This window comes from Shewanella psychropiezotolerans (assembly GCF_007197555.1).
Lineage (GTDB): Bacteria > Pseudomonadota > Gammaproteobacteria > Enterobacterales > Shewanellaceae > Shewanella > Shewanella psychropiezotolerans.
Genome location: NZ_CP041614.1, coordinates 3,397,025 through 3,454,695, shown reverse-complemented (window position 1 = coordinate 3,454,695; position 57,671 = coordinate 3,397,025). Strand labels below are relative to the sequence as shown.

The 57,671-nt window shown below is 43.6% G+C and carries 46 protein-coding genes, 5 tRNA genes and 4 pseudogenes (2 of these 55 running past the window's edge); 18 read left to right on the top strand and 37 right to left on the bottom strand.

Going from position 1 to position 57,671, the window contains the following annotated elements; all coding sequences use genetic code 11:
• On the top strand, window positions 1–431 hold the 3' portion of the coding sequence (gene queE / locus FM037_RS15335) for a 7-carboxy-7-deazaguanine synthase QueE (RefSeq protein WP_144046702.1). The gene continues 238 nt to the left of window position 1, outside the view; only the last 431 of its 669 coding nucleotides appear in the window; its start codon lies beyond the left edge, outside the window; it ends in the stop codon at window positions 429–431.
• 153 nt (window positions 432–584) lie between these two features.
• Here the strand turns inward: queE and FM037_RS15330 are convergent, their stop codons facing one another.
• The 5 genes from FM037_RS15330 to FM037_RS15310 form a co-directional block, all read right to left on the bottom strand.
• Window positions 585–1,646 carry a PLP-dependent cysteine synthase family protein gene (locus FM037_RS15330; RefSeq protein WP_144046701.1) on the bottom strand — a complete coding sequence of 354 codons (1,062 nt, stop codon included), beginning with the start codon at window positions 1,644–1,646 and terminating at the stop codon, window positions 585–587.
• A 193-nt stretch (window positions 1,647–1,839) separates the two neighbouring features.
• Window positions 1,840–1,924 (bottom strand) — tRNA-Tyr (locus FM037_RS15325).
• A gap of 96 nt (window positions 1,925–2,020) precedes the next feature.
• Window positions 2,021–2,105, bottom strand: a tRNA-Tyr gene (locus FM037_RS15320).
• 94 nt (window positions 2,106–2,199) lie between these two features.
• Window positions 2,200–2,284: transfer RNA gene (locus FM037_RS15315), tRNA-Tyr, on the bottom strand.
• A gap of 31 nt (window positions 2,285–2,315) precedes the next feature.
• Window positions 2,316–2,400: transfer RNA gene (locus FM037_RS15310), tRNA-Tyr, on the bottom strand.
• 46 nt (window positions 2,401–2,446) lie between these two features.
• On the opposite strand from FM037_RS15310, the gene FM037_RS15305 reads away from it, so the two are divergent.
• Window positions 2,447–3,319: an urea transporter gene (locus FM037_RS15305; RefSeq protein ID WP_144046700.1), complete on the top strand. Its 873-nt coding sequence runs from the start codon at window positions 2,447–2,449 to the stop codon at window positions 3,317–3,319.
• Here FM037_RS15305 and FM037_RS15300 read toward each other — a convergent pair.
• The 10 genes from FM037_RS15300 to xdhA all read right to left on the bottom strand — a co-directional run bounded on the left by FM037_RS15300 (window position 3,297) and on the right by xdhA (window position 13,939).
• Window positions 3,297–3,923 carry a TetR/AcrR family transcriptional regulator gene (locus FM037_RS15300; protein ID WP_144046699.1) on the bottom strand — a complete coding sequence of 209 codons (627 nt, stop codon included), beginning with the start codon at window positions 3,921–3,923 and terminating at the stop codon, window positions 3,297–3,299. The two genes, FM037_RS15305 and FM037_RS15300, sit on opposite strands and share 23 nt — an antisense overlap.
• Before the next feature lie 156 nt (window positions 3,924–4,079).
• Entirely contained in the window at window positions 4,080–5,276 is a 1,197-nt protein-coding gene (locus FM037_RS15295; RefSeq protein ID WP_144046698.1) for a urate hydroxylase PuuD, read from the bottom strand.
• A gap of 24 nt (window positions 5,277–5,300) precedes the next feature.
• On the bottom strand, window positions 5,301–6,611 hold the full coding sequence (gene guaD / locus FM037_RS15290) for a guanine deaminase (RefSeq protein WP_144046697.1): 1,311 nt from the start codon (window positions 6,609–6,611) through the stop codon (window positions 5,301–5,303).
• A gap of 81 nt (window positions 6,612–6,692) precedes the next feature.
• Window positions 6,693–7,211, bottom strand: coding sequence for an ureidoglycolate lyase (locus FM037_RS15285; RefSeq protein WP_144046696.1), 519 nt, complete (start codon window positions 7,209–7,211; stop codon window positions 6,693–6,695).
• Between the two features lie 13 nt (window positions 7,212–7,224).
• The gene (gene uraH, locus FM037_RS15280) at window positions 7,225–7,566 is read right to left on the bottom strand and encodes a hydroxyisourate hydrolase (RefSeq protein ID WP_144046695.1); all 342 of its coding nucleotides are present in this window, start codon (window positions 7,564–7,566) and stop codon (window positions 7,225–7,227) included.
• Window positions 7,563–8,063 (bottom strand): 2-oxo-4-hydroxy-4-carboxy-5-ureidoimidazoline decarboxylase, encoded by a 501-nt coding sequence (gene uraD, locus FM037_RS15275; RefSeq protein ID WP_144046694.1) that lies wholly within the window; start codon window positions 8,061–8,063, stop codon window positions 7,563–7,565. Before uraD ends, uraH begins: the two co-directional genes overlap by 4 nt.
• Before the next feature lie 11 nt (window positions 8,064–8,074).
• Entirely contained in the window at window positions 8,075–9,133 is a 1,059-nt protein-coding gene (gene alc, locus FM037_RS15270) for an allantoicase (RefSeq protein ID WP_227992865.1), read from the bottom strand.
• 75 nt (window positions 9,134–9,208) lie between these two features.
• A complete protein-coding gene (gene xdhC / locus FM037_RS15265) occupies window positions 9,209–10,120 on the bottom strand; it encodes a xanthine dehydrogenase accessory protein XdhC (protein WP_229380904.1) in 912 nt (303 codons plus the stop codon).
• Window positions 10,121–10,128: 8 nt separating this feature from the next.
• Window positions 10,129–12,489, bottom strand: coding sequence for a xanthine dehydrogenase molybdopterin binding subunit (gene xdhB / locus FM037_RS15260; protein WP_144046693.1), 2,361 nt, complete (start codon window positions 12,487–12,489; stop codon window positions 10,129–10,131).
• Entirely contained in the window at window positions 12,482–13,939 is a 1,458-nt protein-coding gene (xdhA, locus tag FM037_RS15255) for a xanthine dehydrogenase small subunit (protein ID WP_144046692.1), read from the bottom strand. The genes xdhB and xdhA overlap by 8 nt, the downstream gene beginning before the upstream one ends.
• Before the next feature lie 485 nt (window positions 13,940–14,424).
• Between xdhA and FM037_RS15250 the strand changes: the two genes are divergently transcribed.
• Complete coding sequence (locus FM037_RS15250) at window positions 14,425–17,115, top strand: bifunctional acetate--CoA ligase family protein/GNAT family N-acetyltransferase (RefSeq protein ID WP_144046691.1); 2,691 nt, start codon at window positions 14,425–14,427, stop codon at window positions 17,113–17,115.
• A gap of 48 nt (window positions 17,116–17,163) precedes the next feature.
• Here FM037_RS15250 and FM037_RS15245 read toward each other — a convergent pair whose 3' ends face one another.
• From FM037_RS15245 to FM037_RS15230, 4 genes and pseudogenes are all read right to left on the bottom strand, one after another.
• Window positions 17,164–18,195 (bottom strand): GGDEF domain-containing protein, encoded by a 1,032-nt coding sequence (locus FM037_RS15245; protein WP_144046690.1) that lies wholly within the window; start codon window positions 18,193–18,195, stop codon window positions 17,164–17,166.
• Between the two features lie 145 nt (window positions 18,196–18,340).
• A complete protein-coding gene (locus FM037_RS15240; RefSeq protein WP_144046689.1) occupies window positions 18,341–19,972 on the bottom strand; it encodes a phosphoethanolamine transferase in 1,632 nt (543 codons plus the stop codon).
• Between the two features lie 388 nt (window positions 19,973–20,360).
• Window positions 20,361–20,468, bottom strand: a pseudogene (locus FM037_RS15235) (IS6 family transposase); the annotation flags it as partial.
• A 209-nt stretch (window positions 20,469–20,677) separates the two neighbouring features.
• Complete coding sequence (locus tag FM037_RS15230) at window positions 20,678–21,721, bottom strand: type III polyketide synthase (RefSeq protein WP_144046688.1); 1,044 nt, start codon at window positions 21,719–21,721, stop codon at window positions 20,678–20,680.
• A gap of 499 nt (window positions 21,722–22,220) precedes the next feature.
• Here FM037_RS15230 and FM037_RS29555 point away from each other — a divergent pair.
• From FM037_RS29555 to FM037_RS15205, 5 genes and pseudogenes are all read left to right on the top strand, one after another.
• Window positions 22,221–22,735, top strand: a pseudogene (locus FM037_RS29555) (DDE-type integrase/transposase/recombinase); the annotation flags it as partial.
• A gap of 703 nt (window positions 22,736–23,438) precedes the next feature.
• Window positions 23,439–23,685 (top strand): annotated as a pseudogene (locus FM037_RS15220) (IS3 family transposase); the annotation flags it as partial.
• A complete protein-coding gene (locus tag FM037_RS15215; RefSeq protein ID WP_144046687.1) occupies window positions 23,670–24,506 on the top strand; it encodes a TauD/TfdA dioxygenase family protein in 837 nt (278 codons plus the stop codon). The pseudogene FM037_RS15220 and the gene FM037_RS15215, both read left to right, overlap by 16 nt.
• Window positions 24,503–25,999 (top strand): FAD-binding protein, encoded by a 1,497-nt coding sequence (locus FM037_RS15210; RefSeq protein WP_144046686.1) that lies wholly within the window; start codon window positions 24,503–24,505, stop codon window positions 25,997–25,999. Before FM037_RS15215 ends, FM037_RS15210 begins: the two co-directional genes overlap by 4 nt.
• A complete protein-coding gene (locus FM037_RS15205; RefSeq protein WP_229380903.1) occupies window positions 25,992–27,053 on the top strand; it encodes an L-tyrosine/L-tryptophan isonitrile synthase family protein in 1,062 nt (353 codons plus the stop codon). The genes FM037_RS15210 and FM037_RS15205 overlap by 8 nt, the downstream gene beginning before the upstream one ends.
• 556 nt (window positions 27,054–27,609) lie before the next feature.
• Here the strand turns inward: FM037_RS15205 and FM037_RS30455 are convergent.
• From FM037_RS30455 to zwf, 7 genes and pseudogenes are all read right to left on the bottom strand, one after another.
• A pseudogene (locus FM037_RS30455) lies at window positions 27,610–28,013 on the bottom strand (DDE-type integrase/transposase/recombinase).
• A 172-nt stretch (window positions 28,014–28,185) separates the two neighbouring features.
• Window positions 28,186–28,605, bottom strand: coding sequence for a MarR family winged helix-turn-helix transcriptional regulator (locus FM037_RS15195; RefSeq protein WP_144046685.1), 420 nt, complete (start codon window positions 28,603–28,605; stop codon window positions 28,186–28,188).
• Between the two features lie 70 nt (window positions 28,606–28,675).
• Window positions 28,676–29,647, bottom strand: a complete 972-nt coding sequence (dmeF, locus tag FM037_RS15190) for a CDF family Co(II)/Ni(II) efflux transporter DmeF (RefSeq protein WP_144046684.1) — start codon at window positions 29,645–29,647, stop codon at window positions 28,676–28,678.
• Window positions 29,648–30,000: 353 nt separating this feature from the next.
• Complete coding sequence (locus FM037_RS15185) at window positions 30,001–30,642, bottom strand: bifunctional 4-hydroxy-2-oxoglutarate aldolase/2-dehydro-3-deoxy-phosphogluconate aldolase (RefSeq protein ID WP_144046683.1); 642 nt, start codon at window positions 30,640–30,642, stop codon at window positions 30,001–30,003.
• 14 nt (window positions 30,643–30,656) lie between these two features.
• Window positions 30,657–32,483 (bottom strand): phosphogluconate dehydratase, encoded by a 1,827-nt coding sequence (edd, locus tag FM037_RS15180; RefSeq protein ID WP_144046682.1) that lies wholly within the window; start codon window positions 32,481–32,483, stop codon window positions 30,657–30,659.
• A gap of 9 nt (window positions 32,484–32,492) precedes the next feature.
• Entirely contained in the window at window positions 32,493–33,191 is a 699-nt protein-coding gene (gene pgl / locus FM037_RS15175; protein WP_144046681.1) for a 6-phosphogluconolactonase, read from the bottom strand.
• A 12-nt stretch (window positions 33,192–33,203) separates the two neighbouring features.
• On the bottom strand, window positions 33,204–34,676 hold the full coding sequence (zwf, locus tag FM037_RS15170; protein ID WP_144046680.1) for a glucose-6-phosphate dehydrogenase: 1,473 nt from the start codon (window positions 34,674–34,676) through the stop codon (window positions 33,204–33,206).
• Window positions 34,677–34,984: 308 nt separating this feature from the next.
• Here zwf and FM037_RS15165 point away from each other — a divergent pair, with 308 nt between their 5' ends.
• The gene (locus FM037_RS15165) at window positions 34,985–35,839 is read left to right on the top strand and encodes a MurR/RpiR family transcriptional regulator (RefSeq protein ID WP_144046679.1); all 855 of its coding nucleotides are present in this window, start codon (window positions 34,985–34,987) and stop codon (window positions 35,837–35,839) included.
• Between the two features lie 185 nt (window positions 35,840–36,024).
• Entirely contained in the window at window positions 36,025–37,464 is a 1,440-nt protein-coding gene (gene pyk, locus FM037_RS15160) for a pyruvate kinase (RefSeq protein WP_144046678.1), read from the top strand.
• 151 nt (window positions 37,465–37,615) lie between these two features.
• Here the strand turns inward: pyk and FM037_RS15155 are convergent, their stop codons facing one another.
• Window positions 37,616–39,892, bottom strand: coding sequence for an acyl-CoA dehydrogenase (locus tag FM037_RS15155; RefSeq protein ID WP_152829878.1), 2,277 nt, complete (start codon window positions 39,890–39,892; stop codon window positions 37,616–37,618).
• A 31-nt stretch (window positions 39,893–39,923) separates the two neighbouring features.
• Window positions 39,924–40,562 (bottom strand): TetR/AcrR family transcriptional regulator, encoded by a 639-nt coding sequence (locus FM037_RS15150; RefSeq protein WP_144046676.1) that lies wholly within the window; start codon window positions 40,560–40,562, stop codon window positions 39,924–39,926.
• A gap of 195 nt (window positions 40,563–40,757) precedes the next feature.
• Here FM037_RS15150 and FM037_RS15145 point away from each other — a divergent pair, with 195 nt between their 5' ends.
• From FM037_RS15145 to FM037_RS15135, 3 genes are all read left to right on the top strand, one after another.
• Window positions 40,758–42,596 (top strand): M2 family metallopeptidase, encoded by a 1,839-nt coding sequence (locus tag FM037_RS15145; RefSeq protein WP_144046675.1) that lies wholly within the window; start codon window positions 40,758–40,760, stop codon window positions 42,594–42,596.
• Window positions 42,597–42,797: 201 nt separating this feature from the next.
• Entirely contained in the window at window positions 42,798–43,373 is a 576-nt protein-coding gene (locus FM037_RS15140; RefSeq protein ID WP_144046674.1) for a YybH family protein, read from the top strand.
• The gene (locus tag FM037_RS15135; RefSeq protein ID WP_144046673.1) at window positions 43,357–43,839 is read left to right on the top strand and encodes a YchJ family protein; all 483 of its coding nucleotides are present in this window, start codon (window positions 43,357–43,359) and stop codon (window positions 43,837–43,839) included. The genes FM037_RS15140 and FM037_RS15135 overlap by 17 nt, the downstream gene beginning before the upstream one ends.
• Before the next feature lie 46 nt (window positions 43,840–43,885).
• Here the strand turns inward: FM037_RS15135 and FM037_RS15130 are convergent, their stop codons facing one another.
• The 3 genes from FM037_RS15130 to FM037_RS15120 all read right to left on the bottom strand — a co-directional run bounded on the left by FM037_RS15130 (window position 43,886) and on the right by FM037_RS15120 (window position 47,184).
• Window positions 43,886–46,054: a sensor domain-containing phosphodiesterase gene (locus FM037_RS15130; protein ID WP_144048974.1), complete on the bottom strand. Its 2,169-nt coding sequence runs from the start codon at window positions 46,052–46,054 to the stop codon at window positions 43,886–43,888.
• 149 nt (window positions 46,055–46,203) lie between these two features.
• A complete protein-coding gene (locus FM037_RS15125; RefSeq protein WP_144046672.1) occupies window positions 46,204–46,491 on the bottom strand; it encodes a DUF406 family protein in 288 nt (95 codons plus the stop codon).
• A 180-nt stretch (window positions 46,492–46,671) separates the two neighbouring features.
• The gene (locus tag FM037_RS15120) at window positions 46,672–47,184 is read right to left on the bottom strand and encodes a VC2046/SO_2500 family protein (RefSeq protein WP_144046671.1); all 513 of its coding nucleotides are present in this window, start codon (window positions 47,182–47,184) and stop codon (window positions 46,672–46,674) included.
• A 124-nt stretch (window positions 47,185–47,308) separates the two neighbouring features.
• Here FM037_RS15120 and FM037_RS15115 point away from each other — a divergent pair.
• Window positions 47,309–47,393 (top strand) — tRNA-Tyr (locus tag FM037_RS15115).
• A gap of 101 nt (window positions 47,394–47,494) precedes the next feature.
• On the opposite strand, the gene FM037_RS15110 is transcribed toward FM037_RS15115, so the two are convergent.
• The 5 genes from FM037_RS15110 to FM037_RS15095 form a co-directional block, all read right to left on the bottom strand.
• Window positions 47,495–47,944: a YtoQ family protein gene (locus tag FM037_RS15110; RefSeq protein ID WP_144048973.1), complete on the bottom strand. Its 450-nt coding sequence runs from the start codon at window positions 47,942–47,944 to the stop codon at window positions 47,495–47,497.
• 102 nt (window positions 47,945–48,046) lie between these two features.
• Window positions 48,047–49,045, bottom strand: coding sequence for an iminosuccinate reductase BhcD (gene bhcD, locus FM037_RS15105; protein WP_144046670.1), 999 nt, complete (start codon window positions 49,043–49,045; stop codon window positions 48,047–48,049).
• Window positions 49,046–49,327: 282 nt separating this feature from the next.
• A complete protein-coding gene (gene bhcC / locus FM037_RS15100) occupies window positions 49,328–50,476 on the bottom strand; it encodes a 3-hydroxy-D-aspartate aldolase BhcC (protein WP_144046669.1) in 1,149 nt (382 codons plus the stop codon).
• Window positions 50,477–50,525: 49 nt separating this feature from the next.
• Window positions 50,526–50,777: a pyridoxal-phosphate dependent enzyme gene (locus FM037_RS29985; RefSeq protein ID WP_267874765.1), complete on the bottom strand. Its 252-nt coding sequence runs from the start codon at window positions 50,775–50,777 to the stop codon at window positions 50,526–50,528.
• Window positions 50,768–51,502, bottom strand: coding sequence for a pyridoxal-phosphate dependent enzyme (locus tag FM037_RS15095; protein ID WP_267874764.1), 735 nt, complete (start codon window positions 51,500–51,502; stop codon window positions 50,768–50,770). The genes FM037_RS29985 and FM037_RS15095 overlap by 10 nt, the downstream gene beginning before the upstream one ends.
• A gap of 344 nt (window positions 51,503–51,846) precedes the next feature.
• Between FM037_RS15095 and FM037_RS15090 the strand changes: the two genes are divergently transcribed.
• From FM037_RS15090 to FM037_RS15080, 3 genes are all read left to right on the top strand, one after another.
• On the top strand, window positions 51,847–52,659 hold the full coding sequence (locus FM037_RS15090; RefSeq protein WP_144046668.1) for an IclR family transcriptional regulator: 813 nt from the start codon (window positions 51,847–51,849) through the stop codon (window positions 52,657–52,659).
• Window positions 52,660–52,794: 135 nt separating this feature from the next.
• Entirely contained in the window at window positions 52,795–53,238 is a 444-nt protein-coding gene (locus tag FM037_RS15085; protein WP_144046667.1) for a GlcG/HbpS family heme-binding protein, read from the top strand.
• A gap of 589 nt (window positions 53,239–53,827) precedes the next feature.
• Window positions 53,828–55,264 (top strand): NCS2 family permease, encoded by a 1,437-nt coding sequence (locus tag FM037_RS15080; protein ID WP_144046666.1) that lies wholly within the window; start codon window positions 53,828–53,830, stop codon window positions 55,262–55,264.
• Between the two features lie 913 nt (window positions 55,265–56,177).
• Here the strand turns inward: FM037_RS15080 and FM037_RS15075 are convergent.
• On the bottom strand, window positions 56,178–57,299 hold the full coding sequence (locus FM037_RS15075) for a pyridoxal-phosphate-dependent aminotransferase family protein (protein WP_144046665.1): 1,122 nt from the start codon (window positions 57,297–57,299) through the stop codon (window positions 56,178–56,180).
• A gap of 354 nt (window positions 57,300–57,653) precedes the next feature.
• Here FM037_RS15075 and FM037_RS15070 point away from each other — a divergent pair, with 354 nt between their 5' ends.
• A protein-coding gene (locus FM037_RS15070) for an outer membrane protein OmpK (protein ID WP_229380902.1) crosses the window boundary here: on the top strand, window positions 57,654–57,671 show its 5' portion. It continues 777 nt past the right edge of the window; only the first 18 of its 795 coding nucleotides appear in the window; the start codon lies at window positions 57,654–57,656; the stop codon falls past the right edge of the window.

The window sequence follows — 57,671 nt, the reverse complement described above, 5'->3', positions numbered from 1 at the left end:
CATGCAAAGGCTTCAATGCTAAACATGTTGTGATCACCGGTGGAGAGCCATGTATCCATGATCTGACAGAATTAACATCAAAGCTTAACAGTCAAGGATACGGGACTCAAATTGAGACCAGTGGTACGTTCGAGGTGAGCTGTTCAGATAAGACTTGGGTCACAGTGTCACCTAAAGTGAATATGAAAGCGGGCATGGCTGTATTGACTCAGGCGCTCGAGCGAGCCGATGAGATTAAGCATCCGGTAGCCACATCTCAACATATTGATGATTTGGATGAACTGCTCGAGGGGATCGAACTCGATGGTAAAACAGTCTGCCTGCAACCCATTAGTCAGAAACCTCGTGCCACAGAGCTTGCAATGAAAACCTGTATCGAGCGTAACTGGCGCTTATCGATACAGACTCATAAATACCTCGATATAGATTAATTCAGCCGTTGAGCCTAGATAGCTAACTTGTGTTAATACCTAGGCGCTAACGTATGTCACATCGAAGCGGTTAAATTTATTACTACCTTAGCTGAGCGCACCAATGTCTTCCTTAGCTTATTCAAGTGCACTCTGGGTTACAGTATTTGATGTCTAGGTTAACTGACCGGTGAGGTCAAAATTCTTGAGTTGGTTGTCAAACTCGCTGAGATCACCTATGTTTTCCTTAATCCACTCAGGGTTGTAGTAAGTGTCCAGATAACGTTCACCGGAATCACACAGCAGAGTGACCAGTGAGCCTGTTTCGCCCTTAGCGTGCATCCTAGCGGCTATCTGTAATACCCCATAAAGGTTGGTTCCGGTAGATGCTCCGGCTTTACGGCCGATAAGCTTCTCTAACCAGTAGATGGTTGCCACTGACGCTGTGTCAGGTATCTTTTCCATATGGTCGATAACCCCAGGTATGAAAGAAGGCTCGACGCGGGGTCTGCCTATGCCCTCAATCTTACTGCCGTTGACCGATGTGATCGAGTTGTCGCCACTGGTGTAGTAATCATAGAAAACTGAGTTGTCGGGATCCACTACACACAGTTGCGTATCGAGTTGTTGATAACGAATATAACGCCCGATCGTTGCCGATGTGCCACCTGTGCCTGGACTCATCACAATCCACTTAGGTATAGGGTGGGGTTCCCTGTTCATCTGCTCAAAAATGGAATTAGCAATATTGTTATTGCCACGCCAATCTGTCGCCCGTTCAGCGTAGGTAAATTGATCCATGTAATGGCCCTTCAATTCACTGGCTAAACGTTCAGATTCTGCGTAGATCTGATTGGAATGATCGACAAAATGGCACTTGCCACCATAGAATTCGATTTGTTGCACCTTCTTCTTCGCTGTGGTGCGAGGCATTACTGCGATAAAGGGTAAGCCTAATAGTCGGGCAAAATAGGCTTCAGATATCGCCGTGCTCCCCGATGAGGATTCTATGACTGTGGTCCCTTCGCTAATCCAACCATTACATAATGCATATAGGAAGAGTGAACGAGCCAGTCTATGCTTCAAGCTTCCCGTTGGATGAGTGCTTTCATCTTTCAAGTAGATGTCGATTCCCATAAGCACCGGGAGGTCTAACTTAATCAAATGTGTGTCAGCACTACGCTGATAATCAGCGTCTATGATTGCGATTGCCTGATTTATCCAAGAAGATGCCATGCTGCCCCTGATTGTTGAAGGTAAATATAACGGAATGTAGCAGATAATAACTAAATTGAATAAATCGTGAAAGTTGAATCTGAGGCTGGATGCGGTAGACCTAGATAGATATGGGGTTCAGGTTGGGATATTTACAAATGGAATTGAGATTACAAGGGGATGTACAGATGAGGTAAGCAGTTTTTGAGAGAAGTGGTGGAGGGAGAAGGATTCGAACCTTCGAAGGCTGAGCCGTCAGATTTACAGTCTGATCCCTTTGGCCACTCGGGAACCCCTCCACATTTTTCTCTTCTGACTAAATATCATTCTACAGCGAGCCATCACTGCAGGACAAAACATTAGCTTTATACACGTCCAAACTAACTGAATAAAGATGGTGGAGGGAGAAGGATTCGAACCTTCGAAGGCTGAGCCGTCAGATTTACAGTCTGATCCCTTTGGCCACTCGGGAACCCCTCCACATTTTTATTCTTTCACGAATATCATTCTAGTGTGAGTGATCACAGCTGGAAATAATATTAGCTTTCACAGGTCTAAAGTCACTAAACAAAGATGGTGGAGGGAGAAGGATTCGAACCTTCGAAGGCTGAGCCGTCAGATTTACAGTCTGATCCCTTTGGCCACTCGGGAACCCCTCCGGATATCTTTATTTTATTTCTTTAGCGCAAATGGTGGAGGGAGAAGGATTCGAACCTTCGAAGGCTGAGCCGTCAGATTTACAGTCTGATCCCTTTGGCCACTCGGGAACCCCTCCTAACGATAATACCGATCGGTATAAGCATCTAAAACAGGCAGAAAATTTGACGTCCCCTATTTTTAACCTTATCCCACGTTTACTGCATGGTTTTTCTCAAATAATGCTACAAAAGAGTGCGGTCACCGGCCTATTCTTTGTGATTGGAATTGGCATTAACTCTTTGACTATGATGTTAGGGGGGATCATTGCCACGCTATCAGGCCTAATCATAGCGAAACTCTGCCGATATGACAGCGAGCTTATTGGCAATGGCATCTATGGTTACAATGCCGCGCTCGTTGGAATAGCGCTGTTTTATTTTCTCCCTCTCAGCCAGCTTTCTCTTGTACTTCTTGTGTTTGCAAGTGCCCTATCCACTATCATAATGCATTATTTGCTAAGACTAATACCGGTAAATAGTGTATTTACCACGCCTTTTATCATCTCAACTTGGTTAGTGTTACTCCTGATTGACATGGCCGGCATAAACACATCCGTGGCCCCCTTTTCAACCCAAGCCAGCTCAGACTTTTACTCGCTAACACGAGGCCTAGGTCAGGTGATGTTTCAGGGGTATTGGCTATCGGGTGTCATATTTATTATCGGACTGTTATTTCATTCATACCAGGCCGCCATATGGGCGGTTATCGGCTCAGGATTAGGAATGCTAACGGCGCGGGTGGGGAGCTTTTCTGAGTCTAATGTGCTGATGGGAGCTTATGGGTTCAACGCGAGTCTGGTTGCCCTCGCCCTTACTGCACGCTATCCAAACACACCAATACCAGCAGTGTTGGGAGTCATGCTATCTGTGCTGCTCACGAGGGCTTTTGAGGTGGTTTCCCTGCCAGCGTTAACCGCCCCTTTTGTTCTGACTACTTGGTTGATCATAGGTATGATGGGGATAAAAAATCGTCTCAGTGAATACCGCAGCCTTTAAGAATTATTTGAGTGAGAAAAGTCACCACATCTTCAAAGTCATCATCGCTCATTGTTTCTTTATTTAATGCTGCTACCACTTGCACATTAAAGTCGGCGTAATGTTGAGTCGAGCTCCAAATTAAGAACAATAAATGATGTGGATTGACCTTATCCATCAAGCCTTGCTCAATCCAAGTCTCGATCACACTAACCTGGCTTTGTAACCAGTCTTTAAAGTCCCCATAAAGGTATTGATTCAACACCGGCGCACCATGAATTAATTCACTAGCAAAAATTCTCGAAGAATCCGGGTCATCCTTAGAATGCATGACTTTTGCCCGAATATACGCACTAAGCGCTTGTTTGGGTCCTTTATGGACACTTAAGGTATCGTAGTCTCTATTCCACACTTCTATGATATTGCTGAGCAGCTGTTGATATAGGTCAGTTTTATCTTGAAAGTAGTAATGGATATTCGCTCGTGCAATATTCGCTCGCTCGGCAATGCGCTTAATGGAAGCACCTTTAAAACCATAAGTGACAAACTCTTTCTTTGCTGCATCGAAGATGACAGCCTTATTCTTTTGCCGAATATTGCCTTCCGAGGCTTTAGACTTTGCCACAAACACTCCCAGTCATAAAAGTTAACCAGCACCATTCCATTTCAGCACTGTAAATAATAAATCAGTGGCATGGTTATACCATGCCACTGATTTTTCGATCATTAGATAGTAAAAGTCAATTTTTTACAACTAGAGAGGTCTGCAGACCTCTCTAATTTACTGACGACTGGTGTTTGCCAACCAGATCGCTAATGTCGTGCGCTCTTCATCTGTCATATGAGTCTTATTCATAAACGGCATATCTTTAGAGTCTACCACTCGCGCTTGAATACGAGGTGCCAATCGTATAATGCTAGCTTCATCGGAAAATACGATACCAGCTGGTGCAATGGTAAAGACATCGTCGGTCGGTGTCACTGAATGACAACTACTGCACCTTTGTTCAATGATCTTTTGTACTTGGCTGGTATTTACCGTTTGTTGTTTTTGCTCCGCGGTCAACTCAGTCGAAGCTGGGGCTATTACAAAAGCGAGAATAACCGTCGCCACAACCGAGCCGACTAACACTAAGGGTTTCTGCTTACCAAAATGACGTAATACAAAGTATTGACGGACCGCAGCGGTGATTAAAATGATAGCGATGAGTACTAACCAGTTCGCGCTATGGGCGTAGGTCATCGGATAGTGGTTTGAGATCATAATAAAAATGATCGGTAGCGTAGTATATGTATTATGAGTTGAACGTAATTTTGCATTTAATCCATAAGCTGGATCAGGTGTTGTCCCCTCTTCAACCGCTTTCACTAAGGCACGTTGTGACGGCATGATGCCAAAAAATACGTTACCCGCCATAATGGTGCCTATGATCGCGCCCATGTGCATATATGCGCCACGAGCACTAAACACATGTGTTAGACCGTAGGATAAAGCGGTGGCAATAAGGATTAAAATAAGACCTAAAACTATTCCATGCTCTCTTAATTTAGTGCGCACTAACAACTCGTAACTACCTACACCAAGCACAATTGACCCCACGCCTATGCCAATGGCTTGAAATTGGGTTAAGTCAGCGACTCGTTTGTCGATTAAGTAGGAATCTGCACCCACATAAAACATCAGCGACAGTAAAAGGAAACCAGTTAACCAGGTGGTGTAAGCCTCCCATTTAAACCAATGCAAAGTGGTTGGCATCTTTGGTGGTGCCAATTTGTATTTAGCCACCTCGTAAAATCCACCACCGTGAATAGCCCAAAGATCACCGCCAATACCTTTATCTTCTTTCCATTTTGGCGGTGTTTCCAAATGATTATCTAACCATACGAAGTAAAATGATGCGCCAATCCAGGCAATACCTGTAATGACATGTGCAAATCGAATGATTAAATTTAACCATTCATTAATATAGGGATCCATAACCTTCCTCAATTCTTTTAATATTTATGTTGTTACAGCAATAGCAGTCTGTACTCGTTCGCCCATAATATGAGTCGCCTTGACATGACGTTCGTCGCCTAACATGCTTAATGTAAACAGCTTTTCTGACAGATCTTTGCAATGGTGCATACGTCTATCCATAAGCGGGGTTGCGTGGTAATCGAGGAAAATAAAGTCAGCTTCTGCACCTTTAGTGAAGTTGCCGATGGTGCCTTCGAGATCTAACGCTCTTGCCCCGCCTAGAGTGGCTAAGTAGAACGATTGGAATGGGCTGAGTTTTTCAGCGCGAAGCTGTTGTGTCTTATAGCCTTCGTTCAGGGTACTTAGCATTGAAAATGTGGTACCAGCGCCTATATCTGTGCCGTAACCTACATTAACGTCATATTTTTGCGCTTGTTTCAGGTTAAATAACCCGCTGCCTAAAAACAGGTTAGAGCTTGGGCAAAATGCAATGGAAGACTCTGTTTCACCTAATCGCTTACATTCATGATCATGTAAGTGCACGCCGTGAGCGAAGACACTTCGACGACCGAGTAAGTTACTTTGGTCGTACACATCGAGGTAACCTTTTGAGTCAGGAAACAGTTCACTCACCCACGCAATTTCATTGGTGTTTTCACTGATGTGTGTGTGTAAATAGACGCTTGGGTTTTCTGCCAGTAATTGACCGGCTTTATTTAATTGCTCAGTTGAGCATGTCGGTGCGAACCTTGGCGTGATTGCGTATTGCAATCTATCTGTTTTATGCCACTTTTCAATCAGTGCTTTGCTGTCTTCATAACCAGTTTGCGCCGTATCTGACAGATAATCAGGGCAGTTTTGATCCATCAATACCTTGCCACAGATCATGCGTAATTTTTTCTGTTGGGCAATAGTAAAAAAAGCCTCCACGGATTCTTTATGTACCGTACCGAATACGAGTGCTGTGGTCGTTCCAGCGTCAAGAAGTTGAGTTAAGAAAAACTCAGCGATTTTTTTACCGTGCTCTAAATCTGAAAATTGACGCTCAAACGGGAAGGTATAATTTTGTAACCATTCAAGTAGTTGTTCGCCATATGAGGCGATCATCTCAGTTTGCGGGTAATGCACATGAGTGTCGATAAAGCCTGGCATCATGAGTCCATTCTCATAATGAATCACCTCAATACCATCATCTAACAGAGGTAATAACTCAGATGCTTCTCCCACTTGTTCTACCAAGCCATCTTTAATGATTAACAATCCATCTTCTATATGCTGGTAGCTTTCTTGTAGGGCAACTTTGGCGGGGTCAGCCAAAAAATGCAGTAACTCTCCCCGATAAACTTTTATCATTATCCTTCACCTTCTCATCGTATCTTTAAGTTCTTATTATCTCATTACGATATTTATACATTACATTGCAAAATCACATACTCACTCTTGCACTATTAAGAGTGAACCATCTAACTCCAGTGCGTCACAGTTATCCCCCTCGCCCCCTCTATCAATCACCAAAAAATCACTTTCACTATTTAATGTTAGACAGAAATGATGCCAGGTCCCCTTGTGGTAATTCACACCTTGACTCGAGCTCGCGATAAAGACTTCAATATTATTGATATTAAATTCACCAGCAGGAGCCACGACCACTAAGAAAGGATTGTTTCCCAAAGGAATAAATGCCTGACTCCCATGAGGGTGACGCTCCATCATCTTTATGGCTATGGGCTGCTCTAATGGGTTTGAGCGAAAAATACTGATCAAGGTATGACCATCATTATCATTGACATCTATCTTGGCCAAGTCGTGATAGCGATGCGTCAGGCCACCATTAATTGCAAAGTTTTTTGCCTCTGTGCTGGCTTCAATTACATCACCAAAAGCACTAAAGGCTTCCCGAGTTAGGGGTTTTGCCGTGATAATCCGCAATTTATCAGTTATGCTGTTTTCCATTAAAAGTGCTCCCTTAGCTGCCGCGGTAAGTTGAATAACCAAATGCAGTTAATAACAAAGGGATATGGTAATGACTATTTGTGCCATCGAGTTCGAATACGATATCAACAAAAGGGTAAAAACCCTTTTCGTTATTGGCATTGAAGTAACATTTAGTCTCAAAATGCATACGATAAACCCCCGCATCGAGTACGACGCCATCGGCTAAAAGGCCAGCAATTCGACCATCGGAATTGGTGATACCCGAGGCAAGTTCTTGCCAAGCATCCCCTGTTTGAGCAAATAAGGTGATGGGCAGTCCCCGCGCAGGAAGTCCACGAGTGATGTCTAGGACATGAGTGGTTATTTGGCTCATATTAGTTTATTTAACCTCAGGTGGAAGATTTTACGCTGCTCTTGTGCAGCATTGGCTAATTCTGTAATTTTATTATTGGGCAAGCGTGCAAGTAGCAAAGCAAGCATCTGCTCTGCACTCTTGCCAGTGGCACAAACAATAAAAATGAATCCAAACTTGTCGAGGTAATCAGAATTACCTTGGGCCAAATCGAGTAACACTTGCTCAGACGCATGATTGACTGAACTTTGTTCACCACTGGCTAGCTCTTTAGTATTGGCATACTTTTTCCTAAGGGTATCCACATTACCGATTTGTGGATGACCTTCAAAGGCCTCGATATAGTCAGCTTCTATGGATCCAGCCCAAGCGAGATCGGCTTGGTAAGCTAAGGCTTGTTCATCAATAAAAGGACGCGCAAGTACCATTGCCTCAACCCAGCTAGATGCCGTACAACACTGCATAAAAGTATGCGTAGCTTCTTCAACGGATAAACGATTTAACTGTTCTAAATTCATTTTAATTCCACTTAAACTTTACGTTTACCAAACACTCGCATACGTGATATCCCACCATCAGGGAAGATATTTAATCGTACATGAGTATAGGTTTGTTCCTCATCTGCAAGAATTTCATTAATAAAGAGGTGTTCGCGATGAGCATAGAGTTTGGTGCGAGCAATAATGGGCTGCCATTGTTCTTCTTGTTGCCCATTACTGAAGTCATCGCTGTCAGTCACCATACCTTCGAGGTTAAATGTATCTGGAAAGTTACCTTTAAAATGACAGGTATCTATGATCACTTTTTCTATACTGCCACGGCTGGCAAGCTTGACAATAGACCAGTCGGGACCGAGATCTCGACGGCGTTTTGTTTCCCAGCCATCTCCCATATTTTTACCTCGACCAGGCATGATTAAGTTATTCTTATCACTAAAGAACATATCGCTGACCAATAAAGCTTTAGCGCCATTTTTGATGTAGGCCAAATCGATTAACTCACCCCCAATGAAATGCTCCCAATTTACATCGGCCTCGCCATAAACGCGTATGCGAGCCACGCCACCATCGGGGAACATGTTAAAACGAATATGGGTCCAGGCAGTATCATTGCTAATCGAAAAGATATTTTGGCTATGGGCTTCGACTGAAATTCGTTGCAAGACGGTATGCCAAACAGTATCCGCGCCAGGTTCAACTTCGCTCACGCATGCTTCTACCGACACAGACTCTGGCGCGTTGCCGCGGAAATAGTTGGTATCGATATCGAGACCCCGAATAACCCCTTTTATGCCAAGTCTGATAATGCACCAATCGAACTCACGGCCATCATCACGACCATAGCTACGACGAGATTCCCAACCGTCCATCCACTTACCGCGATCGGTAAATTTATCATCAATAAAAATACCTCGGCCCGGTTTAATCAGGTTTTCCATTCCTGCAAAAAAATCATCACTGCAAGACAGTGTCTCACCGCCAACCGCCTCGCTGGCGAGATCGACACAATGAGTTTTAAATTTACGCTCTAATTCGAGAGGCGTACCGCTTAGCTTGTTTTGTTGTTGGGTATCTATATCTAACATCATTGCTTATTTTCCTTTTTACTCTGTAAGGGTAAAATGAGTCAGCTCGTGACTCCTATTTAATGCTTAAACACATGGCTAATCTGCGTTAAGTAATTGCTTTAATTCTTTCCAGTTAATACCCTGTTGTGAGCTAGGCCGTGCTCTGGGCGCTGCTGGTGAACCGGTATCTAGTCTCTGCTCCAGCACTTGCTCAACCTGGCGGTTTTGTTCTTCGGCTTGATACTTGTTAATAATTTCAGCCGATACAGACACGGCAACTTCAATGGGTAACTTACCGCCCACCTGCTCGAGTCCAATTGGGCAGCTCATACGAGCCACTTGGTTTTGATCCACATCTCTATGCTTATAGCGCTGCTTGAAACGGCGCCATTTAGTGTCAGAGGCGATTAGGCCTAAGTAACTAAAATCTGCACGTTTGAGAATGGCTTGTGATATTTCAAAATCCATTTGATGGTTATGGGTCATCACCACAAAGTAGCTATGTTCGGGCATAGATCCGACTTCAAACTCAGGCTCCTCAGTGACAACTTTAGTCACATTGGGGTACATTTCTATATTGGCAGGAAATTGCTCTTCACGACTGTCGACCCAAGTGACGTGACAAGGCAGTTGAGCCAATATTGGTATCAAGGCCTTGCCCACATGGCCGGCGCCAAACAACATGATGTTGACGCCAACGGCGGCAAAACATTCAAACAACACACTGGCATTACCACCACAACATTGACCTAAATTGCTGCCAAGTTGAAAATGCTCTAAATGTTGGCAATTCTTACCGACAGCTAGCATGGTTCTGGCGTGTTTAATGGTTTTATGCTCAAGGTGCCCCCCCCCTATGGTATCGAAGATGTCAGCTTGGCTTATCACCATTTTAGTGCCGCTGTTTCTTGGGGTTGAACCAGAGACTCCCACTAATGTCACTAAGACATAGACACTGCCCTGCTTACTTAATTGATTAGCGGCGCTGCTCCAGTTCGTCATCATCATGGTATCCCCTAGTTAAGTTCGCTTGCTTTCATCGATTCGACTGCCCAAAGAACCCGCTCTGGCGTCGCTGGCGTATCGAGTGCTGGACTTAACCTGTGATCAGACACACTTGAAATGGCATCTTTCAATGCAGACCAAACCGATATACCTAACATAAATGGTGGCTCACCAACCGCCTTCGAGTTATAGATGGTTTGCTCACGGTTTGGATCGTCGGGAACTAAGTTGACACGAAAATCAGCGGGGGCATCACTGATTGCGGGGATCTTATAGGTTGCAGGGTTATTGGATAACAGCCGGCCTTGCTCATTCCAAACCAACTCTTCGGTGGTCAACCAACCCATGCCTTGAATAAAGGCACCTTCGATTTGGCCAATATCGATCGCCGGGTTGAGTGAATGACCTACATCATGCAAGATATCTGTACGCAGTAGTTTATATTCACCGGTCAAGGTATCGATAAGCACTTCAGATACCGCAGCGCCAGTCGAATAATAGAAGAATGGACGACCCTTACCCGTTGCACGATCGTAGTGAATTTTAGGTGTTTTATAAAAACCTGTCGCCGATAGCCCAACTCGGCCCATATACGCTTGTTGCACAAATTCAGCGAAGCTGAATCTCTCCACGCCGACATGGACTTGGCTTTCAGCAAAGATGACCTCATCTTGGTTAACATTGTATTTTTCACAAGCAAACTCAATCAGGCGCTGTTTAATTATCTTAGCCGCAGCCTGAGCCGCCTTACCATTTAAGTCAGTACCAGACGAGGCTGCTGTGGGTGAAGTATTGGGCACTTTATCGGTTCTGGTTGCAGATACGCCAACAGTGTCGACATCAACCTGAAATTCTTCGGCAACGATTTGGGCTACCTTGGTAAATAACCCTTGCCCCATCTCAGTGCCACCATGGTTTAAGTGAATCGTGCCATCGGTATACACATGCACGAGTGCACCGGCCTGGTTCAGGTGCTGGACGGTAAAAGAGATGCCGAATTTAACAGGGGTTAATGCTATCCCTTTCTTCAAAATCGTATTTTCACGATTGAACAGATTGATGCTTTCACGACGAACCCGATAATCAGAGCTTTGCTCTAATGAAGCAATCAGCTCAGAGATCTTGTTATGCTCTACCTTCTGATGATAGTGAGTTTCATTGCGGTCCTCCGTGCCATAGAGATTAATCTTACGTATCTCTAAGGGATCCTTACCCAAATGACGGGCGATATCGTCCATGACCATCTCTATGGTCATCATGCCTTGTGGACCACCAAAACCACGATACGCTGTATGGGATACGGTATTGAGTTTACACCGATTCCCCGTCACAGTGGCTTGGTCTAAGTAATAAGCGTTATCAGAATGAAACATGGCTCTGTCAACAATAGCATCGGAAAGATCCGGCGAGTAACCACAGTTACCATTGACATTGATGTTAATGCCTTTGATTTGTCCTTTGCTATCGAAGCCCACGGTATAGTCGTTTTCAAACGGGTGACGCTTACCTGTCATGCACATATCGTCTGAGCGGTTCAGTTTAAGCTTAACCGGACGCTTACTTTCATTGGCAAGCAGTGCTGCGATACAGGCCCAAGGCGCAGCCTGAGTCTCTTTACCGCCGAAGCCTCCGCCCATACGGCGAGTATCAACAACCACGATATTGAGTGGAATATCCAATACTTCAGCCACCAGCTTTTGCACTTCACTCGGGTGCTGGGAAGAGGAAAACACCAGCATGCCACCTTCTTCAGTCGGCTCTGCCGAAGAGATTTGACCTTCCAGATAAAAGTGCTCCTGGCCGCCCACTTTAATTTCACCCGATAATTGGTGCTCGGCATTGGCAATGGCCGTTTCTGAATCGCCTCGCTTCATGCTGTAAGGAGGACGAACAAAACTTTGCTTCGCTAAGGCATCTTTGACGCTTAGCACGGCTTCGAGTTCTTCATACTCAATTTTAGCAAGCTTGACCGCTCGGTTTGCCAAGTCATGACTGGTTGCGGCGACAGCAAAGATTGGCTGACCCACATATTCAACCTTACCGATAGCCAGTACAGGATCGCCAGGAAACACAGGACCAATATCGGTATGACCGGGGACATTGTCTACCGTGATGACTGCTATAACACCTTCGGCTGCGCTTACCGCAGAAAGATCCATCGACTTAATATTGGCGTGTGCGACACTGCTTTGGCCAATAGCAGCATGTAACTGACCTCTCAGTTCGGGCCTGTCATCGATATATATCGCTTCACCACTGACATGCTTTTCGGCACTTTCATGTTTTTTTGAACGACCAACTCCACCTAATCCTACGCTACGTAAATTTGTGTCTGATAAATTGGTTTTATTGATTTCGATAAGACTACGCATAGTTAACCACCCGTGTTTCAATAGTTCGATTTTGTAATTCGAGATAACATTTCTGCATTAAGTTTTGCGTAACTTTCATTCGATATTTGTCCGAGGCGCGTACATCTGACATAGGTTGGAAATCCACTGTTAATGCTTGCTGAGCAGCAGTGATATTGTCTTGGTTAAATGGTTTATTCAATAAGGCCGCTTCACAATGTTTAGCTCGCATTGGAATGCCTGCCATTCCCCCAAAAGCAATTCGCAGGTCAGTGATAATATTATCTTTTAGCTCGATAAAGAAGGCGGCTAATACTGCAGAAATGTCATCATCTATGCGTTTTGAAATCTTATATAACTTAAGAAACTGCCCGGGTTTAGCTTTGGGAATGTAGAAATCCTTAATAAACTCTGAATCTTTCAGTACGGTTTTTTTATAGGCGACGAAGTAATCTTCGACCGCAATTTTACGCTCTGTATCCCCACGCTGAAGGGTCATTTCGGCCCCTAAGGCAATGAGAGCTGGCGGCATATCACCGATTGGGGAGGCGTTGCCAACATTGCCACCTAAGGTGCCGTTATTGCGCACTTGTCTTGAGCCGATACGTTCTATCATCTCACCGAGTTCATGATATTCATCGTGTAGCATTGGCGTAAATTCACTGTAGGGTACTGCCGAACCAATCACAAACTGATCATCATTGTTCTCAAGGGTGAGTAGCTCTGAGACATCACCCAGATACACTAAATCTTCGATGATATTAAAATGTTGAGTGACTGATAACGCTAAATCGGTACCACCCGCGACTAAGGTTGCCTTGGGGTCTTCTATCAGTTTTTGCGCAAGTTCAGTAACGTTCTTGGGGGCAAAATAGCGATGTTGATTGTCTGATAACTTTGCAGATGGTAATTGTTTGAAATTATTGAGCTGCTGCACTGTTTGTTTATAGTTCGTGGCAAATGAGTCGACCTGTTTATGCTCACTAGACTCCATGGCCGCATCGATTATCGAGCGATATCCGGTACAGCGACATAAATTACCGGCAAGAGCTTCGATAACATCGGCTCTACTTGGCTTGTTGTTTGTCTTATGTAAGGCGAACGATGACATCACAAAACCAGGTGTACAAAAACCACACTGTGAGCCATGGTTATCCACTATAGATTGCTGCACATGGTGTAATTTAGCGCCATCTTTAAGATCTTCCACCGTAATGAGCTGCTTGCCATGTAGGCTACCCACAAAGCTGATACACGAGTTTATCGATTTGTAATTTAAATCTTGTTGATTATTTTCTAATTCTGCGACTACGACGGTACAAGCTCCGCAGTCACCAGAACAACAACCTTCCTTGGTGCCAGTACTGAATTGCTTTTCGCGCAGGTACTGCAGAACCGTCAAATTTGGGTCGATGTTTTCTAATGTCACTACGTCATTATTGAATAAGAAACGAACTGTACTCATTGTCATAATTTGTCCCGTACTTGATCTTGTAATTCGGTGTGTGCTCACTTATTGCTAATTTAGGTATATCAGAACCAAAAACCTGACACAAGTGTCAATTATAAAAATGAGCTACATTCCATTAACACAACTTTGAATATTGATGGATGATAACTAAGCTAAAAATCATAATCCAACCCCGTAAAAAATAGGTGAAAGCAGATGAATAACAGCGAGATAGATAAAATTAAGAATGCATTAAATTAACGATTAAACACCTCACAATAATAATTTAATTTTTCCGCTACAATTTGTTCCTTATCATGGAATAAAACTGAAAGCCTAAATAAAGCCCTAAACCCGCAACAAACTAGCAACGATAAAATAGCGTTAAATTGGGAAGTTTAGCCCGTTATGGCATTAGACCTGGTTGCTTAAATATGTGATTATTGAGGTGATTTTTTATGTGACTGGTGTGAAAGTGAGTCACGCAGTGATAAAAGGAAGCACTAATGAGTCAGCGTACGTTACATAGCCTCTTTAATCCCAAATCTGTAGCCATTATTGGTGCCTCGAATACAGAAAAACGTGCCGGTAACGTCATCATGAGGAACTTGCTCGCAGGCGGATTTTCCGGTCCTATCATGCCGGTAACCCCAAAATACCAAGCTGTACTCGGAGTCCTCGCCTACCCCAATATTGAAGCTCTTCCGTTAAAACCCGATTTAGCCATTATCTGTACCGCCGCCGAAAAGGTACCTGGCATTGTCGAAACCTTAGCCCAGTTTGGTTGTAAAACAGCGATAATCAATGCCTCGGGTATGGGACAGCAGTTGAATGATATGGGGATTGATCTGCTAACACTGGCCAAGAATAATGCTAAGCGCTACGGCATGCGTCTCCTTGGGCCAAACAGCTTAGGTATGATGCTGCCAAATTTAGGATTAAATGCCAGCTTGGCTCATACCAGTGCCCTACCAGGGAAAATAGCCTTAGTGTCGCAATCGGCGGCAATATGCACGACGGTACTCGATTGGGCCAATAACAAGGGTATCGGCTTCTCCTCTTTTATTTCTCTGGGCGACACCACAGATATCGATTTTGATGAGCTACTCGACTATTTAGGCAGAGACTCACGCACCAGTGCCATCATGCTCTACATCGATTCCATTAATGAGAAGCGCCATTTCCTCTCTGCTGCACGCGCGGCGTCCCGTAACAAACCCATATTGGTGATCAAGTCTGGACGTAGCCTTGAGGGGACGAATGCTGCCAAGCTGCACACCGGCGGACTCACGGGAAACGATGCGGTTTATGAAGCCGCGTTTAGACGCGCTGGTATGCTAAGAGTCAATGACTTAATCGAACTCTTTGCCGCCGTTGAAACCTTAGCCCACTCCTCCCCTCTTCTTGGTGAGCGGTTAGCCATTATCACTAATGGAGGCGGACCCGCCGTACTCGCCTTAGATCAACTCATGCTAAGGGGCGGTAAGTCGGCAGCGTTAGATGATGAAACTTACCAAGCCCTCAATCGACTGCTTCCCTCGACCTGGTCAGGGCAAAACCCGATAGACATTGGCGGAGATGCCGATGCAGAGCGCTATACCAAGGCAGTAGAGATCATGATGAACAGCCAACTGGCTGATGCAATCTTGGTGCTGCACTCACCTTCGGCACTGGGAGATAGCGTCGAAATAGCCGACCAATTGGCTAAGATGGTAGCCAAACACCCCAACAGAAATAGGATTAATATCCTCACTAATTGGAGTGGTGAAGATGCCGCTTATCAGGCTCGTAAAAGGTTTAATAAAGCCGGACTGCCAACGTATCGTACAGCCGAGGGTGCCGTTGGTGCCTTTATGCATATGGTCGAGTACCGCAGAAACCAGAAACTCCTGCAGGAAGTGCCTCAATCGATACCTGACAATATTCCAACAGATGCTTGCAAGGCGAAAGCTGCACTGGCGAAAGCCAAAGAACGGGGCAAAACAATCTTGGAGACCCATGAGTCACAAGAGATCTTAAGTGCCTACGGATTGAAAACCATAGACACCTATGTCGCCCAAGATCCACACACAGCTGCCGAGATAGCACAGACTATTGGCTATCCTGTAGCCTTAAAGGTGCAATCTCCCGATATACATCATAAATCCGATGTCCATGGAGTCATGCTCAACTTAAACAGTAAAGATGAGGTGATACAGGCTGCAATAGCCATTAAAGCGCGTGTGTTATCAACCCATCCAGATGCTCGTATCGAAGGACTGTTAGTACAGAAGATGGCATTAACAGCCGGAGCCCAGGAGATCCGTGTTGCGGTCATCAATGATCCTGTTTTTGGACCAGCTATTTTACTCGGCGAGGGAGGCTCTGAATGGGAACCCTCAACAGATGCAGTGGTAGCCCTGCCCCCCTTGAATATGACCTTAGCAAGATACATGGTGATCCAGGCACTGAAGACTAAGAAGCTTAAAGATCGTCATCTTCCTTTGGGTCTGAATATGAACGCACTCTGTGTCATGTTGACCCAGATATCTCATCTGGTGATCGATTGTCCCGAAATCGCCAGTATCGATCTTAACCCTGTGCTGTGCGCGGGGGAAAATATTACTATGCTGGATGTGAACATACAGCTCAATGAACATCCCCTCGATAACACCTCTCGTCTCGCCATTTCTCCCTACCCAAAGGAACTAGAGCAAATCGCTACATTGAAAAATGGTCAAGAAGTGATGTTGAGGCCCATTTTGCCGGAAGATGAACCTAAGCATCTGGCGTTCGACAACTCACTTTCTGATGAAGACAGATATAAGCGCTACTTCGGTGTTCGTTCAAAAATGACCCACGAAGAGATGGCAGTGTTAACTCAGATCGATTACGCCCGGGAGATGGCCTTTATTGCTACGTCCAAAGGCGAAGATGGTGAAGATATTACCTTAGGTGCGATACGCGCCTCAATCGATCCGGATAATACCGAAGCTGAGTTTGCCATGGCGGTGAGGAGCGATCATCAAGGTCAAGGATTAGGTAGGCTGTTATTGGAAAAGCTGATCGCTTATTACAAGACTAATGACACTCAAGTCCTCACAGGATTTACCATGTTTGAGAATCGCAGTATGGCAAATCTAGCGAAACGTCTTGGTTTTACCGTGACGTTCGATATGGAAGAGCACCTGATTAAAATGGATATGCAACTAAAGTAATCAAGCATCAGATATCAGGTTCGCTTTTAAACCTGATATCTTCCAGTATTATTCGCTACAAACACAGTTCCTTCCCGACGACTTGGCACGATACAGGGCTTCATCGGCCCTGACAAAATAGCTTTCACGATCGTCACTGATATTGAGAGTCGATACTCCCAAAGAAACGGTAATGGAGCCCAAAGATAATTTCTTATCCTTACCTATGGTTAATTTGCGTTCTGATATCACTTTACGTAACTGCTCTGCCACTATCAATGCGTCTGTTAGACGTGTATTAGGTAGCAAGATAACAAACTCTTCGCCTCCATATCGGGCAACAAAATCAGTCCCTTTCACCGCTTGTTTCAGCGCTAATGCCACATAGGCAAGCACTTTATCCCCAACTAAGTGACCATGGGTGTCATTAAACAGTTTAAAATGATCGATATCGATTAAGAGCAAACAACTTGGAGACTGAGCTTGAGTATATGCTTGCATGTGTTTCATCACCTCATCCTCGAAGCTACGCCGATTGTTAAGTGATGTGAGTTGATCTGTCATGGCAACCTGATTTAGATTTTCCATCTCGCTTTTTAACGAGCTCACCTCATCACGCATGATGTTTAAGCTCCCTTGTATCTGTTTATTACTTAAAATCACACCTTGTATATTATCGACTAAGCGATTTACCAAGGTGTTAAGAACTTCAACATCGGGCTTTTGTTTTAGCTCTTGGCTGAAGTCAGATAAGGTGTCGGAAAAACTGTCTGTACCTTGAGTCAACCTACTGACTTTACTGAGTAAAGCATTGATGATTATCTGAGTTTCAATTTGAACATTCTCAATCACTTCTGCTGATTTTTCTTGAATGAAATTCTTGTGAAGCCCATCATTCACTTCCGTACAAAAAGTGATTCCATTTGAGATAAGGCCATCGATGGCACGTTTAAGATCTAAATTAATACCGAGATAATATTCATACCAAACAGCATAATTAACAGGTGTGACGGGAATATTGAGTTCAGACATTTTAGGCACTGCATGCCTAAGAATTTTGGCAGACAGTTCTGTATCTGTCAGGTGCTTCGCTAAGTTCATGCTTCCACCGCCCTGTGAATAATTGTTAGTAGAATTTTATGTGGATCTCATTAGCACAGAGGATCCGTTCACAATTGAGTAAGACTTAATTACTAACAATAAACAAAAAAGAGGATGTTGCCATCCCCTTTTGTTAACTATTTACTTATTTAGGCAGCCTACATGAGCTGAAGATGTCCAATTTTTTGTCGTATATTTCTGATTTTACATTCATTATTCCGAGTAAAGAATCAAAAATATTGTCATGAGAAAAGCCACCGACTCGAGCCTTGGCCTTGAGACATGTCAGGTCTAAGCTATTTTCAGAGGCAAAGTCATCAGAAAACCAGGTCAACATAGGGATCTGTATCTGCTCGTCTGGAGCGATAGCATAAGGTGCGCCATGGAGGTACATGCCTTTTTCACCCAAAGATTCCCCATGGTCCGACACATAGATCATCCCAGTATCAAATCTTTCTTGCTCAGAGATGAGCCTCTCGACGACTTGAGCAACAATATAGTCGGTATAAACAATGGTATTATCATAGGTGTTCATCAATTCTTCATCACTGCAATTTTGGATATCACTTCTTTGGCAATCCGGAATGAACTTTCTGTGTTCCTCTGGATAGCGTAAATAATATGTCGGCCCATGAGAGCCTATGATATGTAATACCAACAAAGAATCCTTGTGCTTAAGCTCTGCCAGTGCTTTATCCAACTCATTCAACAGCACCTGATCCAAACAGAATTGCCCATTACAAAGCTTAGGATCGCTGTCTAGCTTCACCATCAGATGTGGCACCCTATCACATACCCCTTTACAACCACTGTCATTATCGAGCCAAAGCAGCTGTATGCCACCATGCTGTAATACATCCATGACACCGTCTTGCGCCTTGGCTTCCCGGCTATCATAGTCTTTGCGGGTCATATTAGAAAACATACAAGGCACAGAAACTGCGGTAGCCGTCCCACACGACGTTGTATTCATAAATGCTGTCATATCGTACGGCTTTGTGTACGTGTTAGTGGGTTTATCATAACCATAATATTCATAGTTCATCGATCTGGCCGTTTCGCCTAGAACCATCACCACAAGGTTAGGTTTCTTGTTAGTGTCTTGAGTCTCGTTAACCGCATCTAACCCAATCTGCTTATACTCGAGTGGAGTCTGTAGATAGTTAATATTAGTATATTTAGCGATCGAGCCAAGTACATAAGTTGGTATGATGAAACGTTTTAACTCATCGTTATTTCGACCAAAAGACACATAATTTTGGTAATAAAAGAAACCTATGACCCCTATTCCAACCAGCATTAACAACATGAATGCAAATTTGTACAATAGCTCCGTTAACACAGGTTTATACCTGATGTTCAGTTTTAATATCAAGTAGGAAGGCAATAGACCCGTTAACAAGAAGTTGACCACAGAGGAGAAATTAATATAGGTAAATGCCTCGGCAGAATTGGTCTGCACCGTGTTTTCAATCATCCCATAATCGAACACGACACTATATTGCAGCGCCGCGAAAAAGACGCTGGAGGAGAGCAAGGTGATGCCAATAAAGAACGGCTTTAGCAGATATTTAACGCTAAATAATGAGAAGAGAAAACTCAAGGCGAAAATTAAAAACAAAGGGATCGTTGCAATGAACAGAGGGTCGACTTCCCCTTGCTTTTCTATGCCGGTTTGTACGATTCTAAAAAATGGAATGTTAAAAATAGCAACATAGAAAATGGAGATAAATAGGGTAAATTGGATGACAGTTGGATTTTTTAAACGAGTTAGCACACTGATTCTCACTCACTAGATGATAAAAACAAGCATGCAGTTCATAAAAATTGCAAACCTAATGCTTATGCAGCCCTAATACTTTGTGCAAGTCATTGGAGCTAGCTATCAAGGCCGCTCCAAGCTGAACCACAACAAAAATAACATCCAACCCCAAGTGTATTGAAGTGGATCACTGCTTTAGGTCTCGTCGAGATAAGGGCATCGACACTAAGCTAAAACAATAACTAAGTTTAGCTCTAGCGTTGTGAAAAAAATGTGTGTACATATAAATAACACTGTCCACTAAGAAGCGGAGGAGTTTTAACTTAACGAGCAGTGACAGTGTCTAGCAAGGGGTGTTGCAAATAATATTAGGAGGCCGATTTCGCCTGTTGTTTCCGGCTAACTATGTATAAATCACCTCAACATTGAATAACCTATTCATAAAATCGGATCTCTCCCGCACCAAGGAATAATTTTTGTCACCTCGCAGCCAAAATTCACTATGCCACTTCAGACCCAAATAGGCCAACTCTTTACATAATGTGCATATTGTAAAGAGTTAGGGGCGTAGGAATTATATCTGCTGTCTTTCTAGGCACCCGTTCGTAATATTATGATGAGATGGTCTCCTCCCTAATCTACCATAATTGAGTATCGTGAATTTCAGCTGACGGAGGGCCAGCAGCATTCAAATGCTGTACAAAATAGTCTAAGCAACACCTAAACCCATTCACCTGCAGACATTTCAGTGGTAAACCCAGGGCCAAAGGCGACTAAAACCCCTAAACCTCCAACTTTTCTTTGCTTAAAATGCCTTTTTAATACATCAATTACAGCAACACTTGATGTGTTACCAGTATCACGTAAACAGTTTCTTGAATTATCAAGACTACTAGAGTTAAGAGATAAACAACGTTCTACTTCATCCAAAATTCTTTTACCGCCAGTATGAAAAATGTATGAATCCAGCTCATGAGGCTTCTTATCAAAAGAGTCTTCGATAAACTGAACTATTTTAGGTGCAACTTTACTAATTGAATGCATAACATCTTTATCTAATGAAAAATGAAATCCATTGCTGGTTATAGAATACGTGATGTATTCCTCAGAGTTATTCATAAAATGACTTTGGGTATTTGATAATTTAAAGCCACTACCATTATCATCCCCTTTCATGACTACTGCAGCGACGCCATCTCCAAATAACGAATTAGTAATAAAATCTTGAAGTCTGTTGGCTTCGCGGTGGAAACACAAGGATGCTGTTTCTAATGCAACTATAAGAACATTGTTGCTAGAATTCTGTTGGCAATGTTCATAGGCTCTATTAATGGCTGAGGCACCTGCAGCACATCCCATCTGTGCGATTGGCAGTTGAATCGTACTGTTAGATAATTTAAGAGAATTAATCAAATGTGCAGTTAAAGATGGCATCATAAAACCTGTGCATGAGGTCACTATAACCATTGAAATATCTTTAGTAGCTGCCCCTGACTTTTTAATTGCTTGCTGTGAGACTAATGTGGATTGCTTTCGTGCTTCTTCGCTGTAGATAGTGGCTCTTTCACCAAAATCACCCAATTCAATAGTTTTATCTAATGGGAGTATTAAATGTCTTTTTTCTATGGTTGAATTTCTAATCATTCGAAAGGCTTTTTCTTTATTTGGCGTGTCCGGATGTAGTTCATCCAAAAAGAAAATAGTATCTTCATTTGTTATTACATGCTCTGGGTAATACACCATGGGTTCACATAAAATCGTCATAACAAAATCTACCTTATTATTTATACTGTTACAACAAGACAGGTTTAAATCAATTAAACTTTCATCGATCGTAAATTAAAAACCAGCTAATTTAAAAACAACACATTCGAGCAACCATCCCCTCCTTCAGCCGAGATGCACATAGTGATACAATTATATCGAGCGTTCCATAGAATGGTTAATTAGTACAAAATGTATTAATTAACCATTTAAAGTCCATAGTGTTTTCATTATGGAATCCCTTTTACTTTAGAGTTTTAAGGATTGTCTTTTTGTAAATTATTGTGACATTTCAATAATGCTGAGCAATGTGAAATTTTAACCTTGGCCCAACATGAATTTTTGAGGATATCGGATTTTTTGGAGCCTGCTTGTGTCTTGTTGCTGTCAACTACCGTAGTGGAAGTCGTGTGTACTGCGATTGAGTTTGTCATTGCATTACCTCCGAATGTTTGGATATCATTTTGTGTGTTCGCCTGACAGCCAAGACTCATCCTAGCAACTTGATGAAACCTACGTCAAAGTGAAAGACCAATGGTTTTACCTGTACCGAACCATTAATAAGCAAGGTGAAACCTTGAAATTTTATTTTTACAAATAAACAAAATAAACAAAATAAACACTCAGCCTATCGGTTTCTTAAACGTTGATTGAAGCTTTACACGCTTGATAAGCAACCTAACACGCTAAATACAGACAAACATTTCTCTTATACTAATTCCATCGAACGATTTAAAAAAGGGGGAACGTTTACGAGGTGATGTTAAGCAACGGCAAGTAAAGTCACTCAATAATGGTATTGAGAACATGCTCCCATAAAAAATATAATAGGCGCTACAGGGGGCTTTAGAGTGCACAATCGCGCTTGGTCAAGCATTCAAGGTTTTGAGTCATTACGAATGTTAAATAAAGGTCAGTTTTATTTTTTCTACGAAGTGACAAAATTATTCCCTGGTGAGGGAGAAATCAGATTTTATGAATAGGTTATTCAATGTTGAGGTGATTTACACATAGTTAGCCGGAAACAACAGGCGAAATCGGCCTGCTAACATTATTTACAACAACCCCCACCTTTATATTATTAATGTAAATGTTGTTAGATTTAAAAACAAAACAAACTACTTTCATACTTCAGGTAAACTAGGTGTTTTACACATAGTTAGCTGGGAACAACAGATGGAACAGGCCTCCTAATATTATTTACAATACCCCCTACCTTCATATTGCCAATGTAAATATTGTTGGATTTAAAAACAAAACAAACTACTTTCATACTTCAGGTAAACCTTTAGATGACGTTATAACAAAGATTTGTGGATACTTTTTAATAGTACCTTAATAGAATTAAACATTTCCACCAGATGAACGGGCACATTAAAGTTAATGTTACTAATTTAAGAGTATTACGTTACCTAAAATACAACAAACTTGTCGCCACAGGTTAAATCATTGACTTTATTCTTTTAATAGAAAAACGTGAGGATGAAATCGTTAACACTGTTATGCCTGTACTAGTCTAATGAAACCGGACCACTTTAATAAGGAAAATGATCGTCAATCATTAAGGTTAAAATATAATTCAGAAAAGAGCGAACAACAGAAGGACTAACGGTTAAAGAAATTCAGCGATGTTTTAAACGATATATTGTCAGAGAGTTATTTCCGATTATATGCCGAGTTCTAGCTAATTCTCAACGGGTGTTGACATAGAAGTGTCAATGCTGTGGTAGAACGATTCTTTGGAAGTTTTTTGAAGCATGATTAGATATTTAAAGTAGCTCAGCCAACTAGAGCGCATATGAAGCATAAATGTGACTAGTTATATGAAGTATTACAACGTTGAAAGGTTACACACCGCTAACGGAGATAAATCACCTGTTAGCTATGAAAATTCCCTTTTAAAAGTGTCTGGTTATACTTGGCCAGTACAGTCGGAGAACGTTAAACAATGCACTATAACATAACACGTTTAGACCCATTTGGCGTCATGGTTGAACCCATCGCTCAACCTGCTTCGGTTCAAATCATCGATATTGAAGCCCTTCGCGCCTTGTTCAAAATACATCAGCTTGTCTTGCTCAGAGGCTTTGACAGTTTTGCCACCAATGATGATCTCGCCACTTATTGTGAGCAGTGGGGAGATATCAGTATCTGGCCGTTTGGCAAGGTCCTTGAGCTTGTGCAGCAAGATAAACCAGACGATCATATTTTTGACAACAACTATATGCCGATGCACTGGGATGGGATGTATCGTCCACAAGTGCCTGAATACCAGATTTTCCAGTGTGTGTCGGCCCCAGAAACAGGCCATGGCGGTCGGACCACTTTCTCTCATACCGTACTGGCCCTTGAATATGCCAGTGAAACCGAGATTGCACTCTGGGAAAAAATCACGGCAACCTATGAACGAGAGATGGCATTCTATAATAGCCGGACAACCTCGCTAATCATTACTCAACACCCCTATCTCAATCATGCGGTGATTCGCTACAACGAGCCTCATCTTGAAGAGAAAGGCGTTTTTATCAACCCATCGAATATGGCATTTTCCGGCATTACAGAGACAGAATCGCAAGAATTTCATGCCAGCTTGCGTGCTTCACTCTATGACCCCCGATGTTTTTACGCGCATGAATGGCAAACCGGGGATTTGGTCATCTCGGATAATTTCAACCTGCTTCATGGCCGTGAAGCATTTACTTCCAATACCCCGCGTCACTTACGACGCGTGCATATCAATGCCAACCCTGTTTTTGAAAACCCCAACCTAGAGTCTTACCAATGAATCATAAAACCACAGATATTTTAATCATCGGTGCCGGTCCCGTCGGGTTACTGTTGGCTTATCTAGGTCAGCAATGCGGTTTAAATACTCTGGTTCTCGACAAGTCCGCAGAACCCTTGCAAGTGGGTCGTGCTGATGCACTCAATGCCCGAACCCTTCAGTTGATGGAAGTGATCAATGCATTTGATGAGCTCTACCCGCAAGGCAAACCCTGCAATACCAGTTCAGTCTGGGCAAATGGCGCCTTTGTTTCACGCCAAACTGCCTGGTGGGATGTACTTGAGGGCTGTTTCCACAAACATTTCCTGATGCTGGGACAATCTTTCGTCGAACAATTGCTGGACAAACGCCTCACTCAGGCCAACGCCGGAGTGCTTCGCCAAACCGCTGTTGAAGCCATTGAACTGAAAGAGCATGGCTGCAAAACCACTCTCACTAATGGCGATGTGATCACCTCAAGCTACATCATCGGCGCCGATGGCTCACAATCGTATGTCCGTCAACGCTTTGCGGTCCCCTTTGAAATTGTTCGGCCACAAATTGTGTGGGCCGTCTTGGATGGCGTCTTAGAGACAGACTTTGAAAAAGTCCCAGAAATCATTGTATTTCAGGCAGAAACCTCCGATGTGGCCTGGATCCCCAGGGAAGGTAATATTGACCGTTTCTATGTCCGGATGGATACCAATAATTTCACCATGGAAGAAGCGATCGAGAAAATTAATCGTGCCATGCATCCACATACCTTGCGCTTTAAGGACATGGTTTGGTACTCCCAGTTCTCGGTCAAAGAATCGGTGGCAGAGCAGTTCTTCATCCAGAATAGTGTTTTCCTTGCCGGCGATGCCTGCCATATCCATTCTGTGAATGGGGGCCAAGGCATGAATACCGGGCTTGCTGATGCTTTCAATCTGATGTGGAAACTCAACATGGTGATTCAACATGGCGCCCCCCTCAGCCTGTTACAAAGCTATGAGGATGAGCGCCAGCCTGTCGCAATGAGCGTAATTGAAAGCTCAGGGGAACTGGTGCGTTCCACCAAATACTCGGAAACCGGTACCCATGCCCAGGACTACGTCAAAATTATTGAAAAACGAGCTGGTAATATCACCGGTATGGGGGTTCGTTATGGAGAAGCAGGCCTGAACGGTACCCGGATTTATGACTTTGAAATTTACCAAGGGCATCACACTACCCGCCTCTATACACTTCTGGATTACAGCAAATTCACCCTGCTTATCTTTGGTGATGATGAAACTGAATTAACGGTCCCGCCTTACGTGAAAGTGCTTCGGATCGCCGAAAATTCCGGTGCTGAGTTATGGTCAACACAAATTTATTATCGTGACCAGTCGATTCTCGTTCGACCGGATGCCTATATCCATGCACTTGTTCCCAGTGGGCAAGCACAGCAACTAATCCATCAAATGCTATCCACTACATTTCACCCCGTATCAGCCAAAGCTACCAGTATCACAGGACAAAATCATGAATAAGACAGCAATGAAACACGCACCAAAAAGTGACAGTGCCAGTAAAGAAACAGTGAATGAATCCACAGCGCATATTGCACACCGTATCTTACGCCTGATTTTAGAGCAGCGACGTTTACTACCCAATCAGGAACCCGTGAAATTTGAAGCGCAAATTGCGCCCCATCTTGAGAAAGTCCAGACCTTTGTCGATAACCAGCAGCCGATTGTGATGGTATTGCCCGCTTTTCCGGCCAAATCACCTAATCGTAATAAGACGATGAGTCATCTACCGGACAAAGGTGAGTTTTTGGCACTCGAAAATCTGGTCGGCCTGTGTCAGGAGATTGAGAACATCTACGCGCCAGGCGCAAAAGTCATCATTTGTTCGGATGGCCGTGTGTTCGCAGATATTATTCATGTCAAAGATGAACATGTGTCCGACTATGTCCACGAACTCCGCCGCTATGCCATGCACCATTACCCGGACTATTTTGATTTCTTCAACCTCGAAGATGTATTCACCAAAATCGGCGCCTATGATTCCTTGCGGGAAGAGATGATGATCGAGTTTGGGGAAACACTCCAGTCCTTGAGAAAGCATATCAAAGAAGAAAGACAAGCCTCCACCATGTATCTTGGGATAACACGGTTCATGCTGGAAGATTTTTCTGGCATCGACAAGTTGTCCCATCTCAGCCGGACCGCCTTACATAAAATGGCTCGACTCACCGCCTATCGGGTAATTCAGAGAAGTAATGCATGGAGTCGGTTACTCCAAAAACACCTACCATTTGCACTGCGTCTTTCTATTCATCCACAGGAGTTGGTGTCAGAGAAAATCGGGATTTACCTGATTTCAAAAGACGATCAATGGACCACACCCTGGCATGCTGTGCTGGTAAAAGAAAAAGGTCAATTCCGTCTGATGCCTAAAGCGGAGGCCGTAAAGCGTTCATTCATATTGGTCTACGACAACGGGCACCCCAGTCATTTTGAGACCCCTCCTTCCTCCGTCACCGACCCACAAACACCGTATTCTAGATCTCAGAGCACAACTGGCTCTGTTGTAAGGTAAACGTCCTTAAATCGGCATGGTTCAGATAAAGTGAACAGTTTTCAATTCAATAAATGGTAAAAACCTAGACTGAGTCATAGCTACAACCATTTTTTACTTTCATAAAGTGTTCACTCAAAACTACTATTTTTGAACCATGCCAGTTTTATTATCTGTATATGTTTGAAGATATTTACAGCCGTAAAATTGTTGGATATGAAGTCCATGAGCAGGAGTGTGGTGAACTTACCGCACAACTTATGCAGCGAAAGATGCTTTAACCGGGGGTGTTGCAAATAAGATTAGGAGGCCGATTTCACCTGTTATTTCCGGCTAACGATGTGTAAATAACCTCAACATTGAATAACCTATTCATAAAATCGGATCTCTCCCGCACCACGGAATAATTTGTCACCTCGCAGCAAAAAATCAAACAGGCCTTTATTTAGCATTCGTAATGACTCAAAATCTTGAATGCTTGACCAAGCGCGATTGTGCACTTCAAAGCCACCTGTACGCCTATTAGCTTTTTTATAGGAGCATGATCTGATTCAATACCATTATTGAGTGACTTTACTTACCGTTGCTTAACATCACCTCGTAAACCTTCCTCCTTTTTTAGTCGTTCAATGGCATTAGCATAAGAGGAATGTTTGTCTGTATTTAGCGTGTTAAGTTGCTTATCAAGTGTGTAAAGCTTCAAGCAACGTTTAAGAAACCGATAAGCAGCGTGTTTCTTTCGTTTTTGGAAAAGTAAAAATCCAAGGTTTCACCTTGCTTATTAATGGCGCGGTACAGGTAAAACCATTGGCCTTTCACTTTGGCGTAGGATTCATCAAGTTGCCTTGATGAGTCTTTTGGATAAACAGATACCGACAGGGCTTCTACATAGTGCTGGGCTATATTCGATGAACCAGCGATAGAGTGTCGTGCGATGCACGGATATTCCTCGCTCTGATAACATGTCACTGAGGTTGGCATAACTCATTGGAGTGGAGCCATGCCAACCAACAGACCAAAGGAGCACTCAGCAGCAAAATGTTTTCATTTAAATTCAGGGTTGCTCATGGTGTAACTACTCTAGGAAGTAAACGAGTATATTCACCACTATAATCTGTTTTTGCAACAACGCCATCTAGTAAGGGACACAGAACTAAAATTCGGCATTGATACGTTTCATAAAGCTCAGCAACTGTACTCTCTCTGCATCAGAAAATTCAGCCGTAAGCTCTCCCGTAAGTTGCAGATGTAAAGCATCATGCTCTCGATACAGCGCTTGTCCTTTTTGGGTGAGTGCAACTAAAATCGAGCGTCTATCTGACTCGTGGGGCATACGAGTCACCAGATCAGATTTAACCATCTTATCTATTTGTACCGTCAGTGTACCTGTGGTTACCCCTATTTTCTCTGCCAGTTCCTTCATCCTCATAGGACCATGTCCACCTAAGATCTCTACCGTGTGGATCTGTGGCAGACTGTAGCCATTATCTTTCACCACGGCTTGCTCCCATGAAGAAAGTTTCTCATAAAATTCAACCATGACATGATTTAACTGATCTTCAGTAGACTTCATTTGCTTCTCTTAATATGATCGCTGCGAGATGTATGTGCTTATGGCAAACAGCCATAAGCACATATTAACTTTACCCGCTACATTTTGCCTGATGTGAGGTATTAACTTCAATGGTCAAATGATTAAGACGGGTAAACTGACTCAATTTACCTTTGTAAAAAGCGATATCTTTGGGCGCTGTTGTTACTATGGCAATTTCTGCAGCATAGTGATCGGCGCTTATTCGCCATACATGGATATCCGAAATTTTATCTTGAGTATCAGACTCGATAGCCAGGACTATCTCCTGTTTATAGTCAGTTTCAATACTCGCATCTAAGAGTATCGGCGCCGTTTGTTTTAATAACTGCCAGGCCCACCTGGTGATGATAATCGAGCCGACAATCCCCATGATAGGATCAAGCCAGTTTAATCCATAAAATTTACCCAGTAATAGGGCGCCGATGGCGAGTATCGACGTCAATGCATCCGCCAGCACATGAAAATACGCGGCCTTTAAATTATGGTCATGCGTCTGAGTATGTTCATGGGCATCCTCTGCGCTGTGACTATGGGAATGGGCATGCCCATGATCATGTGTATGATGGTCCTTTAATAAGAAAACACTGATCACATTCACGGTAAGCCCAATAATGGCCACCATGATAGCTTCGTTAAAATGAATCTGATGTGGACTGAAAACCCGCATGACAGATTCAACCAACATGATGATCGCCACTAGCCCTAAAGCAATGGCGCTGGTAAATCCACCTAACACACTGACTTTTCCCGTGCCAAAGGAAAATGCTGGGTTATTAGCATGTTTTCTTGCGTAATGATAAGCAAAAAGCGTGATCATGAATGCGGCTGCATGGGTGCCCATATGCCAGCCATCGGCCAGTAATGCCATCGAACCATAAACGGTTCCTGCGGCGATTTCGACGATCATGGTCACAACTGTCAAGTAGAGCACATATCGGGTATTACGCTCTCCGGCATCACTGACCGAAGCAAAGTTGTGTGTGTGTTGCCATTTTTCTGAAGCATGACTTATTTTATTCATCTTAAACCTTAACCAGATGGAAAATTAAATGTAAATAACCGGGTCGATAGCAAACGACTCATCCAGCATGCAACAACCGTTCTGGTGTTAACTTGTACAGATCGAGTGTCCGGCTAGTTACTTTGATTATCAAACATAATAATTTTAATATAGTTTGACCATCAAAGTATATAGATGTGCCCTCTTTTCTTTTAATTTGTGAAGCAGAACAATTTGCCTGTTTCATTAGCTTTAAGCATAAAAAAAGGCTGCCAATTAGGCAGCCTTACATCATTAAATCACACTCCAGGAATGAGTCTTTACCTTATTCCTGCTATAAGCCACCCATTAGTGGCTTATTATCTAGCTAGGCTTTATATACCGCTAATGGCTTCTTTACAGAGTTCGGTAATACGAGCCCAATCCCCCTGCTCCATCGCATCCGTCGGTGCTATCCAGCTGCCACCGATACAATCAACATTCTTAAGCGCTAGGTAATCACGGTAACTGCTCGGTGTGATCCCACCTGTCGGGCAGAAACGAATATCTGCAAGTGGACCAGAGAAGGCCTTGAGGGCATTGACTCCGCCCGATGCTTCGGCTGGGAAAAACTTGAAATTGGTATAACCAAGTGACATACCCACCATCACTTCAGAAATACTGGCAACGCCCGGTATTAAAGGGATACTCCCCGCCATTGCCGCTTTAAGTAAGCTAGGTGTCGCACCGGGTGTGATAACAAATTGGGCACCGGCATCGACAGCTTGCTGTAGTTGTTCTTCATTTAAGATAGTGCCCGCACCGACAAGTGCATCAGGAACTTCTTTAGCAATTTTTGTGATAGCTTCTAGCGCACAAGGCGTACGTAAGGTCACTTCCAGCACACTGATCCCACCGGCAACGAGCGCCTTAGCCAAGGGAACTGCATCTTCTATCTTATTGATCACCATGACAGGAACAATAGGGCTGCGTTTAAAAATATCTTGTGGTTGTAATGACCAGTTATTCTCAGGCATTCTTTACTCTTCCTTTAATAGATTTCATCGATGGCACTGGTGCAGCGAGCACCCGTTTCAGGACTACTTAAATTTGATCTTAATGCACCGAATAATTCTCGGCCCATACCGTAATTCGTTTTACGAAGCTCCACTTTTTCCGCCACGCGCGTCGCTAACTCGGCGTCAGTGACTAATAGAATGAGCTCGCCAGTTAACGCATCGACACGGATCATGTCACCGGATTGCACCTTGGCAATCAAGCCACCATCGAGCGCTTCTGGCGTAAGATGAATGGCTGCTGGGACTTTCCCTGAGGCACCGGACATACGACCATCGGTCAACAGAGCGACCTTAAAGCCACGGTCTTGAAGTGTGCCAAGTATTGGAGTGAGCTTATGTAACTCAGGCATACCGACAGCCTTAGGGCCCTGGCCCTTAACGACAACAACACAGTCTTTGTCAAGATCGCCTGCTTTAAAGATGGCTTCGAGCTTATTTTGATCATCGATAACAACGGCCGGCGCCTCGACAACTCTATGTTGCTCAGATACAGCAGACACCTTGATAACAGCTCGGCCCAAATTACCTTTGAGTAGCTTCAAACCACCGTTGGCCTGGAAAGGTTGATCGACCGAAGTCAATACCTCTGTGTCCAGACTGGTGACTTGACCTTCTACCCACTTGATTTCACCATCAAATAATCTAGGCTCTTGGGTATAACGACGAAGTCCATGACCGGCAACAGTGTCGACATCTTCATGGAGCATCCCGGCATCGAGTAGCTCTTTTATTAAGAAAGCCATACCGCCGGCGGCGTGGAAATGGTTGATGTCAGCATGACCATTTGGATACACACGAGCAACGAGTGGCACAGCGTCTGATAACTCTGAGAAATCATCCCAGTTAATGATGACGCCGGCAGCACGAGCCGCGGCAACAATATGCATGGTCAAGTTAGTCGAACCGCCTGTCGCCAGTAGCGCAACTATACCGTTCACGATGGATTTCTCATTTACAATCTCACCGATAGGTGTGTATTGCGTGCCCATCTCAGTCAGACGACAAACTTGCTTAGCAGCTGTCTTGCTTAACACTTCTCTTAATGGGTCGTCTGGATTAACAAACGATGAGCCAGGTAGCTGCAGTCCCATGACTTCGAGCATCAACTGGTTACTGTTAGCCGTGCCATAGAAAGTACAAGTACCGGCACTGTGGTAAGAGGCCGATTCAGCTTCAAGCAGCGCCGCTCTATCGACGAGCCCTTGAGCAAACTTCTGCCGAATACGCGCCTTCTCTTTATTGGGGATACCCGATTTCATCGGGCCGGCTGGCACGAATAACATAGGTAGATGACCGAAACTGAGCGCGCCGATCAATAAGCCAGGTACGATTTTGTCACATATACCGAGTAACAAGGCACCATCGAACATGTTATGCGACAGGCCTATCGCAGTAGACATGGCAATCACTTCGCGGCTGAGAAGACTGAGCTCCATACCGGGCTGGCCTTGAGTCACACCGTCACACATGGCTGGCACGCCGGCTGCGACCTGAGCCACGCTACCAACTTCGGCGCAAGCTTGCTTCAATAGGTCCGGGTAGGTTTCATAGGGCTGGTGAGCCGAGAGCATGTCATTAAATGACGTAACTATGCCTATGTTAGCCTTAGTTAAGCCTTTAATTGATTGCTTATCATCTGGCTTACAGGCTGCAAATCCATGGGCTAAGTTACCACAGCTCAACGAGCTACGATGGACACCATTTTGTTTTGCTTCATTGAGCGCCGCCAGGTATTTAGCCCGTGACACTTTACTGCGTTCGATAATCCTATCGGTTACAGATTGTACAACTGCGTGCATAATAACTCCTTAAGCGCTCCAGTAAACGTCGACTGGTGTCTTATGTTGTGCCAATACGGCTCGGATTGGCATACTGTTAGCGTCTTCGTTTTCAAGCGCTTGACGATAAACAGATAACTTCTGCTCACCGACGATATGTAGGTATATTTGACGACTGGCCAAGATCGCCGTTTTTGACAGAGACAACCTGGGGTTAGGTGCAGAACCAGGGTTGACCGCCACGCATAACTTCTCAGTCGATAGCGCTTCTTCTATCTCCTTAGAGCATGGGAACCAGGAGCAAGTATGACCGTCATTACCCATCCCCAAAACGACGACATCGAATGGACTCGGGAAATTAGCCAGTTGTTCTATGGCCATTGCACAGCCCTCTTCTGGTGAAGAGAACATATTTTTAAGGCCACGAAATTTGGCGGTGTGGGCCTTATTTTGTAACAGGTGAGTCCTAACAAGCTTCTCGTTAGAAGCATCGGAGTCATTGTCGACCCAACGCTCGTCGGCCAAGGTGATATACACCTCACTCCATTCAACATTTTTATGACTAAGCAGTTGAAAGAGTTTTACCGGGGTCGAGCCACCAGACATAATCAGACTCGCTTTACCTCGAGTATCTACCGCTTCCTGCAGTTGCTTAGCAATACGCTCCGCAAGCTGGTTTTCTAATGATGTTTTATCATCGAATGATTTGAACACACTTTCTTTAATCATGACTAAATCCTCTTACTCATCCCAAGAACGGCCGTCTTTAGCGATCAAAGCAACGGATGCAACAGGACCCCAGCTGCCTGCAGGATAGGGTTTTGGCTTCTCGTTGCTATCTTCCCAAGCTTGAATGATTCCATCGACCCAAGTCCAAGCCTGTTCGACTTCATCACGACGTACAAATAACGCCTGATTACCCAACATAGCTTCGAGTAACAGACGTTCATAGGCATCTGCGATACGCTCATTTTTAAAGGTATCGGAGAAACTTAAATCGAGTTTAGTCGTCTGTAGTCGTTGCTTTTGCTCAAGACCCGGAACTTTATTCATCATCTGAATTTCGACACCTTCATGGGGCTGAAGTCGAATCGTCAATTTATTTGGCGGCAAGTTTCTATAACTTGAGCGATAGAGGTTATGAGGCGGGTTCTTGAAATAGACGACAATTTCAGAACTCTTGGCTGGCATACGTTTACCACTGCGAAGGTAGAATGGTACGCCGGCCCAACGCCAGTTATCGATATCAATCCTTAAGGCAACAAACGTCTCAGCATTGGACTGAGTATTAGCGCCCTCCTCTTCGAGGTATCCGGGAACCGGTGAACCTTGCAAGAATCCGGATGCGTATTGACCACGGACCGTATTCTCATAGATATTATCTGAATTAATAGGACGAAGTGATTTGAGCACTTTCACTTTCTCATCACGTATACTGTCGGCATCTAAGTCTAAAGGAGGATCCATGGCGACCAGTGTCAATACCTGCAACAGATGATTCTGGATCATGTCACGCATCTGTCCCGCCTTATCGAAGTAACCCCAACGACCTTCGATACCTACCTCTTCGGCAACGGTGATCTGTACATGGTCTATGGTACGGTTATCCCATTTCGAGGCAAACAATGAATTGGCAAAACGAAGTGCGATAAGATTCTGAACGGTTTCTTTACCTAGATAGTGATCGATACGATAGATTTGATTTTCATTGAAGAAGGCAGAAACATTGTCGTTGATGACTTTAGAAGATTCGAGATCGTAACCTATGGGTTTTTCTAATACGACACGAGAGTCGGGATAGATCAAGTTTTGCTCATTAAGGCAGCGACAGATATCACCGAAGATTGCGGGTGGCGTCGCAAAATAACTGACCATCACCCTTTTCTCGGGCTCGAGTATGTCATGGAAAGGTTTGTAACCTTCAGACTCAGTAAAGTTAGCCCCTATATAATGGCATCGTAGTAAGAAGCGCTCGACCGTCTCCCCACAAAGATCCTCTTTCACGAAGGTCTTCAGGGCTTTATCGACTAACGCTTTAAATTCTTCTTGAGTAAAGGCATCTTTCGCTACGCCAATGACCTTAGTATCAACATTCAGCAGGCCAGCTTTGTCTAGCTGATATAAAGAGGGAAGTAATTTACGCCGTGCTAAATCACCTTTAGTACCAAACAATACAAAATCACAAGCTTTGGCTTCTGGTGTTGTTATGCCCATAGCTTCTCAATCTCCTATCTCACTGTGTTCAATCGATTCGATATGAATTTCACATATTTGTTGTAATATAACAACAGAAATTGTTAATTGCATCTTAAATTTGCAAATAACACCTATTTGTAAACTAGGCATATCACCCTATAATCTGGTATGCTTTTCGTGATTAAATTACTATATACAGTAGGAACTTTTAATCACAGCAAAGTTATAATCCGTCATAGCGGTCAAGTTTCTCATTTATAGAAGCTTTCTAAAATGACAGAAAAGAAATAATAAAATTACATATTTTTTCGAGTGGACGTACGCATATGAATACCCTAGAAAAGGTTCAAAAAAGCCTCACCCATTTTAGTAAATCAGAGCGCAAAGTTGCAGAAGTCATTCTGGCTTCTCCACAGACGGCTATCCACTCAAGTATCGCGACTCTTGCCAAGATGGCCGACGTGAGTGAGCCCACTGTTAACCGCTTTTGCCGTCGACTAGACACCAAGGGCTTCCCGGACTTTAAACTCCACCTAGCTCAAAGTTTAGCTAACGGGACCCCCTATGTCAGCCGGCATGTGGAAGAAGATGACACTCCTGATTCCTATACTACAAAAATATTCGAATCATCAATGGCTTCTCTCGACACTGCTAGGCAGAGCATAGATACCAGTGCCATCAATAAGGCCGTCGATATTCTGACTCAGGCTAAAAAGATCTCTTTCTTTGGTCTCGGTGCTTCGGCTTCTGTGGCTCATGATGCACAAAATAAGTTCTTTCGATTTAACGTGCCCGTCATCTGTTTCGATGACGTGTTAATGCAACGAATGAGCTGCATCAACAGTGGAGAAGGTGACGTTATCGTGCTTATCTCACATACAGGCCGCACCAAGTCTATGATTGATATCGCCAGGATTGCCCGTGAAAACGGCGCAGCCGTCATAGGTATAACAACCCACAACTCGCCGCTATCGAGTGAATGCACACTGCCAATTACCATGGAAGTGCCGGAAGATACAGATATGTACCTACCCATGGCATCCCGCTTAGCACAATTGGTTGTCATTGACGTATTAGCGACTGGCTTTACTTTACGCCGCGGACCTAGATTCAGAGAGAGTTTAAAGCGAGTGAAAGAGGTGTTAAAAGAGTCAAGGATAGACAAAGATTCTATACTGTAACTGACTTTCTTTAGCTTCCACGGCAGTACACTTTCTGTTTACTGCCTTTTCACCCTCCATTTTCAGTTTCACTTCACAAAATTATTATATTGTTTTAGATCACTTTGTTTGTAATTTTCCTACATAAACTAAAATCCTCTGTTAATATAGTGTCAGAATTTATTTAAAACTTAACGGAGTATGTCATGTTCCGCAGAACCAAAATTGTAACCACTTTAGGTCCCGCTACCGACCGCGATGACAACTTACGCCGCATCATAAAAGCTGGCGCTAATGTTGTTCGACTAAACTTCTCCCACGGCTCACCTGAAGATCATATCAAACGTGCTAAAGATACACGCAGAATAGCCGCTGAACTCGGTGTTCATATCGCTGTATTGGGCGATCTTCAAGGTCCAAAAATTCGGGTTTCTACCTTTAAAGACAACAAAAAAGTTCAACTAGACTTAGGTCAAAGCTTTGTCTTAGATGCTGATCTTCCCAAGGGTGAAGGCGATGAGAAGCAAGTAGGTATCGACTATAAAGAGTTGCCAAACGATGTCTGCATCGGCGATATCCTTATGCTGGACGATGGTCGTGTACAACTAAGAGTCGAAAGTGTTTCAGGCAATAAGGTACACACCATAGTCACCGTTGCCGGACCTTTATCGAATAACAAGGGCATCAATAAGCAAGGTGGTGGTCTGTCTGCTGCAGCGCTAACCGAAAAAGATAAGCGCGACATTATAACCGCTGCTGAAATTCAGGTTGATTATCTTGCAGTTTCTTTCCCTCGTACGGGTGCTGATCTTGATTATGCACGTGAACTCGCCCTTAAAGCCGGCAGTAAGGCACTTATTGTGTCTAAAGTTGAACGCGCTGAAGCCGTAGCGACTGACGAAGCTATGGATGATGTGATCAGAGCATCTGATGTTGTCATGGTTGCCCGTGGTGACCTAGGTGTCGAGATTGGCGATCCAGCTCTCGTCGCCGTACAGAAGAGACTCATCAGCCGAGCTCGCCAGCTCAACAAGAGCGTGATCACAGCGACTCAGATGATGGAATCTATGATCACCAGCCCAATGCCTACTCGTGCTGAAGTCATGGATGTGGCTAACGCCGTTCTCGATGGTACTGATGCTGTGATGTTATCGGCAGAAACTGCAGCTGGCGACTTCCCGGAAGAAACCGTCAAGGCAATGGCTGAAGTCTGTCTTGGTGCGGAATTACACCCAAGTGTACAAGTCTCTAAACATAGACTCGATGAAAGTTTCGATTCAGTTGAAGAAACTATTGCGCTATCAACTATGTATGCGGCAAACCACCTTAAAGGTATCAAGGCTATTGTTGCGTTAACTGAATCCGGTGCGACTCCTCAGTTGATGTCTCGTATCAGCTCAGCTTTGCCTATTTTTGCTTTGTCACGCCATGAAGTGACATTAGCCAAGATGGCCGTGTATCGTGGGGTGCAGGCAGTACATTTTGACTCTACCAATGTCAGTGCTGAAGACGTTGCTCGTAAAGCGTTAGAAACACTAACATCAGCTGGTTACCTCAAGAGCGGTGACATGGTCCTGATGACTAAAGGTGATTCGATGGAAACAATTGGCGGAACCAATACCTGTAAGGTGTTGATCGTCGCTTAATTTCTCATCCTTCAGTAAAAGGGCACGCGAAAGCGTGCTTTTTTGTAGGGAGATCCCCTACTCGTTTATATCTACTATCGCGGTCGATTTAAACACAAATAAAAAGGACGCCTCGGCGTCCTTCTCTGTTTAAAACTCGTATTTGATGCAGTTACAAAGAGCTGAAATCATCGACATTGATTGCAGCCAGCCGCAGCTTATCGGCAGCAAGCACCGACTCCAATTCAACCGCATCGATAACTTGTGTCTCATGGGCAAGCTGAAATAGTGGCAGGTTACTCATCTTCTTAGGCAAAGCCCCGTTTCTCTGGGCCGTTTTTATCTTCTTATGGATCTGCTTACAGTTAAACTGCGCAATAAAGGCAGCTTCAACTTCGGCAATACCACTGGTATCGCCCTCGAATTCAGGACATAAGAAGGTAATACGATCACGTGCAGGTCCTGGCTTTAACATGCCTTGAACGAGATCGATGGCCATCTTGTCGGTCACACCATTAAAATGGTTGCCCAGAGGGAATATCAATGCCCTCATCACCCAAGCAACTGGACGGTTAGGGAAATTACGTAGCGTAGCTTCCAGAGCCTTAGCCGCTTTGTGTAATCGGGTGGCCATCACATAGCGCACCGCAGGAAGATCATCATGTTGACGACCGTTGTCTTCGAAAAGTTTCAGGGTCGCTGAGCCTAAATAGAGCTCACTGAGCACATCACCCATCCTTGCCGATAACATCTCTTTTCGCTTGAGATCCCCACCCATGATCAACATAGAGACATCGGTCATAAATGCTAACGCCGATGAGAGTCTCGACATGTCTTTATAATACTGCTGGGTCTCACCGCTCACCGGAGTCTGATTAAAACGACTGGCCGTTAACGCACAAAACACAGAACTGAATGCATTACGGGCTGCGTAGCCGATATGACCGAGCAAAAGCGAGTCAAAGCGTTCCAATGCGGCCTCGTTATCGTCCATCGCCGCAGTTTCCATCTCAGCAAGCACGTAGGGATGACAACGAGTCGCCCCCTGACCGAATATCATCAGGCTACGAGTAAGAATGTTCGCCCCTTCGACCGTAATTGAGATGGGGTTCGCCATATAGGGATGACCCAGATAGTTTTTCGGACCGAGTTGAATCCCCTTACCCGATTGAATATCCATAGCATCGTTAAGCACATCACGGCTCATTTCAGTCATGTGATATTTTGCAATCGCTGTCACGACCGATGGCTTCACTTTCAGATCGATACCCGTTGTCGTCAAGCGTCTCGCCGCTTCTAACTGATAGGTATTGGCTATGATGCGGGCGAGCGCTTCTTGCACACCTTCAAAATTACCGATAGAAAGACCAAACTGATGCCTGACATAGCTGTATGCAGTCGTTGTTTTCGTCGCCGTGTGACCAGAGGCCGTCGCCAGTGCAGGTAATGATATTCCCCGCCCTGCAGATAAACATTCCACCAACATGCGCCAACCACGGCCAGCATATTGAGGTCCACCTATGATCCAATCCAAGGGAATAAAGACATCTTCCCCTTGAGTCGTGCCATTCATGAATGCCATATTGAGCGGATTATGTCTCTGTCCAATCTTCACACCGGCGTGATCTGTCGGTATCAAGGCACAGGTGATCCCCAGAGCCTCTTTATCACCTAATAAGCCGTCAGGGTCACGCATCTGAAAGGCCAGACCGAGTACCGTCGCCACCGGAGCTAAGGTGATATAGCGCTTATCCCAGTTAAGTTTAAGACCCAGAACCTCTTCGCCTTCAAACTCCTGGCGACAGACGATGCCTTCATCAGGAATCGCACCAGCGTCGGATCCAGCTTCGGGTCCCGTCAGGGCAAAACAAGGAACTGCTTCTCCACTGGCCAGTTTAGGCAACCAGTGCTCTCTCTGTTCCTGTGTACCGTAATGGGTGAGCAGTTCGCCAGGACCTAAAGAGTTCGGCACCATCACAGTAACAGCGGCACTGACGCTGCGACTGGCGAGCTTACTGACTATGGTCGAGTTAGCATAAGCAGAAAAGGCCTTACCGCCATACTGCTTTGGAATGATCAGGGCGAAGAAACCTTCATCCTTAAAATATTGCCAAAGTTCAGGTGGGAGATCTTTACGATTTTGCACTATGTCATAATCATCGATCATAGTCAGTGCAGTCACCACCTGATTATCGAGAAAGGCTTGCTCTTCTGAAGTGAGTGTAGGCTTTCCATAACTATGTAGGGTTTCCCAATTGGGTTTACCTCTGAAAAGCTCACCTTCCCACCAGACATCGCCGGCCTCCATCGCTTCCTTCTCTGTATCGGATAAAGGCGGGAGGACCTTCTTAAAAAATGAAAAGACAGGGCGTGTGATGAACTGCATCCTGATATTTTTGACACCAAAGAGCACAATAATAATCAAGAGTGCAAGTATAAACAGAGTCATGATTTTACCTTTTATTCTATTGAAGCTGAAGCTAAGCCGTTACCGGAACTGCCACACCAGCTGAAAGATAAGGGATAACTTTACGTATAACGGCTTCGATATCATTATGTTCACCGAAATCAGCAGCCGCGATTTCTGTTAACGCATCCGCCGAGGCCATGGTGAAGACCACAGTGCCTAAGGTAAAGTGTAAACGCCAAAACATTTCCGCGGGAGGAATATGAGGCGCACTGTCGGCTACCGCTTTTACAAATTGAGTGAGATGGTCACCGTAATGCGTGGTGATAAACCACCTGAGGTGCCCCTGACTCTCGATATAGCCTCTACCCAGTAACTGTAAAAAAGTACGGGTACCCTCTGACCTTAGTTGATTTAGGTCTAACAAAGGTTTGACTAAGGTTGAAAAAATATCATTAAGCGATGCATCTTTGTCAGAACTCTGTAGACTCACTATTTCAGACGAGGCTGCAGGCATAAAAACATCGAGATAACGCGCTAAAACAGCCCGTATTAACTCTTTTTTTGAACCAAAATGATAATTCACTGAAGCAAGATTAACTTCAGCCTTACTGGTGATCAGACGTAAGGAGGTTTCAGAAAAGCCTCGCTCTGCAAATAATTTTTCTGCAGCATCCAGTATTCTTGTTTTTGTATCGGATCGATTTGCCATTCCGTGACCTTAACTCTATTTTAAACACTCGTTTAAATTAAACATTGGTTCACATTTTGTCAAACAAAATTATTCGCCAATTGCAGGCTACAGCTAGATTTACACTCAATTCCAGTTCTTTTAGTCCCTTCTACTTTTAAATAGTTGGTTTTTGGTTAAAATGCTCAACACAAAAACAACAAAGGAACTGAATTAATGTCACTTTCTAAGCCACAGCTTTCCCATCTTTCGCTGGTTATTGCGCTTTCACTGGGAATATCCGCCTGTAACTCCTCTCAAAATGATGAAAATCACTCAGATTTATCTAAAGCTGAAGAGGCTAAGCAATTTCTAAAGCAGTCTGAACAAACATTAAGCGAGCTGTCAGTCGAGATAAACCGCGCCGAGTGGATCTACAGTAATTTCATTACCGACGATACGGCGGCCCTGTCAGCGTCTGCGGCTGAAAAACTCACCGCAACCTCAGTCAGGTTAGCAACTCAGGCCGCTCAGTATAGCGATTTAAACCTGGATGATGTGAGTCTGCGTAAACTCAATATATTACGCAGCTCATTGGTCCTTCCCGCCCCACTCGATCCGGAAAAAAATGCCGAACTAGCCGGGATAAGTTCACAACTCAATGGCTTGTACGGCAAGGGGAAATATTGTTTCGATGACGGCCGCTGTTTAACTCAACCGGAACTGTCGGCAATCATGGCAGAGTCCAGCGATCCAAAATTATTGCTCGAAGTGTGGAAAGGTTGGCGTGAAATCGCTAAACCCATGCGCCCTTTATTTGAGCGTGAGGTGGAATTAGCCAATGAAGGCGCCAAAGATCTTGGCTACGAAAATTTATCTGTATTATGGCGCAGTCAATATGACATGAAGCCCGATGAGTTCTCCAATGAATTAGACAGACTATGGGGCCAAGTTAAGCCCCTCTATGATTCATTGCACTGTTATGTTCGTGGCGAGCTCAATGAAGCCTATGGCGATGAAGTTGTACCGGCCAATGGACCTATTCCGGCTCATCTGCTGGGTAATATGTGGGCGCAAAGTTGGGGCAATGTCTATGATAAAGTCTCGCCACAAGATGCAGATCCTGGCTATGATGTCACTCAGCTGCTAGCCGAGCATGACTATGATGAAATCAAAATGGTTAAACAAGCCGAAAGCTTCTTCAGTTCACTCGGTTTCGATGAGCTACCCGACTCATTCTGGGAGCGCTCATTATTCGTCCAACCCAAAGATCGTGATGTGGTGTGTCATGCATCTGCTTGGGATCTGGATAACCTGGATGATATACGGATCAAGATGTGCATTCAGAAAACGGCTGAAGATTTTACCGTTATTCATCATGAGTTAGGTCACAACTATTATCAACGTGCCTATAAGAACCAGCCATTTATCTTCAAAAATAGTGCGAATGACGGTTTTCATGAGGCCATAGGTGACACGATTGCATTATCTATCACTCCGAGTTATCTGAAACAGATAGGTCTACTCGATGAAGTCCCGGATGCGTCGAAAGATATCGGCCTGTTACTCAAGCAAGCATTAGATAAAGTTGCCTTTATGCCTTTTGGCTTGATGATCGATCAGTGGCGCTGGAAAGTGTTCAGCGGTGAAATATCACCGGCTCAGTACAACCAAGCCTGGTGGGGTCTCAGAGAGAAATACCAGGGAGTGAAGGCTCCCATCGAGAGAAGTGAAGATGACTTCGACCCAGGTGCTAAATACCATGTACCGGGCAATGTCCCTTATACGCGTTATTTCCTCGCCCACATTTTACAGTTTCAATTCCACAAGTCGCTGTGTGAGACTGCAGGTGATACGGGTCCCGTGCACAGATGTAGCATCTATGGCAATAAAGAAGCTGGCAGTAAACTCAATACCATGCTGGAGATGGGGCTGAGCCGTCCATGGCCGGAAGCATTGAAAGTGGTTACCGGTAACCCAGAGATGGATGCCAGTGCCGTACTCGATTACTTTGCCCCGTTACAAGTTTGGTTAAATGAGCAAAACACTCAGGCTAACCGCCAATGTGGATGGTGATTCTGTTAAGCCGATAGGAATTAAACACTTGAGTCATTCAGATTAATGACATAAACGATTTAGGGCGCTTTATTACAGCGCCCTTTTTCTATGACAAACCACGCTCGCCTCCACTGGACACACTTTGTTAAGAACTAAAACTTTAGATAATCAAGGTCATCTATTATAGTGACATAAGTAATGGTGGATTAGAAAAATTTAATGTCATTAATAAAAGTTATCTTAGTTGGTCTATTCTCTTTTCTGTATATGATACAGCCGGCAATGGCGCTGTCAGAAGACAATAAAGCAATTAATCAACTATATACCCAGTTTGCACAGGCATTTAATCAGCTAGATGCAGGAATAGTTGAGAATATCTATGCTGAAGATGCCTGCTATGTCCCTGAAAATCAAAGTAAGGGCATCACCATGGGCCGTGACAACATCATCGCGGTTTATAAGACGTTTTTTGGTAAGATTAAACACAAAGAAGCCCGTATCGAAGTCGACTTTAGAGTCGTAGAGCGTCAAATGGAAACCAATAACGCGACAGATGTAGGCTACTACCTGATCCGATTTCACCCAGCTAAAGATGCCGAAGAGCCTATCAGTGAATTTGCCGGAAAATTTGTCAATGTCTCTAAAAAGAATGCCGATGGTAAGTGGTATCTGACCGTCGACACCAACAATCGTTCAGAGACGCCATTTTACTACAATGCAAAACCCTCCCCAGATCTGTATTATGGCCGTCAATTTTCACCGCTAACAGCCGAGATCCATGTCGAACAACACTAACATTGCCTGCCCTTGTGGTAATAGCACCCAGCACACAGCGCTTTTATATCACACTTGCTGTAGACCATTTCATTCTAACTCCCTAAAAGCAGCCAGTCCTGAACACTTGATGCGAAGTCGCTATACGGCTTTCGTCATGAAACTGTATGACTATTTAATTGCCACTCATCATCCCGAATACTTGCATGGTCTCACGGCTAACAGCTTAGCTCAAAGTCCGGAAACTCACTGGTTGTCACTGGAAATCATCTCTTCATCAGGCACTGACCTACAAGGGCAAGTTGAATTCCAAGCTTGGTATAAAGATGACACAAGTATCAACGCGATTCACGAGCGCTCAGATTTCCAGTGTATCGAAGGAGAGTGGCTTTATACTCAGGGAGAGCAGTTCGACGCAATTTTCCCTAAACGTAACCAAGCTTGCCTCTGTGGCAGTGGTAAGAAATTCAAACAGTGTTGCCTATGATGTCTCAATCACAGCACTGAAACGACAGATAGATGAACAGGCCTTTTTAATGAACCAGCTCGGGATTGGATTTAAATAAAAACTGGCTAAAATCAGACTCTCTCAAGGCGGGACTGTAAAGAAACCCTTGAGCCTGATGACATCGATGTTCCGATAAGAAATCTTCTTGCTCCTTAGTCTCTACCCCCTCGGCAGTTAAGGATATGTTCAGCGCCGAAGCCATCGCTATGATGGCGCTCACAATCTCACGACTCTCTCGGCTTACTGTAAGATCAGAAATAAACGAACGGTCAATTTTAAGCTTACTGATGGGGAACTGTTTCAGATAGCGCATCGAGCTGTAGCCAGTACCAAAGTCATCGATAGCTAATCCTACACCGAGTTCAGAGAGCTCAGTACATAAGTTAGTCGCATAATTTATGTCTTCCATCAGCTCTGTCTCTGTGATCTCCAAAATCAGCGAATCGGGTTGAAGTCGATAGCGCGATATTAAATTCCACACCTGTTCGAAAAGGTTACCACTGAAGAATTGACGAGCAGACACATTCACATGCATAGAAATATTAATTTGATGATGTTGCCACAAATTAAGTTGCCTGCACGCTGCTTCCAACACCCAAGCTCCAATCGCATTTATCAAGCCTGTTTGCTCGGCAATATTGATAAAAGCGCCTGGATACAGCACCCCTTTCTTAGGGTGGTGCCAACGAATCAAGGCCTCCGCACCGATATATTTTTTGCTTTTAAGATCTTTAAGGGGTTGATAGTAAAGCTCGAACTCTCTGCCCCTAAGCGCAGTTTTCAGGTCACGCTCTATCTGCGCGTCTTCTTTGAAGCTATTGAGTAAAGCATTATTAAAAACTTGGATCTTATCGCTTTGTTTTTTCTTCGCGTATTGTAGCGCTATATCGGCACAGGCTAAGGGAGCGAAGCTGTCTTCGACAGACTCGATATCTACAATAGCCAGAGCCGGTTTAGGTTGGATCTGTTCACGGCCTATGATTACCGGTAGAGTCAGCTGACTGTATAATCTGGCGGTAATATAGTCCATATCAATTTGATTTTGCTTGGGAAGAATAATCGCAAACTCATCGCTGCCAACTCTGGCAAGTTGTTCGGTTTTATTGACATTAGCGCAATGCTTCAGGCGTCTGGCTACTTCAATCAGTAATGCATCACCACTTTTATGACCATAGGCATCATTGAAACGTTTAAAACCACAGAGGTCGATCAGGATCAGCTGACCCGATTTACAGTGCTCTAACTCTTTATTGAAATAGCTGCGGTTATAGAGCCCAGTCAAGCCACAACGCCAAGCTAAATGCTCTAATTTGGCCTGATACTGCTTTTCTTCTGAGATATCATCGGCTTTAACCAGTGCGTAATGATTACCTCGTTCGGTAATAAATTGTTTCACTGAATACCTGAGCCAGTACTGCCTCCCATCTGCACGTACAACTTGGCTCTCTCCTTTAGCCACTGAGCCCATTGACACCTTTTCTAAGACGAGTTTTGCCTGTTCCGGGTGTTGTTTAATAAAGTCGAGTCGTTTGAATGACTCCCCGATGATTTGATGCTTAGGGATACCCGAGACAAACTCATGAGCTTGGTTTACATATTCGATCAAATCTGTTTTCAAGTTAATCAACATACTCACCTGCTCTGACTCTTCATCGGCACTGAGCAGTAAGGTTAGTCTCTCATCTTTTTCATAAGCATTGCGCGTTGCCAGAGTCAGCGCGAGTTGATCGGCGACATGAGTCGCGATATGAATCTCACTATCGGTCCAAGAAGCCGCAGATGTTCTTTCAAGATACAAGACACCTTCGAGATGGCCGTTAATTCTAATGGCGACATCCAGGGAGGACATGATCCCTTTAGGCTTGAAATAGACATCAGCAATCTCTGTGACTCTGGGATCCAGATTCACATCGCTTATATCTATCAAACATTTGCTTCTGAGTTCAGCAATATAATCTGGACAATCTGAGGGGGCGGGACGTGAATAAACAGCAGACAGCAAGGGACCATAACTAGCAGTCGAGCTAATTTGGTTATCTTTACAAGAGAGCATACAGACACCCACATAGGTGACAGCAAGTTGCTGACAGAGTAATTCAGTCGCCAACTCAGTCGTTTTCTGAAAATCACCAACTTGTTTTTCTGCAGAGTTAACGATGCACTCTAATAAATCTTGATACTCACGCTTCTTCAAGAATATCCCTAAAAAGTAAGCAAAATTGCCCACTCAAAGCTTCATATAATTATGATTAATATATTCAAAGTTATTGAAACTATTATTGGTATTATTATTTTTGATTTAGCCTACACACAATATTACTTTTGAGCAACAAGGCTATAATGTTATATCGAATTTTCTAATTGGAAAATCATTTTTTCTGCACTAAAAGCAAAATCAATCGTTAGGCTAATATCAGAATCTACACTCATTAACTCGACCCTGACATTATCGAATCTGGCTTGAACTTTATCTCGCAATAACTCTGACTCAGCCAAGGCTTCTTCTCCGGTGAAGCAAACGACCAATTGCCTATCGTGTTCATCGATCACGGCGCCAATATCGGCATAACTACCGCAATCATTACAGGTATCATTAACTAGGGCGGATTGTGCATTCTGAATATTTTTCATGGAACATCAGTCTCGTAAATGAACATTATTCAGCATTATACGCCAATGTCATTGAGGCATTGTCAGATACCTCAAATTTCAACAATAAAAAGCAATAAATTTAGTGGCCATTAAGTCATTCTAAATACGACTAGGGTATCAGGATTTCACTTGACTGAATCCTAAGATGATAAGCGCTGGTTAACATGTCTCAATGATTCGACTCATCTGTCTTTGCTGAGAAAGAATATCGACAAAATGAGGGAGGTCGAGATCTATTGAATAACCATAGTCAAGGTCATTCGATTTTGACCTGATAAACTTTTCTCGTGTTAATAGATCACAATTTGTCAGTACCTCTTGCATCTCCACGGGTTCAATTCCTCGGGTGACCATAGCTTCGGCTTGAATAGCTTGGGCCAATTGAAAAGCGCGAGCACCGCCCTCTCTAAATATACGACTGTGTTCTATCGGCGAGCTATCCACTGACAGATCGCTAACTAATTGCTGAGGTTTTGCGATATCAAACTTTGCTCTCAGTTGGTCATCACTGTTTTTTCCCAGCTGATCAGTTTGAAATTGAGCCATATCACGCGCATCGGTAGATAACATGGCTAATAACAGGGCAAACTCTCCCCGACGACCATTATCTATCGCATGATTAAGCCTAGTGCCTAATTGTGACTCATTTACTAATACTGAACTCGATAGCATAAAAAAACATCAATAAATCAACTCGTTGATAGTTAATCGACCGCTTAAACCAAAACTTTAGCTTTTTTTCAAATAGAGGCTTTACACGCTAGTAGTTTGTGACTACTATTGCCGCCGCAATTGAGGAGGGGTTCCCGAGTGGCCAAAGGGATCAGACTGTAAATCTGACGGCTCAGCCTTCGAAGGTTCGAATCCTTCTCCCTCCACCATTTGCGCTAAAGAAATAAAATAAAGATATCCAGTGGTATATTCTTCGAATAACTCAGCATGACTCGAGCGTCCAATTCTAGTCAATGGATTTAACTGATGACTACTTGCAAAGGTACTTCAGACTTGCCACTACTTGATCAACATCGGTTGCCCAGGCATGAGCTGCGGCGTCGACCTCTTTAAGAGGGTGGATGATATCTGTACTGTGTAGCGTGATATAGGGCTTATTGAGGGCGGCGCAGTAGCCTGCATCGAAGGCTGCATTCCACTGCTTGTATTTATCACCAAAGCGAATAATGGCGATATCGCATGCGGCTATCAATGTTTTCGTTCTTATTGCGTTTACCTTTGCTGATTTATGATCTCGCCAAAAGCCTTGCTTATCACCAGCCAGTACTTCACCCAGTATATCCCCGGCGCTGTCACTTTCTTCATGATCTGTGATAGCCGAAGAAAACTCGATATTTAAATCGGTATCTTGGCAGCCTTGAATAATCTGATCTCGCCAATCCGTATGAATTTCACCAGAAAGATACACATTTAATTTCATCATTACTTCTACACCTTATTATTATCAACGCAGCAAACTTAAACCAGAAAGTTGAATTTGTAAAAGCCTGTCAGGCAGGCTTTGTGTCATCCCCATGTGAGGTTATAAGTTAAAGCAGGTCGCTAGGCCCTTTGCTTCGGCTAACTCAGATGCTACCGAGGCAACGGCTAAATCTTGTAAACCCACACCTGTGCCATCGAATAAGGTGATTTCATCATCGGACGTTCGGCCTGCTTTAGTACCATTGATGACATCACCAATAGGTATAATGTCAGCTTGGTTAATTAATCCCTCTGCTATCGCGTGTTGGGCTTCACCAATTGTGGTCGATTGCGCTAATTCATCGGTAAAAACTCTTGCTTTAGCGAGTAGATGGGCATCAACTTCTTGCTTGCCTTTGGTGTCTGTGCCCATACAGGCGATATGCGTACCTGGTTTAATCCAACTTTGGTCGATTAATGCTTCAAATGCCGACGTTATGGTGATGATAACGTCAGCTTGAGCGCAAAGTGATTCACGGCTGACAGACTCAAAAGGCAATGATAATTCTTCACATATTACGGCGAGTGCAGTCAGTTTTTCTGGCTCCTTGTTCCATGCAACAACCTTTTCAAAATTGCGCTGCTCAAGAGCTGCCCGTAATTGAAATGTTGATTGGTGTCCTGCACCGACCATTCCTAATACTTTTGCATCTTTACGGGCCAGATGAGCGATTGAGACTGCTGATGACGCCGCTGTTCGTATTGCTGTTAAATAGTTCCCGCCAACCAGGGCTTTGAGCTTTCCAGTATCTGGATCGAATAAAATAACTGTCGATTGATGATTAGTTATTCCTTTGTCGATATTACCTGGCCAATAACCACCTGACTTTAATCCTAACACCATACCGACGCGGTCAAAGCCTGATTTGAATCCATAAAGGGCATCAGCATGACCAATGGCTTCACGGATCACTGGGAAGTTATAGGCTGTGTCCTTAGCCATAGCTGAAAATACGTTTTCTACGGCGGTGAAGGCATCAGCCCTGCCCATGATCTGTTGACATACTGCTTCTGATACTACAGTTACGCCTTTATTATCATTTTGATTTGAATGACTCATTGTTTATTTCCTAGAATAATGGCAATCCCCCTAGATCAATATTAAGGGAGGAAGATGGAAAAGTAAGTTTATTGTTAGTCTCCCGGCTATGTTCGAGGACGACTAAAAAAGCTCCCAAAGGCGAGTTTAAAAGGCTGTAATACTTCGATACTGCCCCTGATAAATACAGGGGCACAGATTTAGTTGGGAACTAATGAAGCGTTAGCAAAAACTCTTTTATCCTCGCTCTCGGGAGAAACGTGAAACTTTTATTGCTTGTTTATAGACTTTTGGTCATCGGGATTAGTAGGCTTTTCCGCGAGCAGACACTGGCCAGAGTGTTTCCACTTTACCGTTACGAACTCCTACGTAGTAATCATGAACATTACAGGTTGGATCGCAGTGCCCTGGCACCAGTCTTAATTTTTCATTAATTTTTAGCGCACCGCTCGGGTCAGAAATTACACCGTGTTCATCTGAACATTTGATGTATTCCACATCATCACGTCCATAGATATAGGGTAAACCACTGTCGACGGATTGTGCTTTAAGTCCAGCATCACAAATTGCCTTATCGGCTTTGGTATGGCTCATCACTGAGGTTAATATGAATAATGAGTTTTCGAATTCTGATATTTTTTGACCTTTTGCATCATGAATACGTTGATAATCAGCATCCATAAATGCATAAGAACCGCACTGTAGCTCATTAAATACGCCAGAATTACCTTCGAAGTAATAGGAACCTGTGCCACCACCACCCACAATGTCACATTCCAAGCCTTCGGCTTTGAGCATATCTACCGTCCGAGCGACCATGGCGCAGGCGATATCGATTTTTTCTTTGCGTTCAAGGAAGTTTTCCATGTGCTGCATCGCGCCTTGATAAGCTTGAATTCCTGCAAATTTTAGCCCTGGGGTTGCGGCAATAGCTTTGGCGATATCAACAACCGGTTGACCTTCGCTGACACCACAACGACCGGCTCCACAGTCAATCTCGACTAAACATTCAATTTCAGTATTGTGCTTTTTAACGGCCGCACCGAGTTCAGCGACATTGTCTATATCATCGACGCAGCAGAGGGTACGAGCCCCTAATTTTGGCAAGCGGGCTAAACGGTCAATTTTAGCCGGATCACGCACCTGGTTTGATACCAAAACATCTTTGATCCCCCCACGAGCAAACACTTCTGCTTCTGACACCTTTTGACAACATACTCCACAGCTATTACCTAAACGCTCTTGTAGTAGGGCAATATCTACAGATTTATGCATCTTGCCATGCACTCGATGGCGAACTCCCATCTCTTTAGCAAACTGGCCCATTTTACGAATATTGCGCTCTAGCGCATCTAGATCGACCACCAAGCAGGGGGTTTGAATATCGGCTTCTGCCATCCCCGGTAATGCCGGAACGTCATAACCCACTTCTAAATTGTTTGTTGTTGTCATGTTAATCTCCATCTATTAATAGTTATTAGTTAACCAACGCGGATCGGCCTTATTTATCCATCCAGGGAAGCTTGTCTAAATCAACATTTCCGCCGGTAATAATGATCCCAACTCGCTTGCCTCTAAATACCTCAGGGTTCTTCAAAATCGTCGCCAGAGTCACTGCGCTGCTAGGCTCTATAACCAGTTTCATGCGCATCCAAATCAGTTTCATCGCTGCTACTATCTCTTCTTCGGTAGCGGTTAAAATATCGGTTACATGGTTTTTTACGAAGTGCCAAGTCAGATCTTTTAAGGGCACTTTAAGGCCATCGGCAACGGTATTGGGGCATCATCGGCGATGATGTATCCGGCTTTTAATGAACGCGCGGCATCATCTGCATTGAGGGGCTCTGCCGCATAAACGTTAATTTCTGGGGCAATTGTCGATAAGGTGAGACATGTGCCTGATATCATGCCTCCGCCACCAATTGGGGCAATCACAATATCTAAATTATCAACCTGACTAATCAGCTCTTTAGAGCAGGTTGCTTGACCTGCGATAACTCGTGGATCGTTATAAGGATGAACAAAATCAGCACCAGACTGTGCCACAACTTCGCTAAACACCGCTTCACGAGAGCTGGTGGATGGCTCACATTCGACTATGGTACCGCCATAACCTATCACGGCATCTTTCTTTGCTTGGGGAGCCGTTCTTGGCATCACTACAGTAACGTCAATCCCACGTTGTCCCGCGGCGTATGCCAAAGACAGTGCATGATTTCCCGAAGAGTGGGTGGCGACACCGATTTTTGCTTCTTCGTCGGTTAAGCCAAATACTGCATTACAGGCTCCGCGTACTTTAAATGCGGCTGCTTTTTGTAAGTTTTCGCATTTAAAAAATAACTCTGCACCTGTTAATTCATTCAAGAAACGAGAAGTTAATACTGGTGTTTCATGAATGTAAGGTTTAATGCGTTCATGAGCTACAAGCACATCATCATAGGTTGGAATGTACATAGTCGATTCGGTTGCACTACTCATATTTTCCTCTCAATACTCATCCTGCTCGTTGCGTATAGATAAACATCGATTCACCAGGGTGGGCGGCGATTCTTAATCGATGCAAGTTATTACTTTGAGTTAATAAATTTCAATTTCACTTTATGGAAGCTACTAATTTCACGCAATCGGTTTAAATTTCGTATAGTGGAATCTTTGAAGCGTCACCACTAGGTGATCAAGTTATCAGATTGAAAATATAGGTATTTTTCTTTGTGGGGGAATAAGAAATTCCAGTGCTTTCATAATGTGGAATTAATTTGCATCAATTTGGAATTCGTTTTATTGTAGTTTTAACTACATTATTCAAAATAAGCGTTGTGATTATGAGCAGTAATAATCTTGAAAAAACTAAAACTAAAACTAAAACTAAAACTAAAACTCGAATTCAAGTGATTGATAGGGCTGCTATGTTGCTAGATGCAATATCACGCTACTCCATGCCAGTCACACTTAAAGCCTTGAGTGCCGATACCAACTTAGCGCCGTCTACGGCCTTTCGCATACTGCATTCGTTAATCGATAATCGCTTTGTTGAAAGAGACGGTACGGGGAAATATCTATTAAGTGGCAGGCTATTAAGGCTGAGTAATTACCCAAATACAAATGTCGACTTTCGTAAAATTGCCATACCCTATATGGAAAAACTAAGGGATAACTTTGGCGAAACCATCAACCTCACGACACGTGAGGGTGATGTGGTTATTTACATTGAAAAAGCGATTCCAAATAGGATGATGCATGTGCAACAGATTATTGGTAGTCGTGCTCCATTGCATGTTACTGGGGTGGGTAAAATGATGTTGGGTATGGCTGGTAAGGAAGGGATTAAAGGCTACGTTCAACGGACTAATTTACCTACCTATACACGTAAGACATTTTCGTCATTCGATACTCTGATGGATGAATGTATGGCATGTGTCGAGCAAGGTTATGCTTTCGATAATGAAGAAGCAGAGATGGGTGTCGGCTGTATCGGTGTCTTGTTGCATGACAGATATGGTGAAGTGGTCGCTGGTTTGTCTGTGTCTGCTCCCATCGAGCGGCGAAAGGATGAATGGGTACATGATTTAATTGTGGCAGGTAAGGCGTTATCTGCAGAGTTGGGTTATGTCGAAGAATCCGTTTCACCGGAGTAAGCATATAAGCGTAACAAGCCAGCCCTTATATCAATGAGTATCAGATTAGCTAGTCACAGTTGAGATGATACGTGGGATCTTTAATGATGTAGTAAAGGCGCTTGGGCATTATTTTTAAGTTGATGAGGATAAGAGATGTTAACCCTAAATAGATTAAATCAAGCGGAAGCAAAACTGATCATTGAAGGTGCTGTAGATAAAGCAAAGTCATTGGGGGTACCTATGTGCATTTCTGTTGTCGATGAGTCCGGAAGTTTAATCGCCTTTGAGCGTATGGATGGCGGTAAAATACACAGTATAATTCTTTCTCAAGATAAGGCATTCACAGCAGCATCGGCTCGTAAGGCGACCCATGAAGTCAATCAAGCCTGTGTCCCTGGGCATGACAATCAACTGTTTGGTATTCATACGGCCCTAGGAGGTCGTTTTTGTATCGTAGGAGGAGGCTTACCTATTACATTTGATGGCAAGGTGATCGGTGGGATAGGAGTAAGTTCAGGTGCCCCTAGGCAAGACTTAGATTGTGCTCAAGCTGGAGTCGATACTTTTAATCAATTTTCTTCTCAAGCGGATAGCTAATCACTTACTTAGTAACGCTAATGATATTCAAGCTAATTTGTCTGATGATGTTATTACCCCTACCATCGCCCGGTGGTAGATATTTACTATTCATAGCCCAAAACACCAATATCACCTTTCAAGGTAAGCGTAATGCTGGCTAAATCTCAACGTTTGACTGAGCTGCGTGCGTAATTTATTCCCAGCTGTTTGCTCTACTCAGCTTGTCTATGGCGAAAAGCCATTTTTTACACGGTCTATCAATCACCTAGCGAGTACTGCATACGAGGCAAGATAGACTGGATAATGCCCCGATAATGGTTTTTTAAGCTTCATCTGCTGTCTGTAATGCTCCCACATCTTGGGGGTGTTTTTTACTTTCTATAGTGTTTCCACATTGTGAAATTCAAAGTGTGTCTTTATTGTTAACTTTGGTTTTTTTTTATGTTCTATTGGTTTAGCTACAAAGAAATAGGGTCTAACACAGCCTCTTTCTAGTCATTAGCCACTGCTGGTGTTAGCTATTGGATACTTAGTTCAGCAAAAAGCAGGTCAAATATTAAATAGTAAAAAATGACCTTATATATCAATCAACAAGAGTACTGTAGTTATGGAACAGGTTAGTAAAACGTACGATAAACAAGATAGTGCTGGTGGGATCTTAGAGCGTATATTCAAGCTTTCTGCGCATAATACCACGGTAAAAACTGAGCTTTTGGCGGGGCTTACCACCTTCGTTACAATGTCTTACATCATGTTTTTAAATCCTATTATTATGTCTAAAACAGGTATGCCCTTCGATGGACTGTTCCTTGCGACTTGCCTAGGTGCGGCTATTGCAACGATTCTTATGGGGTTTTATGCAAACTGGCCAGTGGGCCTCGCTCCTGGGATGGGACTCAATGCTTTCTTCACTTTCACTGTGGTGGGCTCCTTGGGGTATACCTGGGAAATTGCATTAGGCGCCGTTTTTCTCTCAGGTGTCATGTTTGTATTGATGAGTGTCACGCGTCTCAGGGAATGGATGTTAGACAGTATCCCTATGAGTCTGAGACTCGCTATGACAGCCGGTGTGGGGCTTTTTCTTGGCTTCATCGGTTTGCGCTTCACTGGCATCGTCGTTGCAGACGCTGATAACATAGTCGCGCTTGCTGACATGACCCATTTCGGTTTCGGCCAGTTTGGCCCAGAAGCACCGGCTTTAGGTTTCTTTAGTTTCTTATTGATAGCAGTGCTTAGCTACCGTAACGTTTTTGGTGCTATTTTAATTGGTATTGCGACAACGACATTTATTGCTTTTGCTATGACCTGGGTTTTACCCACCGACTTCTTTGTGGTTTCAGAAGCGGCTAAGTCTTTCGCTCCTGCTTCTGGTTTTGTTAGTTACACAGGTTTGATGGCCGTACCTGAGTTCTCTTCTCTTGAACCTATTTTGTGGAAGGCTGACATTGCTGGCGCGTTTCAAGTCGCATTAATTCCTGTCATTGTGACTTTCCTGTTTGTTAATATTTTCGATACTGCAGGTACCTTGATGGGGGTTGCCGAACGTGCAAACCTGCAAGATGAAAATGGTAAAATTGAAGGGCTAAGCAAATCGTTAAAAGCTGACTCTATCGCATCTGTCATTGGTACTGGTTTTGGCTGTCCACCAGTCACTTCTTATGTTGAATCTGCTGCGGGTGTTGCCGTTGGCGGGCGTACGGGTCTAACGGCTGTTGCTATTGGTTTGTTATTTGCTGCGGGAGTGTTTTTTCTCCCCCTTGCGCAGATGCTACCAGGTTTCGCGGTTGATGGTGCACTCATCTACGTTGCTATGTTAATGATGAGCTCTCTTAAAGGACTAGACTGGGATGATCTAACTGAATACGCGCCAGCTGTTTGTACGACTATCATGATGACGTTAACTTTCTCTATCGCTAACGGTATCGCTTTTGGCTTTATCACTTACACTGTCCTGAAACTCGGTGCCGGTAAGTCAAATCAAGTCTCTAAGGGGGTTTGGGCGCTTACCTTGCTCTTCGTTGCTAAGTTTATCTTCTTACCTTAATTAAATCGTTTCATTCAGATACAAGAAAACCCTTCTTCGGAAGGGTTTTCTTGTATCTGGGCCTTGCTCATTTGTGTTATTTGAACTTTAAGAGACTCGAGGCTGAGCTAAGTTGATCAATACAGCTGGAGTAGTGTTTTTCAATGAGATAAAAGTGAATAGGTCATTAATTCTCTTTATCAATGAGGGTCTATAATCAGGCTATCCAACGCGTGAAGAGCATACTGTTTGAATCCTACTCGTCGTAAGCTGCTTAATTAGTCTCAGCAGTGCAACATCTCTCCTTGCTGTAGTTTGTCTGACTGCCAACTTTTATGCTGAGCCACACTGAAAGAGCTCACTTATCCTTCACTTACCTACTTTGAATCGGACTGCTTAGAATAACGCTGATCAGAGCATATCTTTGCCAGGTGGCTTAAGGTATTGGCTATTATCCGAGTTATCTAAAAATATTGAGTAGCTGAACTGATGAGAAATAAGTAAGGAGAGGGGAGAGCTGACTTGTTAATATTACTGTCATTAAACTTGGTGAGTGGGATGTATTATATTTAATTATTACTTGATGACTAAGAGGTTGTTTTAACGTGAGGGTTATATTTTGTTTTTATATAATTGTTTGGGTTTTTATTTCAACTGTTTTGTATTTATAACTCACTTCTGTGAGACTTCTAAATTTGTGGGTTTAAATAATGGTTGTTTAATCATTTTGTCAGGTTTTTAATAAGTTTACTCTGATTTTTTATATATAAAGTAATACTGTTTTTAGATTTTGTAATTAAAAAAACAGACAGGACTTCATGTGAAGTCTTGCCTGTTTCTAGATTAAAGCCTGAGATTACGCCCCAAATTATACCATGATGCGAGTGTTAACTCGCTTTAAGTTCCGTATGGTGGAAATTATAGCGGTGTTTCCTTACTGGTTCAACGCATCTTCCAGGGCAGTTAAGCATAGTGCAACGTTCTCACTTCTAGCGGCATAACCCATGATTCCGATGCGCCAAGCTTTACCTGCAAAGTCACCTAAGCCAGCGCCAATTTCGAGGTTATAGTGGTTCAGTAGGTAGTCTCTTACCTTCACATCATCAGCACCCTTTGGGATGTAGATAGCATTTAGCTGGGGGAGGCGCTCTTCTTCTGGGACTATAAATTCTATTCCCAGTTTCTTTAGACCCTTAGCGAGCGTTTCATGTTGAGTTTGATGACGTGCCCAGCGATTTTCAATGCCTTCATTTTGCAATTGAATCAATGATTCATGCAGACCATATAATGAATTTACAGGGGCTGTGTGGTGATAGCTTCGCTTACCCTTACCAGACCAATAGCCCATCACAAGTGATTGATCTAAAAACCAACTTTGAATTTGTGTCTTACGCTCTTTGATCACATTCACCGCTTTTTCACTGAATGAGATAGGGGATAAGCCAGGGACACAAGATAAACATTTTTGTGAGCCGGAATAAATAGCATCTATACCCCATTCATCAACTCTAAGCTCGATACCGCCTAGGGATGTTACTGCATCAACAATGGATAAGCAGTTGTGCTCTTGTGCCAAGGCACATAAGGCCTTGGCATCAGATACAGCTCCTGTAGAGGTTTCAGCATGAACAAAGGCTAAAAATTTAGCATCTGGGTTGGCTATTAATGCTTGCTCTACCTTATCGACTTCTACAGCTCGTCCCCAAGGAGAGTCGACCACTATAGCTTCTGCGCCGATTCTGGTGACATTTTGGATCATACGATCACCAAACACACCGTTACGGCAGACTATGACCTTATCACCCGCTTCAACTAAGTTAACAAAACAAGCTTCCATGCCTGCAGAGCCTGGAGCTGACAGGGCAATAGTAAATTCATTTTTGGTTTGAAAAGCATACTGAAGTAAGGTTTTTACTTCATCCATCATGCCAACAAACAGTGGGTCTAAATGACCAATTACTGGCCTCGATAGTGAAGCGAGAACTTCAGGGCTAATGTCTGAGGGACCAGGGCCCATTAAGATCCTACGTGGAGGGATAAATGATTGAAAATTCATTTTTATACGCCTTTATTAGATTATTTAATTATTTGATAACAAAACCTGACATGAACGTCAAGTTTTAAGGTCTACTGCTTTTTTGTAAAATAAGTAAACAAGATAACCCATAAAAAATTTAAGTTGACATGGGTGTCAATATTTGTAACTTTAAATTTGATTTAACTTGGCATTAACAGAGAGCTTCACCTTATGTAAATCATTTAATCTGACCAGACGTTAATAACTTCGTTTAACTTCGCAGTGGTTTTTTATAAATGTCATGCCTCATGAAAATATTAATAATATAACTTTAAAAAAGGGTAAATGATGAATACCAATAAAATCCACAATATTATTGCTACCGGAGTTGTTGTGTCATCAGCACTAATC

Coding starts and splice junctions, on each gene's coding strand:
- dmeF (WP_144046684.1), bottom strand. CDS start 29,647: ATGAATAAAATAAGTCATGCTTCAGAAAAATGGCAACACACACACAAC.
- xdhA (WP_144046692.1), bottom strand. CDS start 13,939: ATGACAATGAGTACAGTTCGTTTCTTATTCAATAATGACGTAGTGACA.
- pyk (WP_144046678.1), top strand. CDS start 36,025: ATGTTCCGCAGAACCAAAATTGTAACCACTTTAGGTCCCGCTACCGAC.
- xdhB (WP_144046693.1), bottom strand. CDS start 12,489: ATGCGTAGTCTTATCGAAATCAATAAAACCAATTTATCAGACACAAAT.
- FM037_RS15135 (WP_144046673.1), top strand. CDS start 43,357: ATGTCGAACAACACTAACATTGCCTGCCCTTGTGGTAATAGCACCCAG.
- FM037_RS15155 (WP_152829878.1), bottom strand. CDS start 39,892: ATGACTCTGTTTATACTTGCACTCTTGATTATTATTGTGCTCTTTGGT.
- uraH (WP_144046695.1), bottom strand. CDS start 7,566: ATGAGCCAAATAACCACTCATGTCCTAGACATCACTCGTGGACTTCCT.
- xdhC (WP_229380904.1), bottom strand. CDS start 10,120: ATGATGATGACGAACTGGAGCAGCGCCGCTAATCAATTAAGTAAGCAG.
- FM037_RS15145 (WP_144046675.1), top strand. CDS start 40,758: ATGTCACTTTCTAAGCCACAGCTTTCCCATCTTTCGCTGGTTATTGCG.
- pgl (WP_144046681.1), bottom strand. CDS start 33,191: ATGATTAAAGAAAGTGTGTTCAAATCATTCGATGATAAAACATCATTA.
- FM037_RS15230 (WP_144046688.1), bottom strand. CDS start 21,721: ATGACGATTTTATGTGAACCCATGGTGTATTACCCAGAGCATGTAATA.
- FM037_RS15140 (WP_144046674.1), top strand. CDS start 42,798: ATGTCATTAATAAAAGTTATCTTAGTTGGTCTATTCTCTTTTCTGTAT.
- FM037_RS15210 (WP_144046686.1), top strand. CDS start 24,503: ATGAATCATAAAACCACAGATATTTTAATCATCGGTGCCGGTCCCGTC.
- FM037_RS15150 (WP_144046676.1), bottom strand. CDS start 40,562: ATGGCAAATCGATCCGATACAAAAACAAGAATACTGGATGCTGCAGAA.
- FM037_RS15090 (WP_144046668.1), top strand. CDS start 51,847: ATGAGCAGTAATAATCTTGAAAAAACTAAAACTAAAACTAAAACTAAA.
- FM037_RS15110 (WP_144048973.1), bottom strand. CDS start 47,944: ATGAAATTAAATGTGTATCTTTCTGGTGAAATTCATACGGATTGGCGA.
- FM037_RS15095 (WP_267874764.1), bottom strand. CDS start 51,502: ATGAGTAGTGCAACCGAATCGACTATGTACATTCCAACCTATGATGAT.
- FM037_RS15120 (WP_144046671.1), bottom strand. CDS start 47,184: ATGCTATCGAGTTCAGTATTAGTAAATGAGTCACAATTAGGCACTAGG.
- uraD (WP_144046694.1), bottom strand. CDS start 8,063: ATGAATTTAGAACAGTTAAATCGTTTATCCGTTGAAGAAGCTACGCAT.
- FM037_RS15295 (WP_144046698.1), bottom strand. CDS start 5,276: ATGGATCCCTATATTAATGAATGGTTAAATTTAATCATTCGATTTGCA.
- edd (WP_144046682.1), bottom strand. CDS start 32,483: ATGCACGCAGTTGTACAATCTGTAACCGATAGGATTATCGAACGCAGT.
- FM037_RS15285 (WP_144046696.1), bottom strand. CDS start 7,211: ATGGAAAACAGCATAACTGATAAATTGCGGATTATCACGGCAAAACCC.
- FM037_RS15075 (WP_144046665.1), bottom strand. CDS start 57,299: ATGAATTTTCAATCATTTATCCCTCCACGTAGGATCTTAATGGGCCCT.
- FM037_RS15205 (WP_229380903.1), top strand. CDS start 25,992: ATGAATAAGACAGCAATGAAACACGCACCAAAAAGTGACAGTGCCAGT.
- zwf (WP_144046680.1), bottom strand. CDS start 34,676: ATGGGCATAACAACACCAGAAGCCAAAGCTTGTGATTTTGTATTGTTT.
- FM037_RS15165 (WP_144046679.1), top strand. CDS start 34,985: ATGAATACCCTAGAAAAGGTTCAAAAAAGCCTCACCCATTTTAGTAAA.
- FM037_RS15195 (WP_144046685.1), bottom strand. CDS start 28,605: ATGAAGTCTACTGAAGATCAGTTAAATCATGTCATGGTTGAATTTTAT.
- FM037_RS15185 (WP_144046683.1), bottom strand. CDS start 30,642: ATGCCTGAGAATAACTGGTCATTACAACCACAAGATATTTTTAAACGC.
- FM037_RS15080 (WP_144046666.1), top strand. CDS start 53,828: ATGGAACAGGTTAGTAAAACGTACGATAAACAAGATAGTGCTGGTGGG.
- bhcC (WP_144046669.1), bottom strand. CDS start 50,476: ATGACAACAACAAACAATTTAGAAGTGGGTTATGACGTTCCGGCATTA.
- FM037_RS15245 (WP_144046690.1), bottom strand. CDS start 18,195: ATGAACTTAGCGAAGCACCTGACAGATACAGAACTGTCTGCCAAAATT.
- FM037_RS15085 (WP_144046667.1), top strand. CDS start 52,795: ATGTTAACCCTAAATAGATTAAATCAAGCGGAAGCAAAACTGATCATT.
- bhcD (WP_144046670.1), bottom strand. CDS start 49,045: ATGAGTCATTCAAATCAAAATGATAATAAAGGCGTAACTGTAGTATCA.
- FM037_RS15125 (WP_144046672.1), bottom strand. CDS start 46,491: ATGAAAAATATTCAGAATGCACAATCCGCCCTAGTTAATGATACCTGT.
- FM037_RS15250 (WP_144046691.1), top strand. CDS start 14,425: ATGAGTCAGCGTACGTTACATAGCCTCTTTAATCCCAAATCTGTAGCC.
- FM037_RS15330 (WP_144046701.1), bottom strand. CDS start 1,646: ATGGCATCTTCTTGGATAAATCAGGCAATCGCAATCATAGACGCTGAT.
- guaD (WP_144046697.1), bottom strand. CDS start 6,611: ATGATAAAAGTTTATCGGGGAGAGTTACTGCATTTTTTGGCTGACCCC.
- FM037_RS15215 (WP_144046687.1), top strand. CDS start 23,670: ATGCACTATAACATAACACGTTTAGACCCATTTGGCGTCATGGTTGAA.
- alc (WP_227992865.1), bottom strand. CDS start 9,133: ATGATGTTAGATATAGATACCCAACAACAAAACAAGCTAAGCGGTACG.